The organism is Alcanivorax sp. (genome assembly GCF_040118815.1).
Lineage (GTDB): Bacteria > Pseudomonadota > Gammaproteobacteria > Pseudomonadales > Alcanivoracaceae > Alcanivorax.
The window spans coordinates 55,718-112,229 of the sequence record NZ_JBEDTC010000002.1 but is presented as its reverse complement, the minus strand read 5'-3'; the positions used below and the strand labels follow the sequence as shown (position 1 = coordinate 112,229).

At 56.0% G+C, this 56,512-nt stretch carries 56 protein-coding genes and 2 tRNA genes (2 of these 58 cut by a window edge); 24 read left to right on the top strand and 34 right to left on the bottom strand.

Annotated elements, in window-relative coordinates; all coding sequences use genetic code 11:
• Positions 1–997: the 3' portion of a 5-methylcytosine restriction system specificity protein McrC gene (locus ABNH18_RS03270; protein WP_349381448.1), read on the top strand. It extends 290 nt beyond the left edge of the window; only the last 997 of its 1,287 coding nucleotides appear in the window; the start codon falls outside the window, past its left edge; its stop codon occupies positions 995–997.
• Between the two features lie 219 nt (positions 998–1,216).
• Here the strand turns inward: ABNH18_RS03270 and ABNH18_RS03265 are convergent, their stop codons facing one another.
• Together ABNH18_RS03265 and ABNH18_RS03260 are read right to left on the bottom strand one after the other, a co-directional pair.
• Positions 1,217–2,236, bottom strand: coding sequence for a Kiwa anti-phage protein KwaB-like domain-containing protein (locus ABNH18_RS03265; RefSeq protein ID WP_349381447.1), 1,020 nt, complete (start codon positions 2,234–2,236; stop codon positions 1,217–1,219).
• On the bottom strand, positions 2,229–2,900 hold the full coding sequence (locus ABNH18_RS03260) for a KwaA family protein (protein WP_349381446.1): 672 nt from the start codon (positions 2,898–2,900) through the stop codon (positions 2,229–2,231). The genes ABNH18_RS03265 and ABNH18_RS03260 overlap by 8 nt, the downstream gene beginning before the upstream one ends.
• A gap of 159 nt (positions 2,901–3,059) precedes the next feature.
• Here ABNH18_RS03260 and ABNH18_RS03255 point away from each other — a divergent pair, with 159 nt between their 5' ends.
• From ABNH18_RS03255 to ABNH18_RS03230, 6 genes are all read left to right on the top strand, one after another.
• Positions 3,060–3,392 carry a hypothetical protein gene (locus ABNH18_RS03255; RefSeq protein ID WP_349381445.1) on the top strand — a complete coding sequence of 111 codons (333 nt, stop codon included), beginning with the start codon at positions 3,060–3,062 and terminating at the stop codon, positions 3,390–3,392.
• 81 nt (positions 3,393–3,473) lie between these two features.
• Complete coding sequence (gene radC, locus ABNH18_RS03250; RefSeq protein ID WP_349381444.1) at positions 3,474–3,968, top strand: RadC family protein; 495 nt, start codon at positions 3,474–3,476, stop codon at positions 3,966–3,968.
• A 101-nt stretch (positions 3,969–4,069) separates the two neighbouring features.
• Positions 4,070–5,038 (top strand): DUF932 domain-containing protein, encoded by a 969-nt coding sequence (locus tag ABNH18_RS03245; protein WP_349381443.1) that lies wholly within the window; start codon positions 4,070–4,072, stop codon positions 5,036–5,038.
• Positions 5,039–5,122: 84 nt separating this feature from the next.
• Positions 5,123–5,623 carry a hypothetical protein gene (locus ABNH18_RS03240; RefSeq protein WP_349381442.1) on the top strand — a complete coding sequence of 167 codons (501 nt, stop codon included), beginning with the start codon at positions 5,123–5,125 and terminating at the stop codon, positions 5,621–5,623.
• The gene (locus ABNH18_RS03235; RefSeq protein ID WP_349381441.1) at positions 5,620–6,627 is read left to right on the top strand and encodes a YqaJ viral recombinase family nuclease; all 1,008 of its coding nucleotides are present in this window, start codon (positions 5,620–5,622) and stop codon (positions 6,625–6,627) included. Before ABNH18_RS03240 ends, ABNH18_RS03235 begins: the two co-directional genes overlap by 4 nt.
• A 98-nt stretch (positions 6,628–6,725) precedes the next feature.
• Entirely contained in the window at positions 6,726–7,607 is an 882-nt protein-coding gene (locus ABNH18_RS03230; protein ID WP_349381440.1) for a recombination directionality factor, read from the top strand.
• On the opposite strand, the gene ABNH18_RS03225 is transcribed toward ABNH18_RS03230, so the two are convergent.
• Positions 7,604–7,933, bottom strand: coding sequence for a helix-turn-helix domain-containing protein (locus tag ABNH18_RS03225; RefSeq protein ID WP_230457725.1), 330 nt, complete (start codon positions 7,931–7,933; stop codon positions 7,604–7,606). The genes ABNH18_RS03230 and ABNH18_RS03225 overlap by 4 nt on opposite strands.
• A 250-nt stretch (positions 7,934–8,183) precedes the next feature.
• On the opposite strand from ABNH18_RS03225, the gene ABNH18_RS03220 reads away from it, so the two are divergent.
• The 3 genes from ABNH18_RS03220 to ABNH18_RS03210 all read left to right on the top strand — a co-directional run bounded on the left by ABNH18_RS03220 (position 8,184) and on the right by ABNH18_RS03210 (position 10,013).
• Positions 8,184–8,744: a DUF4339 domain-containing protein gene (locus tag ABNH18_RS03220; RefSeq protein ID WP_339667295.1), complete on the top strand. Its 561-nt coding sequence runs from the start codon at positions 8,184–8,186 to the stop codon at positions 8,742–8,744.
• Positions 8,745–8,783: 39 nt separating this feature from the next.
• A complete protein-coding gene (locus ABNH18_RS03215; RefSeq protein WP_349381439.1) occupies positions 8,784–9,572 on the top strand; it encodes a hypothetical protein in 789 nt (262 codons plus the stop codon).
• An 84-nt stretch (positions 9,573–9,656) separates the two neighbouring features.
• Entirely contained in the window at positions 9,657–10,013 is a 357-nt protein-coding gene (locus ABNH18_RS03210) for a hypothetical protein (protein WP_349381438.1), read from the top strand.
• A 233-nt stretch (positions 10,014–10,246) separates the two neighbouring features.
• Here ABNH18_RS03210 and ABNH18_RS03205 read toward each other — a convergent pair whose 3' ends face one another.
• From ABNH18_RS03205 to ABNH18_RS03200, 3 genes are all read right to left on the bottom strand, one after another.
• Positions 10,247–10,435, bottom strand: coding sequence for a helix-turn-helix transcriptional regulator (locus ABNH18_RS03205; protein WP_082844633.1), 189 nt, complete (start codon positions 10,433–10,435; stop codon positions 10,247–10,249).
• A gap of 58 nt (positions 10,436–10,493) precedes the next feature.
• A complete protein-coding gene (locus ABNH18_RS16905; protein WP_082844632.1) occupies positions 10,494–11,204 on the bottom strand; it encodes an inovirus Gp2 family protein in 711 nt (236 codons plus the stop codon).
• 376 nt (positions 11,205–11,580) lie between these two features.
• Complete coding sequence (locus ABNH18_RS03200; RefSeq protein WP_007150858.1) at positions 11,581–13,005, bottom strand: winged helix-turn-helix domain-containing protein; 1,425 nt, start codon at positions 13,003–13,005, stop codon at positions 11,581–11,583.
• A gap of 113 nt (positions 13,006–13,118) precedes the next feature.
• On the opposite strand from ABNH18_RS03200, the gene ABNH18_RS03195 reads away from it, so the two are divergent.
• Positions 13,119–13,817: a hypothetical protein gene (locus tag ABNH18_RS03195; protein ID WP_035249049.1), complete on the top strand. Its 699-nt coding sequence runs from the start codon at positions 13,119–13,121 to the stop codon at positions 13,815–13,817.
• A gap of 346 nt (positions 13,818–14,163) precedes the next feature.
• On the opposite strand, the gene ABNH18_RS03190 is transcribed toward ABNH18_RS03195, so the two are convergent.
• From ABNH18_RS03190 to infC, 8 genes are all read right to left on the bottom strand, one after another.
• Positions 14,164–14,240 (bottom strand) — tRNA-Pro (locus ABNH18_RS03190).
• Between the two features lie 394 nt (positions 14,241–14,634).
• Complete coding sequence (locus ABNH18_RS03185; RefSeq protein WP_007149838.1) at positions 14,635–14,994, bottom strand: MerR family transcriptional regulator; 360 nt, start codon at positions 14,992–14,994, stop codon at positions 14,635–14,637.
• Positions 14,975–15,277: an integration host factor subunit alpha gene (gene ihfA, locus ABNH18_RS03180; RefSeq protein ID WP_007151347.1), complete on the bottom strand. Its 303-nt coding sequence runs from the start codon at positions 15,275–15,277 to the stop codon at positions 14,975–14,977. The genes ABNH18_RS03185 and ihfA overlap by 20 nt, the downstream gene beginning before the upstream one ends.
• Before the next feature lie 25 nt (positions 15,278–15,302).
• Positions 15,303–17,693 carry a phenylalanine--tRNA ligase subunit beta gene (gene pheT, locus ABNH18_RS03175; RefSeq protein ID WP_349381437.1) on the bottom strand — a complete coding sequence of 797 codons (2,391 nt, stop codon included), beginning with the start codon at positions 17,691–17,693 and terminating at the stop codon, positions 15,303–15,305.
• A gap of 33 nt (positions 17,694–17,726) precedes the next feature.
• Positions 17,727–18,746 carry a phenylalanine--tRNA ligase subunit alpha gene (pheS, locus tag ABNH18_RS03170; RefSeq protein WP_349381436.1) on the bottom strand — a complete coding sequence of 340 codons (1,020 nt, stop codon included), beginning with the start codon at positions 18,744–18,746 and terminating at the stop codon, positions 17,727–17,729.
• Positions 18,747–18,992: 246 nt separating this feature from the next.
• A complete protein-coding gene (gene rplT, locus ABNH18_RS03165) occupies positions 18,993–19,352 on the bottom strand; it encodes a 50S ribosomal protein L20 (RefSeq protein WP_007151143.1) in 360 nt (119 codons plus the stop codon).
• A 27-nt stretch (positions 19,353–19,379) separates the two neighbouring features.
• Positions 19,380–19,574, bottom strand: coding sequence for a 50S ribosomal protein L35 (rpmI, locus tag ABNH18_RS03160; protein ID WP_349381435.1), 195 nt, complete (start codon positions 19,572–19,574; stop codon positions 19,380–19,382).
• A 38-nt stretch (positions 19,575–19,612) separates the two neighbouring features.
• Positions 19,613–20,173, bottom strand: a complete 561-nt coding sequence (gene infC / locus ABNH18_RS03155) for a translation initiation factor IF-3 (RefSeq protein WP_349381434.1) — start codon at positions 20,171–20,173, stop codon at positions 19,613–19,615.
• A gap of 374 nt (positions 20,174–20,547) precedes the next feature.
• Here infC and ABNH18_RS03150 point away from each other — a divergent pair, with 374 nt between their 5' ends.
• Genes ABNH18_RS03150 through ABNH18_RS03140 form a run of 3 tightly spaced genes read left to right on the top strand, consistent with a single transcriptional unit; the run spans position 20,548 to position 23,487 of the window.
• A complete protein-coding gene (locus ABNH18_RS03150; RefSeq protein WP_349381433.1) occupies positions 20,548–20,994 on the top strand; it encodes a MarR family winged helix-turn-helix transcriptional regulator in 447 nt (148 codons plus the stop codon).
• Between the two features lie 58 nt (positions 20,995–21,052).
• The gene (locus ABNH18_RS03145) at positions 21,053–22,288 is read left to right on the top strand and encodes an FAD-dependent oxidoreductase (protein WP_349381432.1); all 1,236 of its coding nucleotides are present in this window, start codon (positions 21,053–21,055) and stop codon (positions 22,286–22,288) included.
• Positions 22,285–23,487, top strand: coding sequence for an MFS transporter (locus ABNH18_RS03140; RefSeq protein ID WP_349381431.1), 1,203 nt, complete (start codon positions 22,285–22,287; stop codon positions 23,485–23,487). Before ABNH18_RS03145 ends, ABNH18_RS03140 begins: the two co-directional genes overlap by 4 nt.
• A 201-nt stretch (positions 23,488–23,688) precedes the next feature.
• Here the strand turns inward: ABNH18_RS03140 and ABNH18_RS03135 are convergent, their stop codons facing one another.
• The 3 genes from ABNH18_RS03135 to guaB form a co-directional block, all read right to left on the bottom strand.
• On the bottom strand, positions 23,689–25,140 hold the full coding sequence (locus tag ABNH18_RS03135; protein ID WP_349381430.1) for a catalase: 1,452 nt from the start codon (positions 25,138–25,140) through the stop codon (positions 23,689–23,691).
• A gap of 385 nt (positions 25,141–25,525) precedes the next feature.
• Positions 25,526–27,097 (bottom strand): glutamine-hydrolyzing GMP synthase, encoded by a 1,572-nt coding sequence (guaA, locus tag ABNH18_RS03130; RefSeq protein WP_349381429.1) that lies wholly within the window; start codon positions 27,095–27,097, stop codon positions 25,526–25,528.
• Between the two features lie 182 nt (positions 27,098–27,279).
• Complete coding sequence (gene guaB / locus ABNH18_RS03125; RefSeq protein WP_349381428.1) at positions 27,280–28,749, bottom strand: IMP dehydrogenase; 1,470 nt, start codon at positions 28,747–28,749, stop codon at positions 27,280–27,282.
• A 170-nt stretch (positions 28,750–28,919) separates the two neighbouring features.
• Between guaB and xseA the strand changes: the two genes are divergently transcribed.
• Positions 28,920–30,266, top strand: a complete 1,347-nt coding sequence (xseA, locus tag ABNH18_RS03120; RefSeq protein ID WP_349381427.1) for an exodeoxyribonuclease VII large subunit — start codon at positions 28,920–28,922, stop codon at positions 30,264–30,266.
• Here xseA and ABNH18_RS03115 read toward each other — a convergent pair.
• From ABNH18_RS03115 to ndk, 12 genes are all read right to left on the bottom strand, one after another.
• A complete protein-coding gene (locus tag ABNH18_RS03115; RefSeq protein WP_349381426.1) occupies positions 30,223–32,163 on the bottom strand; it encodes an ATP-binding protein in 1,941 nt (646 codons plus the stop codon). The genes xseA and ABNH18_RS03115 overlap by 44 nt on opposite strands.
• Entirely contained in the window at positions 32,160–33,029 is an 870-nt protein-coding gene (locus tag ABNH18_RS03110) for a hypothetical protein (protein WP_349381425.1), read from the bottom strand. Before ABNH18_RS03110 ends, ABNH18_RS03115 begins: the two co-directional genes overlap by 4 nt.
• A 4-nt stretch (positions 33,030–33,033) precedes the next feature.
• Complete coding sequence (locus ABNH18_RS03105; RefSeq protein ID WP_349381424.1) at positions 33,034–35,076, bottom strand: TonB-dependent receptor plug domain-containing protein; 2,043 nt, start codon at positions 35,074–35,076, stop codon at positions 33,034–33,036.
• 126 nt (positions 35,077–35,202) lie between these two features.
• Entirely contained in the window at positions 35,203–36,612 is a 1,410-nt protein-coding gene (gene der, locus ABNH18_RS03100) for a ribosome biogenesis GTPase Der (protein ID WP_349381423.1), read from the bottom strand.
• Between the two features lie 108 nt (positions 36,613–36,720).
• A complete protein-coding gene (bamB, locus tag ABNH18_RS03095; RefSeq protein ID WP_349381422.1) occupies positions 36,721–37,863 on the bottom strand; it encodes an outer membrane protein assembly factor BamB in 1,143 nt (380 codons plus the stop codon).
• Complete coding sequence (locus ABNH18_RS03090; protein WP_349381421.1) at positions 37,864–38,499, bottom strand: YfgM family protein; 636 nt, start codon at positions 38,497–38,499, stop codon at positions 37,864–37,866.
• A 17-nt stretch (positions 38,500–38,516) separates the two neighbouring features.
• Complete coding sequence (gene hisS, locus ABNH18_RS03085; protein ID WP_349381420.1) at positions 38,517–39,791, bottom strand: histidine--tRNA ligase; 1,275 nt, start codon at positions 39,789–39,791, stop codon at positions 38,517–38,519.
• 70 nt (positions 39,792–39,861) lie between these two features.
• Positions 39,862–40,980: a flavodoxin-dependent (E)-4-hydroxy-3-methylbut-2-enyl-diphosphate synthase gene (gene ispG / locus ABNH18_RS03080; RefSeq protein WP_349381419.1), complete on the bottom strand. Its 1,119-nt coding sequence runs from the start codon at positions 40,978–40,980 to the stop codon at positions 39,862–39,864.
• A gap of 21 nt (positions 40,981–41,001) precedes the next feature.
• Complete coding sequence (locus tag ABNH18_RS03075; protein WP_349381418.1) at positions 41,002–41,892, bottom strand: RodZ domain-containing protein; 891 nt, start codon at positions 41,890–41,892, stop codon at positions 41,002–41,004.
• Positions 41,889–42,674: a type IV pilus biogenesis/stability protein PilW gene (gene pilW, locus ABNH18_RS03070; RefSeq protein ID WP_349381417.1), complete on the bottom strand. Its 786-nt coding sequence runs from the start codon at positions 42,672–42,674 to the stop codon at positions 41,889–41,891. The genes ABNH18_RS03075 and pilW overlap by 4 nt, the downstream gene beginning before the upstream one ends.
• Positions 42,674–43,816: a dual-specificity RNA methyltransferase RlmN gene (rlmN, locus tag ABNH18_RS03065; protein ID WP_349381416.1), complete on the bottom strand. Its 1,143-nt coding sequence runs from the start codon at positions 43,814–43,816 to the stop codon at positions 42,674–42,676. The genes pilW and rlmN overlap by 1 nt, the downstream gene beginning before the upstream one ends.
• Positions 43,817–43,898: 82 nt before the next feature.
• Positions 43,899–44,330, bottom strand: a complete 432-nt coding sequence (ndk, locus tag ABNH18_RS03060) for a nucleoside-diphosphate kinase (protein WP_349381415.1) — start codon at positions 44,328–44,330, stop codon at positions 43,899–43,901.
• 311 nt (positions 44,331–44,641) lie between these two features.
• On the opposite strand from ndk, the gene sufB reads away from it, so the two are divergent.
• From sufB to ABNH18_RS03025, 7 genes are all read left to right on the top strand, one after another.
• Positions 44,642–46,081, top strand: a complete 1,440-nt coding sequence (sufB, locus tag ABNH18_RS03055) for a Fe-S cluster assembly protein SufB (protein WP_349381414.1) — start codon at positions 44,642–44,644, stop codon at positions 46,079–46,081.
• Between the two features lie 75 nt (positions 46,082–46,156).
• Positions 46,157–46,912: a Fe-S cluster assembly ATPase SufC gene (sufC, locus tag ABNH18_RS03050; protein WP_349381413.1), complete on the top strand. Its 756-nt coding sequence runs from the start codon at positions 46,157–46,159 to the stop codon at positions 46,910–46,912.
• Positions 46,909–48,138 carry a Fe-S cluster assembly protein SufD gene (gene sufD, locus ABNH18_RS03045; RefSeq protein ID WP_349381412.1) on the top strand — a complete coding sequence of 410 codons (1,230 nt, stop codon included), beginning with the start codon at positions 46,909–46,911 and terminating at the stop codon, positions 48,136–48,138. The genes sufC and sufD overlap by 4 nt, the downstream gene beginning before the upstream one ends.
• The gene (locus tag ABNH18_RS03040; protein ID WP_349381458.1) at positions 48,138–49,346 is read left to right on the top strand and encodes an aminotransferase class V-fold PLP-dependent enzyme; all 1,209 of its coding nucleotides are present in this window, start codon (positions 48,138–48,140) and stop codon (positions 49,344–49,346) included. Before sufD ends, ABNH18_RS03040 begins: the two co-directional genes overlap by 1 nt.
• An 81-nt stretch (positions 49,347–49,427) precedes the next feature.
• Entirely contained in the window at positions 49,428–49,787 is a 360-nt protein-coding gene (locus tag ABNH18_RS03035) for a HesB/IscA family protein (RefSeq protein ID WP_349381411.1), read from the top strand.
• Positions 49,788–49,806: 19 nt separating this feature from the next.
• The gene (gene sufT / locus ABNH18_RS03030) at positions 49,807–50,349 is read left to right on the top strand and encodes a putative Fe-S cluster assembly protein SufT (RefSeq protein WP_349381410.1); all 543 of its coding nucleotides are present in this window, start codon (positions 49,807–49,809) and stop codon (positions 50,347–50,349) included.
• A gap of 82 nt (positions 50,350–50,431) precedes the next feature.
• Positions 50,432–50,881 carry a SufE family protein gene (locus ABNH18_RS03025; protein ID WP_349381409.1) on the top strand — a complete coding sequence of 150 codons (450 nt, stop codon included), beginning with the start codon at positions 50,432–50,434 and terminating at the stop codon, positions 50,879–50,881.
• 140 nt (positions 50,882–51,021) lie between these two features.
• Here the strand turns inward: ABNH18_RS03025 and ABNH18_RS03020 are convergent, their stop codons facing one another.
• The 3 genes from ABNH18_RS03020 to iscR all read right to left on the bottom strand — a co-directional run bounded on the left by ABNH18_RS03020 (position 51,022) and on the right by iscR (position 53,438).
• Complete coding sequence (locus ABNH18_RS03020; protein ID WP_349381408.1) at positions 51,022–51,588, bottom strand: heme NO-binding domain-containing protein; 567 nt, start codon at positions 51,586–51,588, stop codon at positions 51,022–51,024.
• Between the two features lie 177 nt (positions 51,589–51,765).
• Complete coding sequence (locus ABNH18_RS03015) at positions 51,766–52,917, bottom strand: IscS subfamily cysteine desulfurase (protein ID WP_349381407.1); 1,152 nt, start codon at positions 52,915–52,917, stop codon at positions 51,766–51,768.
• A 56-nt stretch (positions 52,918–52,973) separates the two neighbouring features.
• Positions 52,974–53,438 carry a Fe-S cluster assembly transcriptional regulator IscR gene (iscR, locus tag ABNH18_RS03010; protein ID WP_039926280.1) on the bottom strand — a complete coding sequence of 155 codons (465 nt, stop codon included), beginning with the start codon at positions 53,436–53,438 and terminating at the stop codon, positions 52,974–52,976.
• Positions 53,439–53,676: 238 nt separating this feature from the next.
• Here iscR and ABNH18_RS03005 point away from each other — a divergent pair.
• Positions 53,677–53,753: transfer RNA gene (locus ABNH18_RS03005), tRNA-Met, on the top strand.
• Positions 53,754–53,822: 69 nt separating this feature from the next.
• Here the strand turns inward: ABNH18_RS03005 and ABNH18_RS03000 are convergent.
• Positions 53,823–54,377, bottom strand: coding sequence for a hypothetical protein (locus ABNH18_RS03000; protein ID WP_349381406.1), 555 nt, complete (start codon positions 54,375–54,377; stop codon positions 53,823–53,825).
• Positions 54,378–54,766: 389 nt separating this feature from the next.
• Here ABNH18_RS03000 and ABNH18_RS02995 point away from each other — a divergent pair, with 389 nt between their 5' ends.
• Complete coding sequence (locus ABNH18_RS02995; protein ID WP_349381405.1) at positions 54,767–56,332, top strand: AMP-binding protein; 1,566 nt, start codon at positions 54,767–54,769, stop codon at positions 56,330–56,332.
• Positions 56,333–56,434: 102 nt separating this feature from the next.
• Here the strand turns inward: ABNH18_RS02995 and ABNH18_RS02990 are convergent, their stop codons facing one another.
• A protein-coding gene (locus ABNH18_RS02990) for a hypothetical protein (protein ID WP_349381404.1) crosses the window boundary here: on the bottom strand, positions 56,435–56,512 show its 3' end. It continues 132 nt past the right edge of the window; 78 of the gene's 210 nt are visible here — the last part of the coding sequence; its start codon lies beyond the right edge, outside the window; it ends in the stop codon at positions 56,435–56,437.

The following is a 56,512-nucleotide window of genomic DNA, read 5'->3' as shown; positions in this document are numbered from 1 at the left end:
TAACAAAAAAACTCATTTTTCATCTTCGGCAGAAGTATCAGAAATCAATACTGAATCATATATTCGAGAATTCTTGCAACTTGTAAAAGTATACATATCACAAGGGAGAGAGTTTTTTTATTCAAAATCAAGTCGAACAGGATCTTTAGCCGGAGGAAAAATCAATACAACAAAAACAATCCAATTACGAGCCAGGGGCATGGGCCACATTCTCGCCTTTGAACAACAGGAAATATCTTATTCAACAGAATTTAATTATTTAATTTACAGAACATTACTGGAAGCAAAAAAGCTATGCCAATCATTAAACCTTCCCTCTGAAATTATTTTTCTTATCAGACGGCAAATAATGTCATTTTCCGACAACCATAACGAGACCTTATTAAATCGAAAAATTTCTTTTTATATAGACACTGCCTCTCGACTTCTCCTTAAAAGAAAAAGCAAAACAAAGCATAGAATCCTAGAGCTTTCAAAGCTTTTGCTTTCCGGACTATCGACATCTAAAACGCCAACAAACAACACAATAGCACAGGGAGCTTGGTTTTATAATTTGGAAACCCTTTTTGAAGAGGCCACAAGAAACTGCCTTTTCATCGAAGGAAACCTGAAAGCAATCAAGGGAAGCGATAAAGAAGAGTTCTTATTAAAAAATGACCAAGCCAGCCTATACCGGCTCAACCCTGACTACGTGATAATAGACAGCAACAGTAGCGTAATCGCTGTAGGAGATGCCAAATATAAAAACCTTAAACCTACGCCTTCTAATAGCGATGTATATCAGCTTTTAATTCACAGCCAATGCTTTGAATCCAAAATCGCGTTTCTTATTTACCCCGGTGACAACCTCTCAATAAAAAAATTAGGGAAAACGAAAAATGGCATTATTACTTTAATGATAACCGTACGGGTGCAGAACCTTTTGGATGACTGCCAAGCAGCCCTTCTTGCCATTAATAGGTTAAAAGGCGGGGCATCCCCAAACACAAACCAGTAGCAACCACGATTACAACACGCGAATATTAATGCAGAAAACAAATACCCACTTCGGCCACCTGACAGCCATTATAATAACGGCCAACCAAAAAGAATAAAATTTCTTAAGTTTACATCTCAGGCCTGCTTGGCTTATAAAGCTCAAAGCCGTTAGAGTAAAACCCCGAAACCACACCACAACACAACACAGAAACCAATCACGCTGGCCAGCGTTTTTGGGCTAACCTTTTTCCATATTCAAAAGGCGACCACTATTAGTTCCATAATAATCACCGGAAACCATTCCCTGTTTATAATAATCGTTCAACAGTTTAACAAAGTAACCAACATCATTTTTGTCTTCCAACAAGAGCTTCCCTTCATCGGTCAATTTCAGCTCCTTCCCCTCAAATTTATGAAGAACATCCTTCATTTTATCAATCTCATCGTGATTGAGTTTGTGATGGTGGCCCTTCTTTGCAATATTCGACAATGTTTTCAAAAGAGATCTACTTTCTTTCAGCATAGACTCAATAAACTCAACCCCCTCAACCAGATCAGTAGCCTGAAGAATATCGACAACATCACCCGCCGCCGTCTTAAACTCCTCCTCCAAGCCAACTATACTCTCGAACCCTTTTTTCCTAAAAACAAAAAATTCGTCCTCCAAAAACAAGCAATCCACCTTGTCATCGAAAGTAATGCTTTCATTTTTAGACGCTTTAAGCTCCGCTGTTTCAGAATCGAAAAATGAGGACAACTTATCCTTCACCCCCTGACTTTGGTCGGTCACCACCATCCCTTTAGAAAGCTTCCTGAACACAAGAAAGCCTGCTTCCTCGCCAGCAATCTTCAAACAGTATGCCCAAAGATTGGACTTAACTTCTGACAGAGAACTAATAGAATCAACCTTTCCTGGCAATATCTGATCGCTAACCACGTCAGAGAACGACAGAGCATTATTCAGTGCATATGTATACAGCTTATCCGGCAAATCATCGGCAATAACATCATACGGCTCCAACTCATGTGTATCAGAAGAGACCACTTTATCTAAAGTATCCGCAACATTATCAGTAAAGAATTTCTTTACATCCGGAGAAACATCTAGCAACCAAGCTCTAAAATCATATTTATCCACTGTCTTTGCTGACTTCTTGACTCCCTCCCGAATCTCTCTTGTTATAAAAAAAACATTAATCGAGAATTTGTCACTACCTAAAACGTCCTTCATCCTATTTAACTTCTCATTTTCAATCATCTCCACCTCCAGCAACCGAATAATAAAGCTTATACCCCATCGACTTCACTTTTATCATATCACCCTCTTCTAAAAACTGATTCCTTGACAGCACCATTCCCCGCCTTTTCTGTTTATTAAAAAAATCTTCATACTCAACAAGGTAAAGTGAATACCAAACACTCAACACAGGATTAATAAGAACCATAGATGAATTGGAATATATCAGATACGTCACAACAAGGAGAACACCAATCGAAAACACACTCACAACACTCGAAAGGTCCTGAAAAACAAAAGGAATAATATAAGTAAACAGATACGAGATAGACTCATTGTTTTTATTTTCTATATCGACAACTTTTACCAAAACCCCATTAGATTCTGCCCTGCGACGCATATTAGGAATAAGAAATGCAACACCCAAAACACCCAAAAAAGACAAAGCCATCAGCACTGAGGCCACGCCAAAAAACTGCAAATAGGTTACCAGCGCCTCCAAGTTAAGCCCTCCCCAATTCAGATACTCTCGATATGTATAAACTTGGGAAAAACACATTATTAAAAACAAGGGGATATAGGACACGAGAAAAAGCGTTAGCTTTGCCCCTTTTTTCAACTCAAACCTTCGTTTAGTCATGCCGCCCTCACCAGCCAACACATTAAGACCTTCCTCAGCAATCAACGCCAAATACTGCCACAAAAAGAAAAAGAGTAAATAGCAAACACCCTACAAGCTTAAACAGCCTCTTTTTATGTCGCCATTCAAAATATTCTCAAACACATATCACCTCCATGAAGCCAGGAAGGAATCACCTTCCTGGTCCCATCTCATGGAGGTTTCATGATCATTCAATGTCCCAGCTGCCAATCTATCCGGGTATCAGCACTCCACAACGGACGCAGGGTTTGCGGCTCCGTCGGCACAGCTGCCGGTGCCGCTAGCGGCGTGGCTGCAGCCACCAGTGGTGCCCGTGTGGGCATGACACTGGGCTATGTCGCAGGCCCGGGAGGATCACTGCTCGGCGGCATCGCCGGTGCCGTGATTGGCGGTCTAATTGGAAGTGTTGCCGGCGGTGAGGCCGGTGCCGCTCTCGGTGACAAGCTCGACCAAACCTTTCTCGACAACCTGCAATGCCTGGATTGCGGCCACGCCTTTCGAATCGACACCGATTAACCCGTATTTCGCACTTACCCCCTTTCACTGCATGCCAGAGCCCGCCTTGTGCGGGCTTTTTTATGCCGTTTTGGAGTTTCTATGGATATTCCCACTTTCGTAAAGAACGAGCAGGGCCTGTACCACGTTCAGGGCTGCGTGAAGCCCGAGGAGATTGTCAGCACAGCCGCCACCATCCTGCTGGATGAGTTGACCGGTCGGGAGGCACTCACCTCTCCCACCGATGTCGCCCAGTTCCTGCAGCTGGCCCTCGCCCAGGAAAAGAACGAGGTCTTCGCGGCCATCTTTCTCAACAACAAGCACAAGGTGCTCAGTTTCGAGCCCTTGTTCAACGGCACCATTGATGGCGCGGCGGTGTATCCCCGTGTGGTGGTACAGCAGGCCCTGGCCTGCAATGCCGCTGCCGTGATCTTCGCCCACAACCATCCCTCCGGGTGCTGTGAGCCCTCCCAAGCTGATCGCACCATCACCACCCGACTCAAGGACGCTCTGGCCCTGATCGATGTGCGGGTCTTGGATCACTTCGTAGTGTCCCGCTCCGAGTGGGTCAGCCTAGCCCAGCGTGGCTGGCTCTGAGTTTTCCTCTTCTGCTTTTGCTCTACCCCTGACTCTCCACACCTCTTCTCATTCGTTAACCCGCCCGCTTCGGGCGCACTGCTATTTCTTGGAGATTTACCATGGCACATCTTGTCAAAAGCATGGCCTATGCAGGCCGCACTCCCTGGCACGGGCTGGGCAACCAGCTCGCCGCCCAACAACCCCTCAATGTCTGGATGCAGGAAGCCGGCATGGACTGGGAGATCCGCGAAACCCCTGTCCGCTTCATCAGCAGCGAGGCTGGCGCCCTCGGACAGATCTCATCCTTCCCGGATCAGAAGGTCCTGTTCCGCTCAGACAATCAGACGCCTCTGTCGGTAGTGAGTAACCGCTTCAAGGTGGTTCAGCCACGGCAGATCCTGGAGTTTTACCGGGATCTCACCGAGCGCTCTGGCTTTGAACTGGAAACGGCTGGCGTCCTTAAAGGTGGCCGCAAGCTGTGGGCGCTAGCCCGCACCGGGCAAACGGGCTCCTTGGCAGGCAATGACCAGACCAACGGCTATGTGCTGCTGGCTACTGCCTGTGACGGCACCCTGGCTACCACTGCCCAGTTCACCAGCATCCGGGTGGTGTGCAACAACACCCTGGCGGTAGCCCTGAATGGTGCCGGCCAGGCGGTGAAGGTCCGCCACAACACCACCTTTGATGCCCAGGCCGTCAAGAAACAGCTGGGGATCTCCGTCTCCGCCTGGGATGACTTCATGTACCGGTTGAAAACTCTCAGCGAGCGGCGCATCACCCGCAAGACCGCCGAGAAAGTCATGCGCTCGGTCTTCACCGATGTGAACTACTCCTCTGGTGACATGCTGGTGAAGCCCAACGAGCAGGCCATGAAGAAGGCCATGGCGCTGTATGAGGGCGCCGGTCGCGGTGCGGAGCTGCCGTCTGCCAAGAACACGGCCTACGGCCTGCTGAATGCCGTAACCGAGTTCGTGGACCACGAACGCCGCGCCCGCAGCACCGACAACCGTCTGGATTCCGCCTGGTTCGGCAAGGGCGCCCAGATCAAGCAGCGGGCCCTGAACCAGACTCTGGAACTGGTGGCCTGACTGATTCCCTACTCACTCTTTTCCCTCGACTAAAGCCCGACCCGCTCTGTGCCGGTCGGGCTTTTTATTGTTTGGAGCCTGACCATGACAGAACGTAATCACGATAGTCCTGTAACCCATGAATCAAGACTCTCTGCGCCCCCCCTCTCTCCCCATCTGGCCGCCATTTGGGGTGCCTTTCTTCATGAAGGGGTGGTGCTGAACAGAGAGCGCGGCACCCGGCTTCTGGAAGTCTGGGGTAACGGCTGCATCGAGCTGATCAGCACCCTGTGTGACTTCATCCCCGATATCTGGAAACAGGTGCAACCCTACTGGTACGGCCCGCAAGGGTTTCCTGGGGTGTTCGAGTACGAGGTGGTGTCCATTCTGGGCGAACAGCTGGGCACCTATCTGCTCGAGAATGACGGCAATCTGCCACCCCATGACGACATCCAACAGATGATCACCGATCTGGTGGTCACCTTCTTCAGCCAAGGCGGCAGTCATGAGATCCCCTCGGATCAGACGCCCCAGACCCATCGGCTGATCAATCTCCATGATCGCTTTACCGAGCGGCTGACCCAACTGGAAGGAGGTCACTCATGAGTACTCCCCGCGCTATCAAACCCTCATCCCGTCCGGCCCTGCGCCTGGTGTCCACCAAGGGCATGAACCGGGAACAGTGGCTCAAGGTCCGTAAGCAAGGTATCGGCGCCAGCGATGCTGCGGCGGCGGTGGGGCTCAACCCGTATCAGTCGCCCCTGGAGCTGTGGATGATCAAGACCGGGCGAGATGGGCTGTTGCCGGCCCCCGACCCTGACGACATCCATACCCCGCTGTATTGGGGCAACCTGCTGGAACCCAAGGTGGCGGAAGCCTATGCCAAAGCCACCGGCAACAAGGTTCGGCGGGTAAATGCCGTGCTCCAGCACCCGGATACCGACAAGTCCTGGATGCTGGCCAATCTGGATTATTCCGTTGTGGGCAATCAAGAGGTGCAGATCCTGGAATGCAAAACCACCGGTCTCAATGGTGCCCGGCTCTGGGCCGATGGCGTACCGGAGTACATCCAGTGCCAGGTGCAGCATCAACTGGCCGTCACCGGCAAGCAGGCAGCGGACGTGGCGGTGCTGATCTGTGGGCAGGAGTTGCAGGTGCATCGCATCGAGCGGGATGAGACGGTCATTAACCAACTGATCGAACTGGAGCGGGCTTTCTGGCACTTGGTGGAAACCGACACCCCGCCCGACGCCGATGGCTCCGACTCTGCCGACCAAGCGCTGCGGGCACTCTATCCCCGTGACGACGGTGAAGCCCTGGATCTCATTGAAGACACCGCACTCAACGGCGATTTCAGTGAGATGCTGGATATCCGGGAACGCTTGGCCCGTCTGGCCGAACGGGAAGCCCGGCTCAAGCAACGCATCCAGCAACGCATGGGTGACGCCGCTCGGGCTTACTTCATGGATGGCCAGGTGAGCTGGAAGCGCAGCAAGGACAGCACGGTTCTCGATACTGACGCCCTGCTCAAGACTCAGCCCGCGCTACTGCAGCAATTCCCCAAGCATCGCGCTGGCAGTCGCCGGTTCCTGGTCAAGGCCACCACCTGATCGTTCTCGCATCACCTCACTCAACACGCCACGCCTAACCGCATAAACGCCGGGCCCTGCCCGGCGGCTGTGCGGTTTCTTTATAACAGGAGATTCCCATGATCAAAGGACTCGCCATTACGCCCCCCGTGATTGGCCGTATCAGTATTGGCCGCATGGTAGAAAAGAACGGCAAGCGTCTGCCGGAGAAAGACGACCAATTCACCATCACCACCCAGATCCAGACCCGGGAGGGCTGGCTACCGCATCCGCTGGATGAGGCCCTGCGTCAGGAAGTACAAGGCAAGAAGCTACGCAGCATTCCCGTCACCCTACCCTTCAATGATCCGGACCTGAACCTGCGAGCGGAGTACACCTTCTTCGAGCGCAAGAGTGGCCGGCCCCTGTGCAGTGGCGACGGGGAGACCTGTCGGCGCCGCACCGACCAGGGCCTGGAGCAACTGTCTTGCCCGTCACCGGAGCTGTGCGAATTCGGTGCCCACGATCTGTGCAAACCCTACGGGCGTCTGTACGTACGGATAGGGGAAGAGGATGAACTGGGCTGCTTCGTGTTCCGGACCACCGGCTACAACAGCATCCGCACCCTGGCGGCTAGGCTGCGCTACTTCCATGCCATCTCTGGTGGCAACCTGGCCACCCTTCCCCTGGAATTGAAACTACGCGGGAAGAGTACCACCCAGAGTCACCGGGCGCCGATCTACTACGTGGATCTGACACTGCGCGCTGAGCAATCCATGGAGGACGCCGTCAGCTACGCTAGAGAAACGGCCAAGGCCAGGGAAAACCAAGGCATCCACCAAGCAGAGCTGGACAAGGTGGCCCATGCCGGACTACTCAACGCTCAGTTCGAATACTCGGAGGAGGAAGGGTTACAGGTCGTGGAGGAGTTCGTGCCGGAGGGTGCTACACCATCGGGCAATGCTCAACCGCAGTCGGCACAGGGACTCAGCCAGAAATTGGCCGGGAAGAAGGCAGGCTAATCAATCATAGCCAGCAGGCCTTGGCGACGTTTAACGGACAGGCGCCGGTAGCCCTTGAGCAGTTGAGCTTCGGCGTCATTACGTACCTGGGCGTCATACTTGGACTTCAGCTCTGAGGCACCCTCAACCTGATCACCGCAGATCAGATGATCCAGCGATACACCGAGGACCGCCTTCAACTTCGGCAGCAGCCGGAATCCGGGCGAATCACGGCCATTTTCCCAGGCGGATATCGTGGATTTGGTCACATGAAGCTCGTCGCCCAACTGCTCCTGGGTCAGACCCAACGCCAACCGTGCCGCCTTCAGGCGCTCGGGAAAGCTCATCACGCCCACTCCATCAATCTGATAGAGCAACGCTACGGCAGTGCCATACCTCTGTCGTACCGGAATACTTGACCCTAAAGGTGCAGCATTGCAATACTTTGCGAGTCTTGAATTACATAACACTCAAACTGAGACACACCTTCCAAACCAGCGGACACAGCGCCTGGGGGAAACCACTCTTCCCAGGCTCAGCACTCGACCTGTGCTTGGCTAAAAACCATGGAAGGACAGCCACTACAAGGAATGAACAATGGAAAATAGCACCACGGGGAACGAGATCTGGTTCTACGAACTCAACGGAGAAAGGAAGGGGGGCGTTTCTGAAACCGATCTCATCACCCTGATCAGCAACGGCACACTGCGCCACGGATCATCCGTCTGGAAGAAGGGGTTCGCGGACTGGACCAACATCGAAGATACCCAGCTTCGAGAGCACCTTGATGATACGACCCCACCGCCGCTAACCGGCGCCAAAGTCAACAACACCGTTGTATGGATTCTGGCGTTTGCCCCACTGATCGGTCTCACCCTGGAGTACTTTGTGGCCTACATGGTTCACAGCAGCGAGTACCGTGCCGAGCAAGCCGTTGCCAGTGGCCATTTCATTTACATCACTCTCATACTCAATATCGCCCTGTCTTTCCTGGATGAAAAGAGACTCAAGAAAGCCGGCACTGACACCAGCACATTTGGTGGATGGGTGTGGCTGGTGCCCGTTTATCTCTACCAACGATCCCAAGCCCTGAAGCAGAACCTGGCGTACTTCATCGTCTGGATCGTCTGTTTCCTCTTAATTGTGGTTGGTGCTTAAGCCAATCACCTCATGGAAAGATTTTAAAAGAGAACCATCATGAAAAACCTCAAAGCAGCCCTAGCATGCATTTCCCTGGCAGCCCTATCCGGGTGCTCTTCTGAAATAGACGTCATCCGGGAGGGGCGTCTTGAATTACTCCCTGAATATACGGTTGGCCAGGCGCTGGATAACCGTAAGCTTTGTGAGAGCACAGACTGGTCTGTCATTGAGGACGAACGGGGCCGAGATGTCGTTCGTTACACCTGTGATTTCAAGGACATAGAAAAGAATTACAGGGATACAGCAAATGAAATGATCGATGCTGCAAAAAACGACAGCAGGCTGATCACATTGCAGGAAAGGTTAAACGAACTCGAATCAGAAATAGCGAGAGAAAAACAACTATTAAAGAAAGCCCAAAATCATATCGATAACGGGAATTCTTGGACTGAAAGGAAAATAGAAAACGGCTCCAGCTACACGGTTTGGCCTCGTGTGAAACAGCAATCAATAACCGATATAGAAAATCACGAAAGAGGGGTCCGGAGCATAAAAAACCAGATCTCGATGATTGAAAAAGAAAACCAGGAGACCCTCTCTCTGGCCCAGGAGACTCTTGAGAAATACAAAGGAGCGAGGGCCTTTGAAACCATTGACTGGGTGGTAATGGAGGACGGCAGCTTCATGGTGCTTTCCGGAAGCATGCATCATACCAACATATTCAAAGATACCATCGAAGAAACGCCACACGAGAACATACAGTCCGCCCTCTACCTAATTTACAACGAAAACTTCGACACACTATTTGCTTATGAAGATGCGCTACAGCAAATAGCGGAGCTTTGATCATACTTCAATAAAACCCAGTCGCTGACTTGAACGGGCGGCGAATCTGCCCGTTTTATCACCTCTTCCAAAAAGGACAACTCAATGAGCAAAGATATTGACATCGAAAAATACACCTCCGAAGACATCACTACTGAAAAGCTCTCTGAACTCATTTCCAAGAAAGCTTCCTTTCAAATTGTCGCAGTCAAGAACATCAGCTCCGTGGTAAACAAAGTCGAGGGCGCTATTGAAAAGAAAGGACTACGTTGCCGCGTGTACACGGAATACAGAGCGGCCTCCTTAGCCAGCTTCGCTATCCCGACTGGCTTTACCCAGGTTACTGGCTTTGCCTCAGTGATTGGCATCGCCGCTCATAATCTCGCCACTTTCAACCCTGATTATGAGATAGGCAAGAACAAACCTGCCGGCAAAGTGACAGTGCTGTATAAGAAAGATTAGCGCCTTATTGGTAACAGCACCGTCACGTCGTGTGTGGATACCCGAGCAGAACATCCTCTCGGATAGTCCCCGTTTTCCTCGCCTACTACGCTCCAAGGTCTCGATCAATTGGCATTAAACCTCCCCGGTCCTATTGGTACCGGGGTCTACCATTACAAATTGGAGCCCCCTCCTGCTTTCATCTGATACAAAACCTCGCAGCCATCCATGAACCACGAAAGCCCAATAGCCGGTCAATGAGGCACTTCCTGGCAATCCCTCTCCTCAATCCTCTCCAGAATCCAGGCCTCGATTTCATCAGATACCCAGCCAACCGTTCTTCCACCAAGCGGTACTGGCTTGGGGAATACACCCTCAGCAATACGCTTGTAGATCGAAGAACGGCCAAGACCGGTATCTCGTATCACTTCTGTTAGCCTCATGAATCGCATGAAATTCTCCTCGTCATTCGTTCATGCGATAGCGCAGCAACGTAAAAACTTACTCACCTCCTCTCTGGCTACAGCCAAAGTTCCTAAACCCATCGTCATAAAGCTTGGTATCCACCTTTGCCAAGTAGCTCATGCGCCTGAACACCTCATGATATTGCGCGGTATACATAGACGATCCTTTTGAAATCAGCTGGACCGGGCTATCAGGGAAATGGACTAAACCGATTCCTTGACTCCCAGTCAGACCAAGAGTGCGACCCCAAGCTCGCTGAATACGCTCTGCCATGTTGCTAACTGCTTGTTCTTCCGCCAACCACCAGGGGAAGTCCGGCTCTTGCTGACCTAAGATACGCCCCAACGCGGAGTAAGCATCCCTATTGACCATAATGGCAATATGATAATGGGGCTGCCCTTCCCCACCGAACTCGCGACACCAGATCATACGAACATGGCAGTCATGAACCCGTTTTCCCTGGCCGCGCTTACGCTTCGAGTCGCACCTGATCTGCGAACGAAGAGAGTTGATGAAGCCGCTTGCCTGCCCCCCTTTGGGACCTGACCAACCGTACGGCAGCCTAGCAACGAAATGGATGACACAGGTTCGTGGATGCTCATTTAAGGCCCGGTCCAAAGTAGACCGGATAGATTTGAGGTAATTCACCGCGAGTGGACGGTCAGGCCTTGCCAGTACCGGCAAGCCCTCCCAGACTGATTCATAGTGGAGTTTGAGGTTGGTGTTGCTTGAATGTCGTTTTCTCATTGTCTGGCACCTATGGTTTCTTCATAGGTACCAGCGCACTGGTTGAAATTTACTCATGAGCAGGCTGGTTTGGTCCAGCCTGCCTGTTACTCAACCAACTGCACTTACCAGCCTTCACAAGTGGGCTGGCTAAGTGACTTTATGACTATATATATCTATTACCGACACTCAGAGCGGGTTATCAAGTACTGAAAGCCCACAACAGGGCCTTTACCCCACAGACGGGAGCCCAAATAGCGCTATCCAGTTAAAACAATCGATTACGAGTTCTGGAACGGGGTTATCGTACCCAGAAGGCCCACAAACCAATAACACTATTGAGCTTGAAGGCTGACATCAATTCACAGCTTAAATCAGTGCTATCCACGGTATGTAACTACCCCTCATCCTCAATACCAACTTCCGTGTCTACAACCTCCTTTTTGGTCTTTACACTTGGCTTAACAAGCAGGCCAATTTCATACTGCTCTTTTGTAGACAAGTCTACACGGTTGATTTCCTTAGTTGATTTTACATAATCGATTGAAGCCCCTTGGTAAATCCCCGGAGTAACATTTCTGCCTGGCGGCGGCGCAACCACAGCCTTTAAAATCAACAACTTACCATTCTCTGTTGATCGCAATATCGATATCCTACCATCTGGTGGCATAAGCAAACGCATCACCCCTAGTTTTTTGCTTAGCACTTCAGATTTCATGCACGCAGCCCTCCATATCCAGCCAGATAGGAACATCGCCGCTCTAGAGGCCGCCTCATCGCTACCCTTTCTCTCCTTTACACATAGCAATGCCTCCATTTCTAAGCGCAGATTGATGCTTGGTTCTGGTAGAAATTGACTGCCAATGAATAAGTATCTATCGGTCAATATTTGACCTACATAATCGTCTAAAACAGCCTGCAGATATTCTTCAAGCCCATCGAGCACAGCATCTTTGAGTCTTTTAGCAACGTCATCTTCACACTTCACCGGCAACAAATAGTTTCTACGGTCATATTCAATGGCAACGTAGGAATCATCCTCACAACCATTACTGAGAATCCTTATCAACTGAGGAATCTCTCGGCCCGGGTGGTACTGATCTTTTTTTTGTATATGAAGGACAAACGCCCGACCACACCAGCTAGCCTCAAAAATAGGGTGAGCCAGGTTGAGAAAATAGATGCTCGGGCACTTGCCGATTCCTATATCACTCACAATCCCAGCAACCACATCTCGCATGTACCCTAAGCGCCAAAGCTTCCTCAAATGCCGGCGTACTCTTTGAACTGACATCCCCACCTGCTTGGCCAAGCCAAAAGTCGAACAATTTCTGACTACACCGCAGGAATCCGCCTCAGTCAGCAACACTATAAGAACCAGCTTGCTACCGACACTCAGGGCATCAGGGTTGGGAGGGCCAAAAGTACGACCTTTCTTTCTCGTGACCTCCAACCCTCCAGGTGAGGGAATACTGAGCAGTGACTTTACCAGCCCCTCATGTCCCACACTCACTGGCCCAACCTGGAGATTCAACCGATCGGCAACGAGCTTTGAAAGTCGATAATCGTAAGACGGCCTTCCGGTCCTACCTTCAACGCGCCGGGCATCAAGAAGACCTTGGTCAACCAGTACCCCTATCGAATGACGGGCTAATCTCTCACTAACTCCCAACTTCCCCGCCAAACGGTCCAGAGACGTTTGAGCCCATTCGCCTATACCAAATTGATAGATAAAGGCAGTCAAAAAATATCGCTCAGCGGCCTGCAGCTCTTCAGACGACAAGCAGTTAAAGCTGGATACTAGAGCATTGCCAAGGTACATATTTGCACAAATGATATCTATTTTTGCCCATTATCAATTATGATCATATTTACGTCAATTCATACGGTATGATTTACTTGTCATGAAAATCTCAAGCATTAGGAGCATTGAAAGTGAAGAAACCAATCCCACCGAAAGAGTGGCTTGGCTCCGACAAGGACAAGTCAGATTGGGCCAGGCACTATTTGCGAAACAACCCCCCATCAGCCCTTTCAGTAAAAGCTCCCCACGAAGAGAACGAGCCGACCTTGATGACACTGGAAAGAATTTGGAATAACGGATTGGGGGCAGATGCTTTTGCACGCATCAAACGAGCATGGAATGCTTACAGCTACCGGAAGAACAAAAACAAGCGGACTTTCAGTTTTGTGCTACCCGTAGAAGAAGCTCTGTTTTTGAAACGTACGTCCAAATATCTAAAGGTGTCACAAAGCGCCCACCTGACAGCTCTGATTTGCCAGGATAGAACACATATCGAGAAACTGAGAAATGAGCATCAACAAAGACTCGAAGGCGCCAGAAAAACGCGCAATTCACTGGTAGAGGACAGAAAAACCAAAGAGCTAGGTCGCCTGCGGAAAGAAAATACGAGGCATGCGGGCATTCTCAAGCAATATGAAGAACTTATAAGAAAGCTAGTAGAGAAAGACCTTGTAAGGCAGGAATTAGAAAGGCAGGGATTGCAGGACCCCATACAACTCGATGCGAACAAAAGGGACGACCTGGACTCTCAAGCCAAAAAGCTGGCAGCAAGACACCTTGAGGATGCTCGAATTGACGCGTCTCGCACTTCTAACTACTCAGCGCCCTGACACCACCTCCAAGTGATCCACCCAACGCTGCAACTACAAGCGTCACCCAGCCTCATAGCTATGGAGTACCCTCAACCCCTTTTCTAGAGTGATCCGGCACAGCTTCAGCCATCTTGCCGGGCATCCAATACGCGCCAGGCCTTTGTAAACGGACCGCCTGACCAATCAGGGAAAACTAAAGGTCAGTGGCGCGTAAAGTAAAGGAGACAGGCCAGCCACAGGGATTAGCTATTGAGAAACGGTGACGGAACGGTGACGAAACACAGAAAAGCATAAGCGACGCCTAAAAACCAAAAAGGCCAGTCATCCATGACTGGCCTATCTCTTTGTTTTTCCGACCTTAATTTGGTCGGGACGGGAGGATTCGAACCTCCGACCCCTTGCACCCCATGCAAGTGCGCTACCAGGCTGCGCTACGCCCCGAGATGTGCTTGGCAGGCAGAGCTACCAAAGCGGCGAGCATAATAGCGGATTTGATTGGGGGATGGAACCAGTAACGTACTGCTTGTTCAGGGTTTAAACGATGGGATGCAAGCTTCCCGATGTAAGCAACAACGCGGGACTGATGCCGTGCCGACAGCTGCGCCATCTCCGCGCCTTAACCCGGCATACCTAGCTAGCTTCCTGTGAAAATAGTCGTTCCACCGCAAAAGCATACCCAAGCTCCCTATTCGCGCTCGAACGACCGCTACTACGGAGAGGGAAACACGGGGGCGAAAGCGGGGATAGCGTCGGAGTGGGCATAAAAAAGCCCCGGGAGCGTGGCTGCCGGGGCTTTTTTGCTATCGAAAATAGCGTGTAACGGGTTAGTGCTGGATCAGGATGCCTTGAGAACGTCGAGGACTTCTTCCATCTCCACGATCATCTGCTTGATGAGCTGATGATACTGGGTGGCCTGTTCCGCGTTGGCGCCGCCGGAAAGCTGCTGACGGGCACCGCCGATGGTGAAGCCCTGATCGTACAGCAGGCTGCGGATCTGGCGGATCATCAGCACGTCCTGGCGCTGATAGTAACGACGGTTACCACGGCGCTTCACGGGCTTGAGCTGGGGAAATTCCTGTTCCCAGTAGCGCAGAACGTGCGGCTTTACGTCACACAGGTCGCTGACTTCACCAATGGTGAAATAGCGCTTCCCTGGAATCGCCGGCAATTCGTCGTTATGACTTGGTTCCAGCATAGGCCTCAACCCGTTGTTTTAATTTTTGTCCTGGACGAAAGGTAACAACCCGTCGGGCGGTGATGGGGATTTCCTCACCGGTTTTCGGGTTGCGTCCTGGTCGTTCGCTCTTGTCCCTGAGATCGAAATTGCCGAAGCCGGAGAGTTTCACCGGGATATTGTTTTCCAGTGAATGGCGGATCTCTTCAAAGAACATTTCCACCATTTCTTTTGCTTCACGTTTGTTCAGGCCTAACTCTTCGAACAAACGCTCGGCCATATCCGCTTTGGTCAGCGCTCCCATTAATAGCTCCCTACCTTTCCTTAATTTATTCCCTTAAGGCGGCGTTAAACTGTTGTTTTAACTGGGATACTACGGCATCCACCAAGTCATTCACCTCTTGATCCTTAAGAGTGCGTGAACGGTCCTGGAAGGTCAAGCCCAAAGCGAGGCTTTTACGATTTTCACCAATGCTATCGCCTTGATATATATCGAAAATCTTGACCCCGGTAAGACGCTCATCACAGGCTGAGCGAACCGCGGTAATCAGATCCCCTGCGGGGACACTGTCTTCCACCACAAAGGCCAGGTCTCGGCGCATGCGGGGCTGGTCGGACACCGCCTGGAAGCTGGGCAAGCTGCCTTGCTGTAACGGAGCCTGCGCCAGTTCAAAGGCGTAGAGCTGACCAGGCAGATCCAGATCGGCAGCAAGACGCGGGTGGATGCGCCCCAGATAACCCACTACCTCACCGTCACGCTTCAACGCTGCAGTCTGGCCCGGATGCAGGGCCGGGTGCTCGGCGGGCTCGAAGCTGAACGCCTCCGTATCGGACAACGCCAGCAACGCTTCCACGTCCCCCTTCAGATCGAAGAAGTCCGCCGGGCGCTTGCCCTCCCAGTTCTGCGGCTGGGCACTGCCATACAGCAGGCCGGCGATCATTGGCGTCTGCTCCAGACCACCTTCCACGTCAGGCGCATCGGTGGGCACAAAACGCAGGCCCGTTTCGAACAAACGCAGGCGGTCAGCCTGGCGGTTCAGGTTATGGCGAGCAGTGCTGAACAACCCGGCCAGCAGTGTGGTGCGCATGACGCCCAGGTCTGCGGAGATTGGATTCAGTAGCGGCAGCGGCTCCATGCGAGGCTCGACTTTCGCCAGCAGGCCGGGCTCCACAAACGTATAGGTGATGGCTTCCTGGTAACCGCGATCCATCAAGGTATCGGCCAGACGACGCACGGCCACGATATGTTCCGGCACAGTCTCGCCAGAGGGAGAACCCGCCGGCACACGGCTGGGCAGCTTTTCGTAGCCATAAATGCGGGCCAGCTCTTCGATCAGATCCTGCTCGATATCCATGTCGAAGCGCCAGCTGGGAGCCAATACGGCCCACGCTTGCCCATCGCTATTCAGGGAAACGTCCATGCCCAGGCGGCTGAGAATGTCTTCAACTTGCTCGGCCGGCAAGCCCATGCCCAACAAGCCTTCGATTCGTTCAGCCCGCAATGTCAGCTCGGCCTGTTTGGGCAGCTGCGCTTCATCCACCGCTTCGCTGACGGGTCCCGCCTGGCCGCCTGCAATTTGCTGGATCAGAGCGGTGGCGTATTCGATGGCATCGCCCTGCAGTTGCGGGTCCACGCCTCGCTCAAAGCGGTGGGACGAGTCCGTGTGCAACCCATAGGAGCGGGCCTTGCCGGCAATCGCCAAGGGGGCGAAGAAGGCGCACTCCAGAAAAATGTCCTGGGTTTTAGTGGTCACGGATGACGGCTTGCCACCCATGACGCCAGCCAGAGCCAGCGCAGCGCTATCGTCGGCGATCACCAGGGTGTCGTCACGCAGAGTCAGTTCCTGGTCGTCCAGGGTTGTGATTGCTTCCTCTGCTTTGGCCTTACGCACGGTGATACCGCCGTTAAGCTTGGCCAGATCAAACGCGTGCAAAGGCTGCCCCAGCTCCACCAACACATAGTTGGTCACATCAACGATGGGGTCGATGGTACGCAGGCCCGCACGGCGCAAGCGCTCAATCATCCACAGGGGGGTGGCAGCATTCACATCCACGCCCTTGATGACTCGACCCAGATAACGGGGGCAACCGGTGCTGTCGGCCAGTGTGACGGTCAAAGCCTCGTCAATCGCCGGCGCCACCTTGTTGATAGCCGTTTCGCTGAGTGCGGTCTGATTCATTACACCCACTTCCCGGGCGATGCCGCGCAGGCTTAAGCAATCGGCCCGGTTGGGGGTCAGATCGACGTCAATAATCGTGTCGTCGAGGCTTAGATACTCGCGAAAGTCCGTGCCTACAAGCGCGTCTTCAGGCAGCTCCATCAGGCCATCGATGAGATCTTCCAGGCCCAACTCCGAGGCACCGCAAAGCATGCCGTTGGATTCCTGGCCACGCAGCTTGGCTTTCTTGATTTTGAAGTCGCCGGGCAGCACCGCACCCACTTGGGCGAAAGGCATTTTCAGGCCCACACGTACATTGGGTGCGCCACACACTACCTGCACCGTGTCGGCGCCATTGGTTACCTGACAGACGCTGAGTTTGTCGGCATCCGGGTGCGGCTCGCAGCTCTCCACCTGCCCAACCACAACACCGGTAAAGGCCGGCGCGGCTGGTTCCACGGCGTCCACTTCCAGGCCGGCCATGGTCAATTGCTGCACCAACGTGTCGGTATCAATGGCGGGGTTAACCCACTCCCGCAACCAGGCTTCGTTAAAACGCATGTCGTGATTCCTTTAACTTGTTCGCGGGAGGCGTTAGCTGAACTGGGACAAAAAACGGGTGTCGTTTTCGAAGAACAACCGCAAATCGTTCACCCCATAACGGAGCATGGCGATACGCTCGATACCCATACCGAAAGCAAAACCGCTGTACTCTTCCGCATCGACGCCGCCGGCTTCCAGCACCTTGGGGTGCACCATGCCGCAGCCCATGATCTCGATCCAACCAGTGTGGGAACACACTCGGCAGCCATCGCCGCCACAGCTCACACAGCCCACATCCACTTCCGCACTGGGCTCAGTAAACGGGAAATAGCTAGGCCGAAAACGCACGGGCAGATCTTCCACCTCGAAAGTGAAGCGCAAAAACTCTGCCACGGTGCCACGCAAATCCGCAAAGGTAATGCCCTTGTCCACCAGCAATCCTTCTACTTGATGGAACATGGGGGTGTGAGTCAGATCCGAATCACAGCGATACACGCGGCCCGGGGCAATAATCCGGAACGGGGGTTTACCCTGCTCCATCACCCGTACCTGCACCGGTGATGTATGGGTACGCAGCAAGCGCCCATCACCGAAGTAAAAGGTATCGTGCATGGCCCGTGCCGGGTGATGGCCGGGAATGTTCAAGGCTTCAAAATTGTGAAAATCATCTTCCACTTCCGGGCCTTCGGAAATATCAAACCCCAGACGCAGGAAGAAATCCTCAATGCGGCGACGCATCCGGTTAACCGGATGTAGACCACCAGGCAGCTCACCACGGCCAGGTAAGGTTACGTCCACGGTTTCGCTGGCCAGCTGCTGGTTTAGCGCTGCTTCTTCCATGGCACTTTTGCGCCCGGCAATAGCGTCCTGAACCTTCTGCTTGCCTTCATTGATGACGGCACCGGCCTGCGGGCGCTCTTCCGCGCTCAGCTTACCCAGACCCTTCATCAAGGCACTGATTTCACCCTTTTTGCCCAGGTACTTGACCCGCACATCGTCCAGAGCCCGAATGTCGCCCGCCTGCTCCACCTCTGCCAGCGCAGCGTCGACCAGGGCATTGAGATTTTCCATTGAAGACTCCGCAGTCTTTAAAATCAGGAGCAAGTTGAAAGTTCAAAGTTCAAAAGCGCGGGCCAAAACCAGTGCCACACCGCCGAAACCTTCTTCGCGGGGCAGCCCCATTTGCTTGGCTACACCTTGGGTCGCGTTTTAACTTTGAACTTTCAACTTTGAACTATTCTTTTTAAACAAAAACGGGGGAAGAGCGCGAACTCTTCCCCCGTTGAATGCACTACTACGCAGCCGCGTAACAGTCGATCAGGCGGTGAGACTCGCTTTGGCTTTTTCGGCCAAAGCGCTAAAGGTTGCCTGATCACGGACAGCGATGTCCGCCAGTACTTTACGGTCGATGTCGATGGACGCTTTCTTCAGCCCATTGATCAGACGGCTGTAGGACAAGCCGTTCAAACGCGCAGCAGCGTTGATACGAACGATCCACAGACGACGGAACTGACGCTTACGAACCTTACGGTCGCGATAGGCGTACTGACCAGCTTTGGTAACGGCCTGTACCGCTACACGGAATACACGACTGCGGGCACCGTAGTAGCCTTTAGCCTGCTTGAGAATTTTCTTGTGCCGGCGACGTGCCTGCACACCACGCTTTACTCGTGCCATTTTTCAGATCTCCAAAAACCGTATCAGTTATGCGTAGGGCATCATGCGTTTAACCAGGGCAACATCAGAATCATGCACCTCGGTTTTTGGACGCAGCTTACGAATAGTCTTGGAAGACTTCTTGGTAAGAATATGGTTTTTGAATGCCTGCTTGCGCTTGAAACCGGAGGCGGTTTTTTTGAAACGCTTGGCAGCCCCACGATTTGTCTTGATTTTAGGCATGGTACCTTCTCAAGTTGATGAATAAATTAAACAGTCGATCAGGACTGCTTCTTCTTTTTGCCCGGGCCGAGCACCATGATCATCTGGCGCCCTTCCATGTTCGGGCGTTGCTCCACGTGAGCGTACTCTTCGAGATCCTTCTCGACGCGTGCAAGCAATTCACGGCCCAATTCCTGGTGAGCCATCTCACGACCGCGAAAGCGGATAGTGATTTTCGTTTTGTCACCGGCCTCGAGAAAGCGGATCAGATTACGCAGTTTTACTTCGTAATCGCCGATATCGGTGCCAGGACGGAATTTGATTTCCTTGACCTGAGTCTGGCGCTGTTTCTTACGCCCCTCTTTGGCCTTCTGTTTTGCTTCAAACAGATGCTTGCCGTAATCCATGATTCGGCAAACCGGCGGTTCTGCACCAGGGGAGATTTCTACCAAATCCAGCTGCTGTGAAGTGGATTTTTCCAAGGCATCTTGCAGGCTGACGATACCGACCTGCTCACCATCCACGTCAATCAACCGAACTTCGGTTGCCTGAATTTGCTGATTTGTATTGGCGCGCTGCTCGCGGCCTTTGCCTCCACGCTTAATGTCGTGAACCTCCAATCTGTGATCGAAAACGAGACGAGTAGCCTCACCGCCTCAGTAAATAGGCGCGCATTGTATGTCACCACAACGGGTACAACAACCCCGACCCTTATCTTGGCCGACGTACGCAACTGACTGAAACGGAATGATTTCTGGCTAGCAATGGACAGTTAATCCATCTTTGACCCGCATCATTCAGGCCAAAAACCAGCAAGGGGGCGTATTTTAAGCATATCTGGACAGTTTTCAAGCAGTTCGCGCACAGCACTCTCATGCGCCAGCCCCTACTGGCCGCGGCCTATAGAATCCGGGCACCGCAAACCCGCGTTGCAAGACGTCATCTCTTGCAATACTGTTGCAACTAACAACATAACTTGCTCAGACTCAAAACTATGCCCTCCAACTTAGAGCGTGCCGAAGAGCTATACGAGGCTGTCAACCAGCTTATCCGAGTTCACCAATTCCGGGATCGTGACTGCATATGCTGTCACGACGTGTCGGTAGCCCAGTGCTATGCCCTTGAAACCCTGGTGAAACGCGGCCCGTTGAGACTGCAGGCATTAGCCTCTGAAATGTATCTGGACAAAAGTACCACCAGCCGTGTCGTGGACTCCCTGCTACGCAAGAAATATGTACTGAAGGCCCCTGACCCGTCTGACCAGCGAGCCATTCAGCTTTCACTGACCCCAGCAGGAGAGGCGCTGTACCAAACGATTCGCCAAGATCTGGTCACTGAAGAAGCATCAATGATCCAACACCTTCCCCCCGAAGCGGTCGATGGCGCCCTGACTCTGATCCGGCAACTGACCGTCGCAGCTCGTGCTCGTCTGGGTTCATAGCCGTTTCATTTAACTATTTAGTTGTTAGTAACAACGAGGATTAGCAAAGGATAAACATATGAAAAGCGCCCCCCTGAATCTGCCTGTCGCCGTCATCGGTGCCGGCCCCATCGGCCTGAGTGCCGCCGTTCATCTATTAAAACGCGGGCATACCCCCATCCTCTTTGAAGCTGGCGAACAGGCTGGAGCGAATCTGTCCAGTTGGGGGCATGTCCGCATGTTTTCACCTTGGTCATACAACATCGACCCCGCTGCCGCAGCGTTGCTTAAACAAGATGGCTGGCACGAACCGGATCAAGATCAATTCCCGACGGGCCAGGAGCTGCTTAAACACTATATTACCCCTCTGGCAACGCACGCCCTGATCGCCCCCCATCTGCATCTGAATAGCCAGGTCAGCCACATCAGCCGGCGCAACCATGATGTGCTGAAAACAAAAGGGCGAGACACAACGCCGTTTGTGCTTCGGGTGGTAACGCCTGACGGAGAACGCGACGTGATTGCCCAAGCAGTGATTGATGCCTCTGGTACTTACCAAACGCCTAACTGGCTTGGAGCACACGGCATTCCTGCGCTAGGTGAAAACGCTGCGTCTAATGCCATCACTTATGGTGTTCCCGATATTCTCGGCTCCGCGCGTGATCATTACACCAACAAGACCGTACTGGTGGTTGGCGCAGGTCATTCGGCTTTTAATGCATTACAGGATCTGGCCCAACTTGCCGAACAGACAACCGATATGCGGATTCTTTGGGGTGTTCGCAGCCAGTCAGTGGCTAACATCATCCGCTCTCCAGAAAACGACGAACTTCAGGAACGCAGACTTCTCGAGGTTCGGATACAAGAACTTCTCGATCAGCAAAAAATTGAAATCCATTCAAAAGTTGAAATTGATGCAATCAAGCAAGACAACAACAAACTCATCGTACACAGCGGCCGGCACTCGCTTCCCCCCGTAGATCGCATCATTGCAGCAACCGGTTTTCGGCCCGATCTCAGCCTACTTGCCGAGCTTCGCACTACCATCGACCCGGCGACTCAAAGTCCTTCGCGGCTCGCCCCCTTGGTCGACCCGAACCTGCACAGCTGTGGTTCTGTCCCGGAACATGGCGCAGCCGAACTCTCCCACCCAGAATGGAACCTTTATATCGTTGGTATCAAAAGTTACGGTCGCGCCCCAACGTTCTTGCTACGCACCGGTTACAGGCAGGTTCTGTCAGTGATCTCCGCGCTGGACAGTGATGAAGAGCCGGCACCCGTTCAACCCTGCCCGGCCCCCACGTGCCAGGGATGAACCCGCAACCGGTTAAATATGGCTTTGTTGCAGCCCTGGGGCTTGGCCAAATGGTGTCTTGGGGAGTGCTGTATTACAGCTTCCCCCTGATCGCAGAGGCGATAGTCAACGACATCGGATTGGACCGCAGCTCCCTTTACGCAGCGGCCACTATCGGTTTGCTGCTAGCGGCAGCCATGGCTTATCCGGTGGGCACACTGATTGACCTGGGTCATGGTCGAAAGATTATGGTGGGGGCAACCATCGCCGCATCACTGACCACACTCTTTTGGTCTCATGCTGCAACAGCGCCGGCATTTTATACCGCCATTATGGTCCTGGGCGGGCTTCAGGCTGCCTTGCTGTATGAACCTGCGTTTGCCGTTGTGGTTCGGCAACTGGACACACCGCAAGCCCGCCCGGCGATTACCGCGATAACCCTTTGGGCGGGCTTTTCCAGCACCCTGTTCGTGCCCTTGATTCAGTCCATGCTGGATACATTTGAGTGGCGCAGCACCATAATGGCGCTCGCGGCTATCAACATTGCCATCGCTGCACCACTTTACCTCTGGGCGATTCCGCCAGTCACATCAGCCAGCCGTATCACAGAACCCAAAACACCCACCGCAAATGAACCCTCTCTTTTGCCCATCCTGCATCAGCCGAGATTTTATCTTTTAACCGCCTCGTTCTGTGCTTACATGGCCCTGTTTTCAGGCTTTACCTATCACATCTACCCACTGCTCATCACACTCTCTGATGACACCCAATCCGTGGTTCTGGCCATAGCACTCATTGGGCCTGCTCAGGTAGGCGCAAGGGTACTGATGCTGCTTTTCAAAAAGGTCACGATAGGACAACTGGGCCTACTCACCGGCATCACTTTCCCAGTTGCCATTGTGCTGCTGAAAGCCCCGCCCAGCACTCTGACGCTCATTGCGCTGTGTCTGCTTTACGGGGGTGCCAATGGCATCTTCACCATTGTCCGTGGCATGGCAGTTCCAGAACTATTGTCCCGCCACCATTACGGAAAAATAAACGGCGTCATGCTGGTCCCCATGTCGTTGGCACGTGCCGCTGCGCCTTGGGCAATTGCCGCCTACTGGACGCATACTGAAAACCCACAAGGTGCCATCAATCTAATTCTGGGACTGGCCCTATTAGTGCCTGTGTTATTCGCTTTTGCGATCAGCACCAACCGCAATCGCCATACGTTTTAGCGATCAACCAGCAACAAGAAGACAAAAAAGGGGGGAGGCAGCCCATCCGCCTTTTGATAACGGGACTGCAGACTGAAAAACCAACGGCAGCTGAGACAGCCGCTTACGGCTGTCTCAGGCTCATGAGAGGCCCGCTACCGAGAACGTGAAGAACGTCTCCGCGGAAATCTACACATGCTGCATCTGCCATTCACGCAGCCGTTAGCTTTTAAGGCCTTTGGCAATGCGATCACCCAACGTTTGATCGACATTACGCCAATACTCAATCGCGCGCTCCAGAACTTTCTCGGATACACCCGCGGACAGATGATCAACAATATTGTGAACAAGCCGATCACGCTCTTCGTCATTGAGCACCTCACGCACCATGGTGCCCGCTTGACCGAAGTCATCGTCGTCTTTGCGCAGCGTGTACGCTTGACGCACCATTTCGCCGTCGGAGTACCACTGGGTACCATCCTCGCCGCGTTCCGGGTCGGCTTTGGGGCCACCGTAGGAATTTGGTGCATACACCGGATCGGAAATATTTTCGGTTCGACCAGCGCCATCCTTGGTGTAACTGTTCACCGGGGACTTTGGCTTGTTAACCGGGATCAACTTGTAGTTAACACCAAGACGGTGCCGGTGAGCGTCAGCATATGAAAACCCACGAGCCAACAGCATTTTGTCGGGAGACAGTCCGATACCGGGCACGAGATTGTTTGGCTCAAATGCCGCCTGCTCTATCTCGGTGTGAAAATCAGTCGGATTACGGTTCAACGTCAGCTTGCCGACCTCAATCAAGGGATAGTCACTGTGCGGCCAAACCTTGGTCAAGTCGAAAGGATTGATCCGATAGGTCTTGGCGTCCTCAAACGGCATGATCTGCATCTGCAGGGTCCAGCTCGGATAATCGCCGTTCTTGATGGAGTCGAACAGATCGCGACGGTGGCAATCAGCATCCTTGCCAGTCATATCATCGGCTTCTTCCTGGGTCATGCATTCAATACCCTGATCGGTCTTGAAGTGGTATTTAACCCAGAACTTTTCTCCCTCGGTATTGATCCACATATAGGTATGGCTGGAATAGCCGTTCATGTGGCGCCAAGTCTTGGGGATACCGCGATCGCCCATCAACCAGGTCACCTGATGCGCAGACTCCGGCGACAGCGTCCAGAAATCCCATTGCATATCGTGATCACGCAAGCCGTTGTCCGCACGACGTTTCTGCGAGCGGATAAAGTGCTGGAATTTCATGGGGTCCCTCACGAAGAAAACCGGGGTGTTATTCCCCACCATGTCGTAGTTGCCTTCACTGGTGTAGAACTTCATCGAAAAGCCACGCGGGTCACGCCAGGTATCCGGACTGCCGCGCTCGCCTGCCACCGTAGAAAACCGGATCAGGACGTCAGTCTTGGTGCCGGGCTGGAATACCGCGGCTTTGGTGTACGCGCTTACATCCTTGGTCACCTCGAAATGGCCGAACGCGCCGCCGCCTTTGGCATGGGGCTGGCGCTCAGGGATGCGCTCGCGATTGAAGTTGGCCATTTGCTCAATCAAATAATGATCGTGAAGGACTATCGGCCCGTCCGGCCCTATGGTTAGGGAGTGTTCGTCACTGGCTACTGGGATGCCACTATCGGTTGTAGTGGGTTTCGCTGGTTTATCGCTCATGTGTTACTCCTTTACCGCTCGTAGACACCCAATGAACACTGAGCGTCTATCGCCAAGTAATCGTATTTCGGCGCGCATTTCAATCGACCACAGAGCGTGAGACTTGAAATACCAAGACCCGGATACACTCAAACACTACTCATTCCTGATCGTGTTTTTCTCGAAAAACGACCCTGAATGTGGATCTAAGTATTACTATCCAAACGACAACAACGCATTAAACCAATAGCCAGTTTTACTCGTTTTTACGTGAACCGACTCCCCCAGACAGCCAGGCCAAGCAGTCGCCAGACTAAAAAAACACGCGCCCCAATAACAAAAAACCCGGCTTAAATGCCGGGTTTTTGTTTCTGTGTCTGCTAGAGCTTATCGCTGCCAGTTCGGCTTATTCCCACTCAATCGTCGCGGGGGGCTTGGACGAAATGTCGTAGGTCACCCGGCTAATGCCAGGAATCTCATTGATGATCCGGCTGGAAACCAACTCCAGGAACTCGTAAGGCAAATGCGCCCAGCGAGCGGTCATGAAGTCGATGGTCTCCACGGCGCGCAAGGCGACCACATACTCGTAGCGGCGGGCATCGCCCACCACACCCACTGACTTGACCGGCAGGAACACGGCAAAGGCCTGGCTGGTCTTGTGGTACAGGCCCGCGGCCCGCAGTTCTTCGATAAAGATATGGTCTGCAAGACGCAGGGTATCGGCGTATTCTTTTTTCACTTCGCCAAGAATTCGCACGCCCAGCCCCGGCCCCGGGAAGGGGTGGCGGTAGACCATGTCGTAGGGCAGCCCCAGCTCCAGGCCGATCTTGCGCACTTCGTCCTTGAACAGTTCACGCAGTGGCTCAACCAGTTTCAGCTTCATGTCTTCCGGCAGGCCACCCACATTGTGGTGGCTCTTGATCAAGTGGGCGCCACCGGTCTTGCTGGCAGCGGATTCGATCACGTCCGGGTAGATGGTCCCCTGGGCCAGCCAGTTGGCATTCTCCAGCTTGCCCGCCTCTTCATCGAAGATATCAATAAAGGTGTTGCCGATAATCTTGCGCTTTCTCTCCGGGTCCGCTTCACCAGCCAGTTTGCCCAGGAAGTTGTCTTCCGCGTCCACCCGGATCACTTTCACGCCCATGCTGTCGGCGAACATTTCCATTACCTGGTCGCCTTCCTGGTGTCGCAACAGGCCATTATCCACAAAAACGCAGGTCAGCTGATCGCCAATGGCCTTGTGCAGCAAGGCTGCCACCACCGATGAGTCCACACCACCGGACAGGCCGAGGATTACGTCATCGCTGCCGACCTGATCACGAATGGTGTCGATGGCATCGCTGATAATATTGCTCGGCGTCCACAGGGCTTCACAGTCGCACAGCTCACGAACAAAACGTTCCAGCAAACGGCCGCCCTGTAGCGTATGGGTCACTTCCGGGTGGAACTGGATACCGTAGAAACGCTTTTCATCGTTGGCCATGCCCGCGATGGGGCAGCTATCGGTGGTGGCCGTGGCCACAAAGCCTGCCGGCATTTCGCCGACACGGTCACCGTGACTCATCCACACATCAAGGAATTCCTTCCCCTGCTCTTCATGGTCGACGATGCCATTCAGTAGCGCATTGAATTCCGCTTTCTCAACACGGGCATAGCCAAATTCATGCTTCTCACCGGCGATGACCTTACCGCCTAGCTGTTCAGCCATGGTCTGCATGCCGTAACAGATCCCCAGCACCGGAATGCCCGCGTCAAACACGGCCTGAGGCGCGCGCGGCGTTTCCGCTGCTGTCACTGATTCCGGCCCACCGGACAGAATGATGCCTTTTGGCGCAAACTCGCTGAGTTCTTCAGCGGTCATGTCGAAGGCACGGATTTCACAGTACACACCGATTTCCCGCACACGGCGGGCGATCAGCTGGGTGTATTGGGAACCGAAGTCCAGAATCAGGATGCGCTGGGCATGAATGTCTTTCATGGGGGTCTATCCCGGTGATTGCCGGCGATTGCAGCCGGATCTTGATTAGAACGGGCCCGACGCCAAATGCCTGGCGCCTGACGCTTAAAAACAAAAATCGGTCGAGCACGGCTCGACCGATTTCAGCATCTGGCGTTTGGCTCCAAGCATCAGGCTCTTAGCCAGTGACACCAAAGCCCGAATCACCCCACTGGGTAGTTCGGCGCTTCCTTGGTAATCGTCACATCGTGCACATGAGATTCTTTCATGCCCGCGTTGGTGACTTTGACGAACTCCGGCTTGGTGCGCATCTCTTCGATGGTGGCACAGCCGGTGTAGCCCATGGAGGCGCGCAGGCCGCCCATCAGCTGGTGCACGATGGCACTCATTGGGCCTTTGTAAGGAACTCGACCTTCGATGCCTTCCGGTACCAGCTTCTCGATACCGGCAGCGGCATCCTGGAAGTAGCGGTCGGAAGAGCCGGTTGAGCCGGACATGGCGCCCATGGAACCCATGCCCCGATACGCCTTGTAGTAGCTACCCTGGAACAGCTCCACGTCACCCGGCGCCTCTTCGGTGCCAGCCAACAGGGAACCGATCATGATGGCGCTTGCACCGGCGGCCACGGCCTTGGAGATGTCACCGGAGAAGCGGATGCCACCATCGGCAATCAACGGTACGCCTGTGCCTTCCAGCGCAGCTGCCACGTCAGAAATAGCCGTAATCTGCGGCACACCAATACCGGCCACGATTCGGGTGGTACAGATGGAACCGGGGCCAATACCCACTTTCACCGCGTCCGCGCCGGCCGCGACCAAATCTTTTGCTGCGGCAGCGGTAGCGATGTTGCCGCCTATCACCTGGACCTCGGGGAAATGTTTCTTCACCCAAGCCACCCGGTCGATAACACCCTGGGAATGGCCGTGGGCCGTATCGACCACGATCACGTCAACACCGGCTTCCACCAGTGCCGCCACACGCTCGTCGGTACCGGCGCCGGTACCCACTGCTGCGCCAACGCGCAGACGCCCCTGGGAATCTTTACAGGCATTGGGGTACTTGGCGGCTTTCTCGATATCTTTCACCGTGATCATGCCGCGCAGTTCACCGCTGTCGTTTACTACCACGACTTTCTCGATGCGATGCTTGTGCAACAGGGCCTGAACTTCATCAGCGCCAGCACCTTCCTGCACAGTCACCAGCCGGTCCTTACCGGTCATGATGTCCTGCACGCACTGGTCGTAGTTGGTGATGAAGCGGGTATCACGGCTGGTGACAATGCCCACTACCTCATCGCCTTTCACCACCGGAACACCGGAAATGTTGTTGGCTTCAGTGATGCGCATCAGCTCGGCCACCGTGGTATCCGGGCTGACGGTAATCGGGTCTTTGACGACACCGGATTCGTATTTTTTCACCATCCGCACGTTACGTGCCTGGTCCTCGATATCCATGCTTTTATGGAGGATACCGACGCCCCCTTCCTGCGCCATGGTAATGGCTAGGCGGTGCTCGGTAACCGTATCCATGGCTGCGGATACCAGTGGAATATTCAGCGCGATGTCCCGAGTCAATCTGGATTTCAGGGACACGTCCTTGGGCAGCACATTGGAATGGGCAGGCACAAGCAAAACGTCATCAAACGTTAATGCTTCTTGGGCAATTCTGAGCATATTGCACCGTAGGAAGTGAGGGGGGAGCCTGGCGGATGCCACCGGGCGGAGCGGCAGCACCTAGAATGGGACAGGCACCCCGTTAAATTAAGCGGGCGATTATACGACATTACCGGCTAACCACACAATCACCGCTGGCAGGGTACAAAAAAACGGGCTACCCTCCCGCGATGACCATTTCATCCCGCGCCGAACCACTGTCTATCAGCCAGTTGAACCTGGATGCCCAGGGCCTGCTGGAAAGCTCTTTCCCTCTGATCTGGCTCCAGGGCGAACTCTCCAACTTTTCCCGCCCGGCTTCCGGTCACTGGTACTTCAGCCTGAAAGACACGCGAGCCCAGATTAATGGGGCTATGTTTCGAAATCGCAACAGGCTGCTGGATTTTGCCCCCCAAAATGGCCAGCAGGTGTTGGTGCGAGCCAAAATCACCCTGTATGTGCCCCGCGGCAACTTCCAGATTGTGGTCGAACACATGGAGCCAGCCGGCCAGGGCGCTCTCAAGGCTCAATTCGAGGCGCTCAAAGCTCAGTTACAGAGCGAAGGGCTGTTCGCCCAGGACCGCAAACAGGCCCTGCCGGCCTGGCCTGGCCAGATCGGGGTGATCACCTCCCCCAGCGGCGCCGCCATCCGCGATATTCTTCAGGTTCTGCAGCGGCGCTGCCCGTCCATCCCCGTGGTGATTTACCCGGCAGCGGTACAGGGCGCAGATGCGCCGGCCCAGCTGCGACAGGCACTGGGGCTGGCGGTAACCCGCAACGAATGTGACGTCTTGATTATCGGTCGCGGCGGTGGCTCGCTGGAAGACCTGTGGGCCTTCAACGATGAAGGCCTAGCCCGGGCGGTTGCCGATTGTCCCATTCCCATTATTTCCGCCGTGGGCCATGAGGTCGACACCGGCTTGACCGACTTTGCCGCGGATATGCGCGCGCCGACCCCGTCCGCCGCTGCAGAGCTGGTGAGCCCGGACCTGTCAGTGGTCAGCCAGCGACTTGCCGGGTTGCATCGGCGACTGCGCTGGGTCATGGCGCAACAACTTCGTACTCCGCAGGAACGCCTGCGCCATCTGAGCCAACGGCTTCGCTCCCCCCGCCAGCACCTTGAGCAAAGCAGCCAACGGCTGGATGAATTACACAATCGCCTGCAGCGGCAAATGCAGCATCGCCTCACACTGCTCCAGGGCCGGCTGCAACCCAGCCAGCAACGGTTGGCCCGATTGTCGCCAGAGCGGCTTTTGCTGGACCGCCAGCAACGACTGGCTGCCCTGAACAAACGGCTGCCGCAACCGATACAACGACAGATTCAACAACAGCAATTGCAGCTGGGCGGGTTAAGTAAGCGCCTGCAAACGGCCAGCCCGTTGGAAACTCTGGCGCGCGGTTACAGCATTACCTTCAAGGGGGACGAAGCGGTGCGTTCAGTGAACCAATTGCAGGCCGGCGACACCCTGACCACACGGCTGGCCGACGGCGAAGTTACTGCCCGGGTGGAACACGTCCAGGGGTCAGATACGGACTAAGCGCCCGCGCCAGCTGCTGGCGACGGAACGGCTTAGCCAGATGAGAATTCATACCCACCGCCAGGCAGCGTTCGCGCTCTTCATGCATGGCATTGGCCGTCAACGCCACCACCGGCATAGGCGCCCTGCCCTGCTCGCGCTCCCACTGCCGCAGCCGCCGGGTGGCCTCCAGGCCATCCATCACCGGCATCTGCACATCCATGAGGATACAATCGAAGTCACGCTGGCGCGCTTTCCCTAATGCCTCCTCGCCATTGCTGGCCATCACCACGGTGGCGCCCATCTGTTCAAGAATACGCTGCGCCACCATGGCATTGACCACATTGTCTTCCACCAGCAACACCAGACCATGCAAAGTAGGTTGTGCCAGCTCAACCGGGCTGTCCGCCCCCGCCCGCACACTGGCCACCGACTGCTCCCGGAACAACAGGCGCAACGACAGCGTAAAGACACTGCCCTTATCTTCCTTGCTGCCCACCATAAGGGTGCCACCGAGCATTTCGCTGAGCTTGCGTGCAATCGCCAACCCCAGCCCGGTGCCACCGAAACGGCGAGAGGTGGAAGAATCAATCTGGGAGAATGCCTTGAACAGGCTTGAGCGTTTTTCTTCTGGAATGCCAATGCCGGTGTCAGCCACGGCAATACTCAGGTCCAGCCAATCGCCACGGACCGGCAGCACCGATACGGTGACGGTAACGCCGCCTTCTTGCGTAAATTTCACCGCATTGGAAATCAGATTACTGAGCACCTGACGCAACCGCGTCGGATCACTCCGAGCCACCTTCCCTGCCAGCGCATCGTCACCTTCAAGGCGCAAATACAGCCCTTTGCTCTCCGCCACATAGCGAAACGTCGCAATGCAGTTCTGCAACAAAGGCCGCAACTCGAAGAAAGACGGATCCAGATCCATGCGCCCGGCTTCGATGCGCGAAAAATCGAGAATATCGTTAATCACATCCAGCAAGTGGCCGGTGGATTCCAGCGCCGCTTCGGTGTATTCGTGCTGCTCATCGTTCTGGGCCGTTTCTTCCAGTAATTGCAGCATCCCCAACACGCCATTCATTGGGGTACGCAGCTCGTGGCTCATCATAGCCAGAAAATCGCTTTTGGCCTGGCTGGCGGTTTCGGCGCTGCGATGGGCCTGCTGCAATTCTGTCATGGCGGCCTGCTGCTTGTGCCGGGCCCCTTCCAGAGCCCCCGCAAGCTCGTTGACATTATCTTGCAGTTCGCCCAATTCCCCCTGTAAACGGCTGTTGCCCCGCACGGAGTATTCCCCCTGGCGCAGGGTCCGCAACAGGCCAGACAAATAGCCCAGTGGCGCGGCAATCTGGCGCGCCAGATAATGGGCGATCCAGAGCCCCAGGATCATAGCGAAGAAGGCGGGAATGATACTGGCCAGCAAAATCTCCTTTTGCCGCGCCAACAACCGGGCACTGGACATGCCAAGCACCACCTCACCAATGCGATCAGGTCTGTCATCGCGCTCCACGGTGCCGTCCAGCATCCCTTCCGGCGCCACAGACTGACGATAAATACCGGAATGAAACTCGATGATTTCATCGCTTTTTTCCTGACCATTGCGCCCCTCGTACAGCAACACCTGGCCATCACCATCGCGGAACACCACGTATTGCAGATCCGCCCGCTGCATGGCCAGCTGCGCCTGGCGGCGCAAGTCCGTGTAATTGCCCGCCAATACGCCGTATTCCGACGCCGAGGCAATTTGCTGGGCCAGAAAGCTACCCAGCTCATGCAGGTCTCTATCGGCGTCCTCAAAGCGTTGCCAGGTCAGCGCCACCAACAAAAGACCCAGCATGAACAGGGCAGGAACCAGACCCAGAATTTGCAATTGCTTGCGGATTCCCGGGCCTTTGCGCGGTACCTCAGCATCCGTCATGGCACCTCCCTCGCACTTTGCAGAGCATCCTGAAGTGCCCCACTCTCGCGGTAATGCATATCGAAACTGCTGGCAACGTGCTCGTTCACCACCACGGACGGGCGAGGCACAAAGGCGGAGGCTCCCCACTGGCCAATGTCCGCAAAATCGCGCAGCCGGTGAACGGCCTCGCTGACCAGGTCGCTACCGCTGGCATAATATGATGCCACGCTGCCCGCATTCACAAACGTCAGGTCCGGGCCAAACACTGGGCGGCGCTGGCGATAACTGGTCAGCAACACCAGTTTGGCAGCATCTGGCCCCAGCAGGGCGTCGTCCACGGGAAGCACAATGGCATCAAGATGATTGAGATTCTCGCGCAGGGTGTCGCCCAGGTCTCGGGCATTCTTGACCGGCAGCAATTCCAGTTTGATCGGCCCTTGAAAACCCCGCACCTCCTCTGCAGACCAAACGCTGTCCGTGCCCAGCACCACTCCAACCCGGCGAGCCAGAGGCATCATGGCATGCACCAGCTGCACCTGATTCACCAGGCTGACGCCCGCCCAGATAGCCGCACATTGGCAGCCCCCGCGCACGGCCTTTTCGCTTAAGGCGCGACTAACATGGACTCCCAACAACGGTTTGCCATGGGCCATGGCGCGGGTAAAAGCGGCATCGCCGAGGGCGACCAGCACATCCGCCGCGTCGGACTCATCAACCACACGCAGACTCGCCGGCAAGTCCTGCGCCAACGAAAGCACAAACACATCTTTGAAAGGGCTCGGCTCGGCCAGCACGTGGATCCTTTGCACCGGCGCAGACAACGCACCACCGGCCGTTGCCAACAGCAAAAGAAATACCAGTACGCGTCCATGCCTGCTCCGCATCCGGCTACATCCTCACCGTCACACCCAGCCACATACGGTCTTGCTGGTAATGATTCTCTGCAAAAACCATCGGGTCGTTATTCAGGCCATGCTGAACAACCGCCCGCCACTCCAGCTCCGTGGGGCCGGCACGGTGTCGAAAACGAAACTGCACGTCCGCACGCTCAAAAACGTTGTCGTTATAATCATTGGACAGATAATACGCGGATGAAAATGCCCAATGGCGGCTGAACTGCCAGGACCACAGGGCGCTACCGGAATCCCGGGCGGCAAAACGGCGCTCGGTTTTTACATTCGTCCTGGTGTGAATGTGCGCGCCGGTCACACGCAACAAATGCGACTCATTCGGCCGCCAGGAGAGCTGGGTTTCTGTGCCCTGATGGTTCACCCACCCCTCATTGCTAGGCTCAAATTCAAACGGATTCAGGGCCGTGCTCAACAGGTTCGTCAGGGTTTCCTGAAAATAGCGCACATCCAGTTCTACCGCAGAAAACTGCCCGTAGTAGCCAGCCTCCCAGGAGCGGATACGCTCCGGCTCGAAGGTACCGGGGCTTTGCTGGGTCACAAAAAAATACGCCGGAGCCCAGCCCAGCAACGCCTGGGTATTACTAGCGAACGGTGGTGACAAGGTTTGCGCCTGAATGTTGATATTGGCGCGCTCCTCATAGATATCCGGCGTTCGCAGCGCTTCGGAATACACATAGCGAAGATGATGGCCCGGCAGCACCCGCCAGTTCACGCCAGCTCGGGGGCTGAAATGATTACCACTGATCTGGTCCCGCTCCCAATAGCCGCCCAGATTTACCGTAACGGGTTCAAGAACATCCAGCGCCAGATTGCCAAAAAACCGGTAGCTGACATTGTCTTCCGTGCCGCCCAGATAACTGTCGGACTGCACCCGGTCATGGCGGATTTCGGCGCCACTGACTAACCGCGCCCAGCGAGTCAGTTGCAGGGTGTCCTGAACTTCCAGGTCGTAGCGGATTTCCTGCACATCCAGCTCGCTGCCGGCACAAAAAGGCGCGCCAGCGCTTTGCAGCATCAGATAACGGTTAGTGGCATCGGCATCCGCTGGAAAGGCCGCAAAGGTGCTGTCTATGTCACTGCTATTGAGCAGATACAGGTCACGCAATTCCTGACTGAAGAACAAACCGCCCCCCGGCCCGGGCTGGCCGGTCACGGGGTCCCGATAACAAACATCAAAGTCAGTGACTTCCTGATTGTATTGGCCGTAGGTATGAACCTGTAGCTGATGAGTCCGGCTGAAATTGTGCTGCCACTGCAACGACACAAATGCCCGCTCGCCTTTTTGCATCGGCTCGCCCTGGTAGTCGCCAAGATCGGCAACGCCAGGTTCCTGCTGGCGCCCCAGTCGGCTGCGGCTACCACCGGCCTGCACCGTGAGCGTATTGCGGGCATCCGCTTCCCAAACCCACTCGGTATTAAGCGTGTCGATGCGCTTGGTATCCGGCAGGGTTTCACCTTCGAAGGGCTCGTCATAGCCGTTATCCGCCCGGCGCGACACAGAGGCTCTTACCGCCCCGTTTTCCAGTTGGTGAACACCAACCAAATGCGCATCGCGGATACCGTTATTGCCGCCCTGCACGGTTACACCGCTCTTGCTGATATCCCGCGGATCACGGGTAATGATATTGATCACGGCGGTAAAGGCGTTGGCCCCGTAGGCCGCCGCCGCCGGGCCACGGGTAACTTCGATGCGCTCCACATCCCGGATATCCACCGGCATGTCGTTCCAGCTCACCCGGGACAGGCCCGGTTGATACTGGCTACGACCATCGAGCAGCACCAACATGCGCCGCTGATCGCGAGCCTGGGTGGGGTGATAGGCCACCGAAGGGACATTGCCGTCCACCTTCACCGCCGCCATGCCCGGAACCAGCTTCAGCACTTCGTAAAGCTCGCGGGCCCCGCTGGCTTCGATCAGCGTGCGGTCAATGACCGTGACACTGGCAGGCGCCTCAGATTGAGGCTGACTGACACGAGCAGGGGTAAGCACCATGGCAGGCTGCTGGGCCGGTTCCATCATCGGCTCGATGGCCTGCGCGGAAACGCAAAACACGCCTAACCAACCGGTTATCCCCCAATACCCCCAGCGTTTGATAACGCACCCTCCGTGTTGCCTGCTCCGGCTCCCTTCCTGGCCCGGCGCAAATTATTTTTTCATTCGCTTGATCATCCGTTTGCGCTTGTGCACTTGTCGATCGGTGAGCACATTCTTGCGCCCTTCATACGGATTCGTACCGGACTTGAATTCCAGGCGAATCGGCGTGCCTTCCAGTTTCAGCAGCTCACGGAACCGATTCTCCAGAAACTTCTTGTAGCTGGCCGGCAGGGCTTCCGTGCGGTTGCCATGCAGCACCAGCGTCGGCGGGTTGTTACCGCCCAAGTGAGCATAACGCAATTTCGCACGGAACCGCCCATTGCGGGGCGGCGGATGACCGTTGGTGATTTCTTCCATCATGCGGGTCAGCTCGTTGGTGCCGATCTTGATAAAGGCACTGTCCCACGCCTGCTCCACCATGCCCCAGAGATCCCCCACCCCGGTGCCATGCAGCGCAGAAATAAACTTGATCTTCACCCAGGGGGCGAATTCGAGTCTCCGACCCAGGTTCACCCGCACGCGTTCTTTATGGTCCGCCTCCAGGCCATCCCACTTGTTCACAGCAATCATCAGGGCCCGGCCACTATCCAGTGCGTAGCCCAGCAAGTGCAGGTCCTGATCGGTAATGCCTTCGCGGGCATCGATGACCACCACCACCACCTGGGCCGCTTCCATGGCCTGCAGCGCCTTGATGACAGAGAACTTCTCGACCGTCTCAAAGACCTTGCCGCGCCGGCGCACCCCCGCCGTATCGACCAAGGTATAGGCCCGCCCCATCCGCTCGAAAGGTACATCGATAGAATCGCGCGTCGTGCCGGCCTGGTCGAACACCACCACCCGCTCTTCACCGAGCATGCGGTTAATCAGGGTGGACTTGCCCACATTCGGGCGCCCCAGTACCGCCACGCGGATACTGTCTTCACCGGGTTTCTTGGAGGTCCGGTGCTCGCCTTCCGGCAACAGCTCCAGATCCGGGAACGCGGCCAAAATGTGCTCAATCATGCTGGTGACGCCGCGCCCATGGGCCGCTGCGATTGGCAGCACCTCGGTGAGCCCCAGCGCAAAAAACTCAGACATTGCCGAGTCTTCATCGATACCGTCAGTCTTATTGACGATCAAGTAGGTGGGTTTGGGAAGCTTGCGCAGGTCGCTGGCGATCTGCTCATCGGCGGCGGTCAGGCCGGCGCGACCATCCACCATGAACAGCACCACATCGGCTTCGCCCAGAGCCTGCAGGGACTGGCTGGTCATCGGCGCATCAATGCCGTCATCGTTCTCGCCAATACCGCCGGTATCCACCACCGTGTACAAATAGCCGCCCAGCTGGCCATCCCCGTATTTACGGTCACGGGTAAGCCCCGGAAAGTCGGCCACCAGGGCATCCCGGGTACGGGTCAGTCGGTTGAAGAGTGTGGATTTGCCCACATTGGGCCGCCCCACCAGGGCGATTACCGGCTTCATAGTCATCTCAACGAGGTTTCAACGGCGCTATGGTAACGCCAAAGGGGGATTCAAACGAAAAAATCTGCGCGGAGCGCAGATTTTTCAGGTATCGAGAAAGCAGACCGGCTATTTTGGCCGCACCGTGTAAGCCGCCAGCTTACCGTCGTAACTCAATACATAAAGGGTATCTTCATAGCTGACCGGGGTGCCCGCGAAGCCATCCCAGTCATGCCGCTTGCGCGCCACCAAGGTGCCGTCATCCGCATCCATCCAATGCAAGTAACCCTCAAAGTCGCCCACTACCATCAGGTCACCCTGCACTGCGGTGCCGGTCAGGCGACGACCATATAGCTTGTCCTGCTGCCAGAGCACACTGCCGGTACGCTGGTCTACAGAGCGCACCACACCGCGGTCATCGGCCACAAACACACGTCCACCACTGGCGCTGATCACCTGGGCACTGGACATTTCCTTGCCCCAGTACTGGCGACCATTGATCTGGTCCGCCACGGCCAGCTTGCCCTGAAACGCCACGGCAAAGACGCCGCCACCTTCCACAATCATGTTGCCATCCACATCGGTCAGGCGATCCAGCTCGGAGCGCCCGGTGGGCTCAGCAATACGCTGCTCCCAGGCCGGCACACCGGTATCGGCATCCAGGGCTGCCAGTTTGGCATTGGCGAAACCGGCGTAGACGCGGCCATCAGCAATGGCAGGCTGAGCCAAACCACGCAAGGTCAGGGTGGGCACCGGGGTTTCATAATCCCACACCTGATCACCCGTATTGGCATCCAGCGCCGTCACATGGCCATCCTGGGTCTGGAACACGGCGATGGTGCCGTTACTGTTGGGAATCGCCAGAGATTCACCGGAAAGCTGGGTGCGCCACAGCTCTTCTCCACTCTCCATGGACAGTGCCACGGCCATCCCTTCACGGGTACCGTAGAGAAGCATGCCGTAGCCGGCATAAAACCCGCCGCCAATGCGGTCTTCAGTTTTTACCCGCCATTGGCGCTTGCCCTTGTCACGGCTGACGGCATACACCTCACCAAACACATCACCGGCAAACACCTGTTGCTGGGTGACGGCCGGACGCAGGGTAAGCTGGCTTTCTTCCACCCCGTCGCCCACACCTTCTTTCCAGAGCCGCTTCACCTTGTAGCTGGCATCAAAATCCGGCAGGTCATTAGGCTCAATAGCATTCGGGTTGGAGCTACAACCGGCTAACAGCATGCCGGCCAGTACAACGGGGAGAAGGAAATATTTCATTTAACTCTTCAGGTCATCCAGTTTCATCTGCACACGGTCTTTTTCACCGTTGTCCTGCAGGGCTTCCAGCGCCTGGGTATAGGCATCTGTAGCGGCTTGCTGGTCGTCACGGGCTTTCGCCAGATCGCCACGCAGTTCCAGTGCCATGCCATTAAAGGCGGCCGGGAAAGTGTGATCAAGTTCGGCAGCAGCCTTGTCGTAGGCCTCCTGCTGCAACAACACACGTACCAGACGCAGGCGTGCGGTGTAGGTCAGTGCATCGGTGGCGCCGTCGTCAGCCACGCCCTGCAGCAGGGAAGCGGCTTTATCGTACTCGCCCGCCTGCACCGCCAAACGGGCCTGGGCCAGGCTGGCATAGCCTGCATAGGCACTGCCGGGGAAATCGTCTTTCAGGGCTTCAGCTTGCTTGTTCACTGCCGCTTCATCCACTTGCTGTGCGGTCAGCGCTTCTACCATCACCTGATACTGCTTGGACGCCTCAGAGGATTGCTCGCCCTGATGGCCTTGCCATTCGCGCCAGCCGATCAAGGCCGCCACCGCCAGCACCACAGTAATAATCGCGGCAGTACCGTTCTTCTGCCACCATTCCTTCAGCAGCTCTGCCTGTTCTTCCTCGTCGCGCATGTAATCCGCCACCCTGCTCTCCTTTCTTATTAATTGTCCGCCAGGAGCGTTACCAGCTCACTGGCAACCTGATCCCGGGATACTTGCTGCTGCTCGGCCTGGCCGCGCAAGGGTTTGACCATAACACTGTTATTGGCCAGTTCATCTTCGCCGATGATCAAGGCCACCGCAGCACCGCTGCGATCGGCTTTTTTCATCTGGCTTTTGAAGCTACCACCACCGCAGTGCAACTGAATTGCACGGTTGGGCAAGGCATCGCGAAGCTGTTCGGACAACACCATGGTCGATGCGAGCACATCGCCCATGGCCATCACATAGACGTCCACCGGCGCAGACAGTTCCGGTTTTTCCTGCTCGATAAGCAAAATTAGCCGTTCAACGCCCATGGCGAAGCCCACCGCCGGGGTCGGTTTGCCGCCCAGCTGCTCTACCAGACCATCATAACGGCCACCGGCACACACCGTGCCCTGAGCACCCAGTGCATCGGTCACCCATTCGAAGACCGTCTTGCCGTAGTAATCCAGCCCGCGCACCAGATAGGGGTTCACTTTATAAGCAATGCCACTGGCATCAAGCAAGGCTTTCAGGCCTTCAAAATGAGCCACGGCGTCATCATTCAGGTAATCCGCCAGCTGCGGCGCATCCTTGAGCACCCCGCGGGTGCCCGGGTCCTTGCTGTCCAATACGCGCAGCGGGCTGCGCTCCAGACGTTTCTGTGAGTCCCCGTCAAGCGCATCGAAATGGGTTTTCAGGTAAGCCACCAGCGCATCGCGGTAACGGGCCCGGTCAGCACTATCACCCAGGGAATTTAGCTCCAAGGTCACCTTGTCGGTCAGACCGAGGGCTTTCCACAGACGCGCGGTGAGCAGAATCACTTCGGCATCGATATCCGGCCCCGTCATGCCAAAGGTTTCCACCCCAATCTGATGAAACTGGCGATACCGGCCGGCCTGAGGGCGCTCGTAGCGGAACATGGGTCCGGTGTACCACAACCGTTGGGTCTGGTTGTACAGCAAGCCGTGCTGCTCACAGGCACGCACACAGCTCGCCGTACCTTCCGGGCGCAGAGTCAGGCTGTCACCGTTGCGATCGTCAAAGGTGTACATTTCCTTTTCGACGATATCGGTGACTTCGCCGATGCTGCGCTTAAAAAGGTCAGTCTGTTCCACAATGGGCATGCGGATTTCCTGATAGCCGTAGCTGGCCAGCACCGATCCCACTTTTGCTTCCAGCCACTGCCACAGGCCGGTCTGTTCCGGCAGGATGTCGTTCATCCCGCGGATGGAGGTGATTTTCTTGCTCACGAACATTCCTTAAAAACGCAGAACGCTGGACGCCTAACGCCGGGCGTTAACCCACGCCCGGCCAAGCCTTCTATTCACTACGGGCAATAATGCCCCTTTCTTCATCTTCGCGCTGTTTCTGGACCTTGGCACGCACCATTCGCTCCAGCTCATCGACCAGATCGTCAGCGGTAATGTGATGACTCTTTTCGCCGTCCCGATACGCAAGATTATTCGGTGTGCCACCGGTAAGGCCCACATCCACTTCACGGGCCTCGCCCGGGCCATTCACCAGACAACCAATCACCGCCAAATCCACGGATTCATTGATGTCTTCCAGGCGCGCCTCCAGCTCATTCACCGTCTTGATCACATCGAAGTTCTGACGTGAGCAGCTGGGGCAGGCAATGATGTTCACGCCTTTCTTGCGCAGGTTCAGGCTTTTCAGAATATCAAAGCCTACTCGCACTTCTTCCACCGGGTCTGCAGCCAGGGACACACGAATCGTGTCGCCAATGCCTTCCATCAGCAACGAACCCAGTGCCACCGCAGATTTCACCGTACCGGAGCGGAACGTGCCCGCTTCGGTAACACCCAGATGCAACGGCTGCTCCAACTGGGAGGATAGCTTGCGGTAGGCTTGCAGCGTCATGAACACATTGGAGGCCTTGACGCTAACCTTGAAGTTCTGGAAGTCGTAACGGTCGAGGATATCCGCATGGCGCAGAGCCGATTCCACCAGCGCATCGGAGGTGGGTTCCCCGTATTTGCGTTGCAGCTCTTTTTCCAGCGAACCGGCGTTAACACCGATACGAATAGGCAAGCCCTTGTCCTTGGCGCACTGAATCACCGCCTTGATACGGTCTTCGCGGCCAATATTGCCGGGGTTGATACGCAGACAATCGACGCCCTGCTCGGCCACCGCCAAAGCAATTTTGTAGTCGTAATGGATATCCGCTACCAACGGCACATCCACCTGCTTGCGGATTTTGCCAAAGGCTTCCGCGGCATCCATGGACGGCACCGACACCCGCACGATATCCACACCGGCATCCTGCAAACGGCGGATCTGGCCAACGGTGGCATCCACATCACAGGTTTCGGTATTGGTCATGCTTTGTACGGAGATCGGGGCATCGCCACCGACAGGGACATTGCCCACCATGATTTGGCGGGTTTTACGACGCTGAATTTTAACTTCCGGTTCCATGGTGTTTTCTACCCTCGCGAATCAGGGAGCGGAGATTCGCACAACTTTACCGGGGGAATCCGTCGGCAAGGTGACAGCGCTGCCGTTTACCCGCAGCTCGTCCACCGCACCGGCGTTACCGAGAGTCAGGCTGAAGGGCGCTTCGCCATCCAGCATTAGAGAGGCGCCACCGGATTGCTCGCCCTGGCGCAGGGTGCGCCCGGTGGCATCAGTGACCTTAATCCAGCAATTGCTGGTAAAACTGAGCAGCAGGCGATCCAAGCCATTGGCCGCGAGCATGGACGAGCCATCATCACTCTGCTGGGTCTGACTATCGCTGGCTGGATCGATATCAGACGCTCCTTCCTGCATACCGTCGCCAGTGATGCCTTCATCGTCAAGGTCGGCGCCTGCCGGGGCCCCTTCGGGGCCCAAGCCATCGAGCCCGTCAACGGCACCTTCAGCAGACTGGGCGCCGGCATTTTCATTCATGTTTTCCGGCTCAGCGTCTTGCTCTGTCGCCGGCGTTTTTTCCGGCAGAGCAGGCAGCTCTCCGCTGGCAGGCCAGAGCGCCCACAACAGCGCCACCAGCACTGCCAGCGCCAGTGCAATCAGCACCGGCTTGCGCCAGGCCGAAGGCGGCGGCGTAATGGACGGCAATTGCAGCGGCTTGTCCAGCACATCGTCGTTAACCATCTGCTGGAAAGTATTGGCGATTTCATCCGCCGGCAACCCGAGAAGGCGCGCGTAATTGCGCAAATAACCCTTCACAAAGGTCGCTTCCGGCAAGCGCTCATAATCGTCCGCATCCAGGCTTTGCAGATAGGTCAGCGACAAGTGCAAACGCTGGGCCGCCTGTGCCTGGGTCATCCCTTGGGCTTCACGGGCTTTGCGACAACGTTCGCCGGGTAAGACCACCATGTCATCGCTCATTGCTGCGCTCCTTTCTCTTGCTCAGCTTTCCATTCCTGCCACTGACGATACTCGCCAGAGCGGCGGTACAAATTATCCAGCGCCAGCTCATAGCTGGATTGCTGGTTGCGGTAACCCAACGTATTGGACAGTTGAATCCCCAGCCACAGAGCGCGGGCACTCTGGCGACCGGTACGCTGTACATATTGCTGGTAATAATCCCAGGCCAGACGGCCCCGATTTTCATCGAAATACAACTGCGCCAGCTCCAGGTTGGGCTGAACAGAGCGCGGATTCAGACGCAGCGCTTTCACATAAGCATTGCGTGCATCGTCATCGTTGCCCAGCTTCTGATAGCAGCGCCCCATGTTTTCCCAGGCACTGCCGCGGCCTTCATAGGACGGATCGTTGGCGGCTTTCTTGAAATGCTTCAACGCCTGCTGGTACTCACCACGGCCATACAACAAGGTGCCATAGTTATTCAGGGCTGGGGAATAATGACGATCCGCATCCAGCGCTTTGCGGTAATGGTATTCTTCCCTTTCAGGGTCCTGCTCGTACTTGTAAAGCAACGCCATGGCGTTGTGCGCAACGGCACTGTCATCATCCAGACTCAGCGCGCGAGAGAAATGGCGGCGAGCTTCTGACGGACTCCCTTGCTGCAAATATTGCAACCCAGCAGCCACACGGCTGTTTACCGCATCATTTACTTTTACCTTGGGCCCATCGTCCACCGTCACACACCCGGCGGTAAAAAATCCTGCAAAGCACAGGATAAAAATAACCTGGAAAAAACGTTTCATTAGGTCTGCGCTGTGTTGTTATCGGTTTGTTCGGCGCGGTGAAAAATGGATTCCTTCCAGCGCTCGCTGCGCCGGGTACGGTCCTTCACCTGCCCCACTAACTGACCACAAGCGGCATCGATATCATCGCCGCGCGTTGTCCTGACCGTGGTCATCACTCCATTGTCATTCAGGTACTTGTGGAACTCCAAAATATCGTTCTTGCGCGACCGCTCATAACCGGCATGCGGAAACGGGTTAAACGGTATCAAGTTCACCTTCACAGGAATGCCGTTGAGCAGTTTAACCAATTGGCGGGCATGTTCCGGCTTGTCGTTCACATCCCGCAACATCACATATTCCATGGTAATGGTGTTATGGCGATGAGTGATGTTCTTGCTGTAATTCTTGCACGCCGCCATCAGATCTTTGAGCGGATACTTGCGATTGAGCGGCACCAGCTGGTTACGCAGCTCATCATTGGGCGCATGCAGGCTCACTGCCAAGGACACATCCAGATCCTCACTGAGCTGATTCATTTTCGGAATCACCCCGGAGGTGGAAACGGTGATGCGTTTTTTACCAATGCCGTAGCCCAGATCATCTTTCATGATCCGCATGGCCGTCAGCACCTTGTCATAATTAAGCAGGGGCTCGCCCATGCCCATCATCACCACATTGGTAATCGGGTGCTGGCCCAGGTTACGACGCGGGCCAAAGGCGCGGCTGGCCTGCCACACCTGACCGATGATCTCGGCGCTAGTCATGTCGCGCTGAAAGCCCTGCTTGCCGGTGGAACAGAAGCTGCAATCCACTGCACAGCCCACCTGGGATGACACACACAGGGTGCCGCGACGACCATCGGGAATAAATACGGTTTCCACGGCACCGCCGTTATCCATTTCGAACACCCATTTACGGGTACCGTCACGGCTAATGCTCTCGTGGGTCACCTCCGGGCCGCGGATTTCCGCCACCTCGGACAATTTCTGGCGCAATGCCTTACCCACATCGGTCATTTGCTCGAACGAATCCGCCTGGTGGTGATGGATCCATTTAAGCACCTGCTGGGCACGAAACTTCTTCTCCCCCATGGTCAGGAAGAACTCTTCCATTTGCGGACGAGAAAGGCCGAGCAGATTCACCTTCTGTTGGGCGGTCATAGCATTCTCCAATAGGAAACCGGGTTTCCTTTAAACGCCAGCCACGACCCGAGTCGTGGCTGGTATTGCACGCTGGCTGAGATTAGCTGGCGCGCGGGCAAACCTCTTCGTCGGCGAAGAAGTAGGCCAGTTCGCGGGCGGCAGACTCGGTGGAGTCAGAACCATGGACCGCGTTTGCGTCGATAGTTTCCGCAAAATCTGCACGGATAGTGCCGGCTTCGGCATCTTTCGGGTTGGTAGCACCCATCAGGTCACGGTTTTTGGCAACCGCATCTTCACCTTCCAGCACCTGTACAACCACGGGACCGCTGGTCATGAAGCCAACCAGATCCTTGAAGAAAGGACGCTCTTTGTGCTCAGCGTAGAAACCGCCTGCTTTTTCGTCGCTCAGGTGTACCATTTTCATGGCAACCACGCTCAAGCCAGCCTTCTCGAAACGGGTAACGATTTCGCCGATCACGTTCTTGGCCACGGCATCAGGCTTGATGATAGAGAGTGTGCGCTCAACAGCCATCAGTCAGTTCACTCCAGAATTGCGTTAAATGGTCCTCGGGAACAGCAAGGGCTGTCCGGGGCAATGACAGGGGTGATCGCTGGCCAGTCAAAGCTGCCAGTTTCACCACCCCTTGGAACCGGCGGATTATACGCAAGCGGGGCGAATTATGATACCGTTGCCGCCCCGTCGGAAGCGCCCATGTCCTGCTGTTACCGGGGGCGCCCATTTTCTTCCTCGCCCCCTATTCGACAGCGCCCTGTAATGGCGTATAATACCCGACTAAATTACTCTGGTATTTCTAACACCACCTGAACCGCAGGCCCTGATCTATGAGCCAAGCCGAACTGGACAAACTGATTCGCTCCAATTACGAGGCCGGTTTCACCACCACGGTGGACGCCGAGACCCTGCCCCCCGGGCTGAGCGAGGATGTCATCCGTTTTCTGTCTGCCAAAAAAGGCGAACCGGAATGGATGCTGGAGTGGCGCCTGGACAGCTATCACAAGTGGCTAGAGATGACCCCTCCGGACTGGGCCCACCTGCATCACGCGCCCATCGACGTCAACGAGGTGTCCTTCTATTCCAAGCCCAAGAGCCTGGACGATGCCCCGAAAAGCCTGGACGAGGTAGACCCGGAGCTGCTCGCCACCTATGAAAAACTGGGCATCCCCCTGCACGAACAGGAAATGCTCGCAGGGGTGGCCGTGGATGTGGTGTTTGACTCCACCTCCGTGTTTACCACCTTCAAGGAGAAGCTGTGGGAAGCGGGGGTAATCTTCTGCTCTATCTCTGAGGCGATCCAGAACCACCCGGAACTGATCAAGAAATACATGGGCTCCGTGGTCCCCAAGGGCGATAACTTCTACGCCGCCCTGAACAGCGCCGTGTTTTCTGATGGCTCCTTTGTGTACATCCCCAAAGGCGTACGCTGCCCCATGGAGTTGTCTACCTACTTCCGCATCAACGAAGCCAACACCGGCCAGTTTGAGCGCACCCTGATCATCGCCGATGAAGGCAGTTACGTGAGCTACCTGGAAGGCTGCACCGCCCCCCAGCGTGACGAAAACCAGCTGCACGCGGCGGTGGTTGAGCTGGTGGCCATGCCCGGCGCCGAGATCAAGTACTCCACCGTACAGAACTGGTACCCCGGCGACGAAAACGGCAAAGGCGGCATCTACAACTTCGTGACCAAGCGCGGCGTGGCCCACGACAACAGCAAGATCAGTTGGACCCAGGTAGAGACCGGCTCGGCCATCACCTGGAAGTACCCGTCAGTGATCCTGCGCGGCGACAACAGCATTGGCGAGTTCTACTCCGTGGCGCTGACCCGCCACATGCAGCAGGCGGACACCGGCACCAAGATGATCCACCTGGGCAAGAACACCAAGAGCACCATTATTTCCAAGGGCATTTCCGCCGGGCGCAGCAGCAACACCTACCGCGGCCTGGTGCGGATCAGCCCACGGGCAGAAAACGCCCGCAACTTCACCCAGTGCGACTCCCTGCTGCTGGGCGATACCTGCGGCGCACACACCTTCCCGTATATCGAGTCGAAGAACCCGTCCGCCACTATTGAGCACGAGGCCACCACCTCCAAGGTGAGCGACGATCAGATGTTCCTCTGCCGTCAGCGCGGCATCGACCCGGAAAAGGCCGTCTCCATGATTGTGAACGGCTTCTGTAAAGAGGTGTTCAAGGAACTGCCCATGGAATTTGCTGTGGAAGCGGGCAAGTTGCTGGAAGTCAGCCTGGAAGGGGCGGTGGGCTAAGCCCCCGCTCCACCGAACAACACCCTGAATTAACTCGGGCTGGATTCCCGGCCCAACCGAAAGGCGCATCGACATATGCTGGAAATTCGTGATCTTCACGCCACCGTGGCGGACAAGCCGATTCTCAAAGGCCTGAACCTGACCGTTAACCCGGGCGAGGTACACGCCATCATGGGCCCCAATGGCTCCGGCAAATCCACCCTGGCCAACGTGCTGGCGGGTCGTGACAATTACGCAATCACCGGCGGCGAAGCCCTCTTTGAAGGCAAGAGCCTGGCTGACTTGGAACCGGAAGAGCGCGCCCAGGCTGGCCTGTTTCTCGCATTCCAGTACCCGGTGGAAATCCCCGGCGTCTCCAACATGGAATTTCTCAAAGCCGCACTGGAATCTGTGCGCGGCGCCCAGGGCAAGGAAGAGTGGGACTCAGTCACCTTGCTCCGCCAGGCCCGCGCCGCTTGCAAACAGGTCAACCTGGATGCCAGCTTCCTCAAGCGCGGCGTCAATGAAGGCTTCTCCGGCGGCGAGAAAAAGCGCAACGAAATCATGCAGATGCTACTGATGGAACCGAAGCTGGCAATGCTCGACGAAACCGACTCCGGCCTCGACATCGACGCCCTGCAGACCGTGGCCAAGGGCGTCAATTCCCTGCGCAGCCCGGAGCGCGGCATTGTGCTGGTGACCCACTACCAGCGCCTGCTGGACTACATCGTGCCGGACTTCGTGCACGTTCTGTCCAACGGCCAGATCATCAAATCCGGCGGTAAGGAACTGGCCCACGAGCTGGAAGAGAAAGGTTACGGCTGGTTGACCGGAGAAGAGGAGTCCGCATGAGTCTCTCCGCTTCTGCCCTGGCGCAGGAACTGAAAAGCCAGGCGCTGACCAACGCAAACAACAGCGGCAGCAAAGGCGATGCCTTGGCCGCGCTGGAAGCTGCGAACTTTCCGGAGCGCAAGACCGAGCAGTGGAAATACACCTCGCTGCAGGCGCTGGCCGACGGCCACCTTAATGCCATCGCCGACGGCCAGATCAGTCAACCGCTGCCGGCGCTGTCTGACTACGTGGTAACCATCAACAACGGCCAGTTGGTCAGCCATAATCTGCCCGATGGCGTGAGCTTGTCCCACGAGGCCCCCGCCATCAACGGCCTGCAGACCCCGTTTGCCTTCTACAACAGCGCCGTTGCCAGCCAGCCGGTGGTACTCACCGTGGCCGCCAACACCCGCATTGAGCAGCCCATCCACGTGCAGATCCAGTCTGCCAGCGATACCCCAGCGCACTGCAACCCGCGCTTGGTAGTGGTATTGAATCAGGGTGCCGAAGCCGCCGTAATTGAGCATTACCACGCCGAAGGCCAAGCACTGACCAACGCGGTCACCGCGCTGATTACCGCCGACAACGCCCAGCTGACCCACTACCGGCTGCAGGGCGAGCAAGCCAACAGCTTGCATATCGGCACCCTGGTCATCGACCAGCAAGGCGTCAGCAAGGTCGACAGCTACCAGCTGATGACCGGCAACCGCCTGCGCCGCAACGACGTACGTGCCCTGGTCAGCAAAAGTGGTGCCGAACTGAACATGAAAGGCATCTTCGTGGTGCGCCACAAGACCCACGTGGACAATCAGCTGTGCGTAGAGCACTCGGTGCCCAATTGTGAATCGGACCAGAACTTCAAAGGCTTGGCCGGCGAAAGTGGCAAGGCGGTATTCAATGGCCGTATCCACATTCATCCCGGTGCCAGCGGCACCAATGCCGAGCTGTCCAACAAGAACCTGCTGCTCAACCCCGGCGCTGAAATCAACACCAAGCCTGAGCTGGAAATCTACAACGACGACGTAAAGTGTGCCCACGGCACCACCGTCGGCCAGCTTGATGCCATGCAGCAATTCTACCTGCAATCGCGCGGCATTCCGGCGGCCGAAGCCAAGCGCATGCTGAGCTTGGGCTTTGTGAACGAGCTGCTGATGACCCTGCCCCACGAAAAAGTGGCGCAGTGGGCCACGCCCTGGCTGGAAGCCGAGCTGGGTCACACCACGCCAGCGGGAGAGTCCGCCGCGTGATGGATATTCAGGCCCTGCGCGCACAATTTCCGATTCTGGATCAACAGGTCAACGGCAAACCGCTGGTGTACCTGGATAACGGCGCCACCACCCAAAAACCGGTGGCGGTGCTGGCAGCGCTGGATAACTACTACCGCACGGTGAATTCAAACGTGCACCGCGGCGCTCATTACCTGAGCGACGAAGCCACCGGCCAATTTGAAGGCGCCCGCGAAACCGTGGCGGCCTTCCTTAACGCCAGCCGCGAAGAAATTTTGTGGACCAAGGGCACCACCGAATCCATCAACATGGTGGCCCAGTGCATTGGCCGCGATCGCCTACAGCCCGGCGACGAAGTGCTGATCGGCACCAGCGAACACCACGCCAACATCGTGCCCTGGCAGCAGGCATGTGCCGCTACCGGCGCCACGCTAAAGGTTATCCCGCTGCGCGAAGACTGCAGTCTGGACTTGGATGCGTTTGCGCAATTGCTCAGTGAGCGCACCAAAATCTTCGCCATTGGCCATGCCAGCAATGCGCTAGGCACGCTGAACCCGGTGAAAGACATGGTCGCCCAGGCGAAAGCCGCCGGCGCCATTACGCTAATCGACGGCGCCCAGGCCGTGGGCCACTTCCCGGTGGACGTGCAGGCCCTGAACGTGGACTTCTACGCGTTTTCCGGCCACAAGCTGTTCGGCCCCACCGGCATCGGCGTGCTCTATGGGCGTCGTGAACTGCTGGAAGCCATGCCGCCCTACCAGACCGGCGGCGAAATGATCGAAACGGTGAGCTTTGAAAAGAGCACCTGGAACCAGCTGCCTTACAAATTCGAAGCCGGCACGCCCAACATTGCCGGCGTCATCGGCCTGGCCGCCGCCATTGAATGGCTGAACCAGCAGGACCGGCCAGCCTTTGCGGCCCACGAAAACGCCCTGCTAGCCCGCGCCACCGAGCGCGCCCAGGCCTGCGACGGCTTGAAAATCATCGGTACCGCCACCAGTAAAGTGAGTGTGCTGTCCTTTCTACTGGACGGCGGCCACCCGGCCGATGTGGGTATGTTGCTGGATAAACAGGGCATCGCCGTGCGCACCGGCCATCACTGCACCATGCCGCTGATGGATAGCTTGGGCATTCCGGGTACTGTCAGGGCCTCATTCTCGATTTATAATACGCTGGAAGAGGTGGATCGCCTGTTCGAAGGTCTGGAGAAGGTCAAAACCTTCCTGTGACACCAGGCACACCTGATCCGGTTTTTTCGCGTCAAGCGTCGGGCGTTCAGCGTCTGGCGTTTCATGCAAGGTAGGTATCACATGACCGTTCAGACATTCCAACCCGGCCAGGTCGCCCTTAACCTGACCGAAGCAGCCAATCAACAGGCCCTGCGTGAAATCCAGCGGGCCAGCGCCAGCGGCATTCGTCTGGATCTGGACGAATCCGGCTGCTCTGGTTTCATGTACACGCTGGACTTCGTGGAAGAACCGAAGGATGGAGACAAGCTGTTCGAGATCGACGGCGTAAACCTCTACGTACCGGAAAAATGGCTGCCCATGCTCAACGGCTTGGTGATCGACTACGTCACCGAAGGCGTCAACAGCCTGTTCAAGTTCCGCAATCCCAACGCCACCGGCGAATGCGGCTGCGGTGAAAGCTTTACGGTAGGCGAAGTCTAACCACCAGCTCAGGACAACAATGGCAGACCAACGCACGGTAGTGGTTCAGCGCGACGTTCCGGCCCGCAAGGTGCCGGACGGCACCCGCATCACCATTCCCAAGAACAGCTTCGTTAACCTGCGCCAGGCGCTCGGCGGCACCTACACCGTCACCGTCAACGGCAACATGGCGCGTATCGACGGCACCGATGCCGATGCCATCGGCCAAGAGCCGCTGGAGCTGAACTTCGCCCCGGCCAACAGCGATGGCAGCGTCCGTGATGAAGACTTGGATACCGTCTTAGACACTATTTTTGATCCGGAAATTCCGGTGAGCATCATCGCGCTAGGGTTGGTGTACGGCTGCGACGTGATCCAGCGAGACGGACAAAACGTGGTGCAGGTACGCATGACGCTCACCGCCCCCACCTGCGGCATGGGCCCAGTACTGGTCGGCGACGTGGAAGACCGCTTGGGCAAAGTGCCCAACGTAGACAAGGTGGAAGTTGCCCTGGTATTCGACCCACCTTGGGACCGCGAAATGATCAGCGACGAAGCCCAGCTTGAACTGGGGATGTTCTGATAAGAGACGCTGCACGCTTCACGCAACATGCAGCACGCAAAACCCGGCAACCCTGCAGGCAGAAATAACGGAGCTCAACGACGTGTCATTTGATATTCACAGCATCAAGCTCGGCAGCGATATTACCGCCGAGGACATCGCCGAGGATCTGGAATTTCTGGATGACTGGGAAGAGCGTTATCGCTATATCATCGATCTGGGTAAGCAACTACCAGGCCTGCCCGATGAGCTGAAGACCGAAGACCGTTTTGTGCGCGGCTGCCAGAGCCAGGTGTGGCTGGAAACCGATTTCGACAGCGACAACGACACCCTCTATCTGGCGGTGGATTCCGATGCCCTGATCGTCAAAGGGCTGGCGGCCATCGTTCTATCTGCCTTGAACCGGCAGTCGCCCCAGGCCGCACGAGACTATGACATGGATGCCTTCTTCGACCGCATCGACCTGCTCGGCCATCTCAGCCCCACCCGTGGCAACGGCCTGCGCGCCATGGTCGCCAAGATCAAACATCAGGCCACCCAACTGGCTGCCTAAACCCCGCCCCTCTCCGCAGGAGCGGTGCTCCTAGGAGGGAGATGTGTGATTTTGTAGGAGTGGTGGTTCCACCACGCAAGGGCGTTGGCGAGTGCATGCCCCCCCCTGAATTGCGGTGGAACCACCGCTCCTACAAAAGCCTAGCCCACGTCCTGACTTGCCAGACACTGCGACTGCACCTGAAACAGAAAGCGACATTCACCATCCTGCCCACCCTCTTCTGCCGCCAACAACTGCGCCGTTTCCTGAAAATGCTCCGCCAGCCCTTTCACCGCGCCCAAAATCATCGGCGCCATATTGCGGTGGGACGCGTAGTGAATTTCCAGCGTACCCTCACCACACTGGCGCACCTGAATATTCGGGGCACCGGCGGTCGGGTCCTTGAGTTTCAGCACCCGCTCATGAATGGTCTGCATATTCAGTAACAACGCCTGGGTATCCCAGTGCGCCGGAATCATGGCCTGATACATGCGCACCAACGGGCCAATCACCCACTCGCCAAAATCCGCAAGCAGGTCCTCCCGCCGCAAGCCGGTAGCGTTTACCGCCGCCTCCAGCAGCGCCTCCATTTCCGCATCCGGGTACAGGGCAACCGGCAGGTAGGTTTTTCCGTCGAGCCCGGCACCGGCAATCACATCGCCCCAGGCATCCGCACCGAGAAAATCATCCAGGTAAGTTTTGAAATTGGAAACGATGACACCGTGCATGGCACGTCCTCGCGATCAGTGCGGTAAATCCTCACTGAAAGCAAAGCAAAAGCCATACCGGAAAACGGGCCTCTGAGCGGCCCGGAAACACCACTGAGCAGGAGGCACTCAAGCAGTGGCAATCACACAGTGCCAGAAACCGTCACATTCTTCCCTGGACGGTCCCTCCCCCTGGCGTCAGGCAGGCACGGTGCGCAGTCGCGATACCGCATCGGTCACCGACGCGATGGCCTGTTCAATATCGTCTGCCGTGGTAAAACGCCCTACCGAAAAACGAATCGATCCATGGGCCAAAGCATCGGTCACCCCCATGGCCTTGAGCACGTAGGAAGGCTCCAGCGACGCCGACGTACAGGCCGAGCCTGACGAGACCGCCACCTGATTCATGGCCGTGAGCAGCATCTCGCCATCCACGCCCTCAAAGGCCACATTCAGGTGACCCGGCAGACGCGGCGCCTCACCGCCGTTCACACTCACGCCGCCCAGCGACTCAATGCCCTGCCACAGTCGGTCCCGCAACGCGCCGATGCGTGGCCCTTCCTCATCCTTCAATGACCCGGCCAACGAAAAGGCTTCGCCCATACCCACAATCTGGTGCGTGGCCAGGGTGCCCGAGCGCATGCCACGCTCATGGCCGCCACCGTGAATCTGCGCGGCCACCTTCACGTTCGGCGAGCGGCGCACATACAAGGCCCCGATGCCCTTTGGCCCGTAGACCTTGTGAGCACACACTGACACCAGATCCACCGGCAGCACTTTCACATCGAGAGGCAGCTTACCCACGGACTGGGCCGCATCGGTGTGGAACAGCACGCCACGCTCCCGGCACAAGGCACCGATGGCGGCAATGTCGTTGATCACCCCGGTTTCGTTGTTGGCATGCATTACGCTCACCAGCACGGTGTCGTCACGCAGCGCGGCGGCCACACTCTCCACGCTCACCTGGCCGTTTGCTTCAGGCTTCAGGTAGGTCACCGCATGGCCTTGGCTTTCTAGCCAGCCACAGGCATCCAGCACCGCCTTGTGCTCGGTGGCACTGGTAATCACATGGCCACCGCCACGGGCATCCAGCACCCCTTTCAGGGCCAGGTTATTGGCCTCGGTGGCGCCGCTGGTCCACACCACTTCGCGGGGGTCCGCATTCAACAGATCGGCCACCTGACGACGGGCGGACTCCACCGCCTCTTCCGCCAGCCAGCCGTACAGGTGGCTACGCGACGCAGGGTTGGCAAAAGTGCCCTCAGGGCCAAGATGACGGACCATAACGTCCACCACCGCCGGGTCTACCGGAGTGGTCGCCGCATAGTCCAAGTAAACGGCATTGCTCATGATGGGTATCGTATGGCTGGTATCGGGTTACTGAGGCCGGCTGAGCCGGCACACAATCAAAGGCTGCTGACGGGCAAACGTTGCTGCTGACGGTCCTGGCGCTGGGCCACATGCCGCACTTCTTGACGGGCCACCAGCTCACCCAGCGTAATGCCGCTGAGGAAATCCTGAATCTGGTCGGACAAATCGCACCACAGGTGATGGGTCAGGCAGGTATCGCCTTCCTGGCAATCACCATGGCCGCCACAACGGGTGGCATCCACCGACTCGTCCACCGCCGCAATCACCGCCGCCACGTCAATCTGCTCACTCTCCCGGCTTAGCTGATAACCGCCACCGGGGCCACGCACGCTGCTCACCAGCCCGTTACGGCGAAGCTTGGCGAACAACTGTTCCAGGTAAGAAATGGAAATGCCCTGACGCTCGGAAATATCCGCCAGCGACACCGGCCCGGTCGCTGCATGCAGCGCCAGATCCAGCATGGCGGTTACCGCATAGCGGCCTTTGGTCGTCAAACGCATATCCACACCTTTCTTGCGTGTATTTAAAGAGTGAGAGTAGTAATCCCGAGCAATTTGGTCAAGTATTCTTGCTCTGCAAGACTAACGAAGCCAGCCATCAAATGATAGTGATTTTCATTTACATGCCAACTATGGCAGATTTCCCGTCCCGCAAGCAACAACTGATCAAACATTGCCCAGCCACACCGGCAGTGCTTGACACCTGACCCCGCCTCACGGAAAATTCGCGACCTCAAATGGCAAGGTAGCTCAGCTGGTTAGAGCACAGCACTCATAATGCTGGGGTCGGCGGTTCAAGTCCGCCCCTTGCTACCAGACAAACAAAAAGGGCCTGACGGCAACGTCAGGCCCTTTTTGTTTGTGGCAATAAAACCCGCGCTGCATCTACATAAACTGATACTGCAAACCGACCGTGTAGGCATCCACTTTTTCATCTTCCGCATCGTAGCGATTGGCTTCACCCCGGAACGACAGATTATCTAACCCATAGGTAAAGCCCACGCCCCAGACCGGATCAAAACCGGAATCATCGTCACCGTGATCAACGTCAGACTCCCAGGCCCAACCGCCGGCGCGCACAAATAACTGGGTGCCGGTCGCTACGTCGAAAAAGCCCGCAAAAACCACCTCGCTTCCGGTGAGCATCACCTCTGTCTCTGAACCGGCGAGCGCTACGTTGTATTCCCCAAGATAGGTATGGGCAATTTCACCGCCCAAATGAATGCGATCACGCGCTACCGGGAACGTGAGCCCCGCGAGGATAGAGAAGGTGTGGTCTGTAGAGTCGACATCTGTGCCGGCAGGAAAATCACCGTCGTCGTAATCCAGATCGGTCCAACCCCCTTTCAGGGCGCCGTGGACGTTAAGGTCTGCGGCGGTGGCGGTTGATACCAGCAGCACGCTGCAAGACAGAACGAGAAGATTTTTGAGTAAAGCCATGAGTCGCTCCCTGCGATCATTATTGAATTATCCGTTGATACTAGCTTGATTGCGCGGCGTCAGGCACCAGCCTGAATCACCGTATCGTTGCCCTTTTGTATCACCCTTTGATGATGTTCGCCTAGTCGGCAACGCCTCACTTAGGCTGCTTTAGATGCCGCCCCCGACGCGAAGAGACAACATAATGACGTGGACCCCCATGGCGATCCCCAATCCCCCCTGTAAGGTATTGGCCGACAATGCGAGAATTTTGCCATGGCTTGGCTCGCAGCCCCCTTGGCAACATTAACGTACCGACCTTAGCTCAGCCTTTTCGCACAAAAACAATGATCATCAAGCATGAATGCCAGCATTCCTTGCGCGCACAACACTACCGGGAGAAGCAATCCATGAGCACCCCTTCACTGAACGAGCAGTTCATTAATACCGCCGAGTTTATCGAGCATAACTGCCAGCGGTATGCAGACATGCCTGCCTACCACTGCCTGGGCCAAACACTGACCTTTGCGGACCTGGAAGAAAAGTCCCGCCATCTGGCCAAGTGGTTCCAGCATGCCTGCGGGCTGCAACAGGGTGATCGCGTTGCCATTCAACTGCCCAACCTGAACCAGTACCCGATTGCCGCTTACGCTGCTTTCCGCGCTGGCTTGGTGGTGGTGAACACCAACCCGCTGTACACCCCGCGGGAAATGCAGCATCAATTCAGTGATTCCGGCGCTAAGGCGCTAGTGGTGTTTGCCGACGCTCTGGAGCGGCTGGAATCCATCAAGGCAGACACCCAGATTGCGCACGTGCTGGTAACCGGTCCGGCAGACCTGATTGCCCCGCCCAAAGAAACCTCACACGGCTACCACGATTTTGTCAGCGCCATGGCACAAGGCGCCGACCTGCCCGACCTGCAGCCGGTCAAGGCGCAACGTGAAGACATCGCCGTGCTGCAGTACACCGGCGGTACCACCGGTGTAGCCAAGGGCGCCAGCCTCACCCACGCGAACATCCTGGCCAATGAGGCGCAGATGGAAGACCGCCTGGGCGAACGTTGCGAAGCCGGCCAGGAGATTTTTGTCTGCCCGCTGCCGCTGTATCACATCTATGCGTTTACCGTGAACATGCTAGCCCTGTTCAACCTGGGCGCCATGAATGTGCTGATCCCCAACCCGCGGGACCTGGATGGCTTCGTAAAGAGTATCCAGCCATTCAAGTTCACCGGCCTGGCGGGCATCAACACCCTCTTTGTGGGCCTGTGCCACCACCCGGACTTCAAGAGCCTGGACTTCTCCAGCCTCAAGCTCACGTTCTCCGGCGGTAGCGCACTAACCCGTTCCGCCGCCAAGCTGTGGCAATCCGTGACTGGCTGCCCGGTCACTGAAGGCTGGGGGCTGAGTGAGACCTCACCGGTGGCCACCCTCAACCAATTCGGCGCCGAAGAGCTGGGTACGGTAGGCGCCCCCTTGCGGGGAACCGAAGTGGAAGCCTGGGACGAAGACGGCAACAAAATGGCCATTGGCGAAGTCGGTGAACTGGTGATCCGCGGCCCGCAGGTGATGCAGGGCTACTGGAATCGCCCGGAGGAAACCGCCAAGGCCATGAAAGAGGGTTTCTTCCGGACCGGTGACGTAGGCGTGGTACAGGAAAACGGCAACATCAAGATCGTCGATCGCCTGAAAGACATGATTATTGTCTCCGGCTTCAATGTGTACCCCAATGAAATTGAAGACGTGCTGAGCGGCCACCCGAACGTCATTGAAGCCGCCGTGGTGGGCAAACCCGACGACAAAACCGGCGAAGCCGTATGTGCCCATGTGGCCTTGTCAGAAGACGTTCCGGTGGAAGATATTATCGCCTTCTGCCGCAAGGAACTGACCGGCTACAAGGTACCCAAGCACGTGACCGTGCATGCGGAATTGCCCAAGTCCACCGTAGGCAAGATTCTGCGCCGCGAACTGCGCGACTAGTAAGCCTGCCAACCCACCCTACGGTGCCGTTTTGTTGCGCGAGCGCGCAGTAAAACGGCACCGCCTTCCATTTTACTTCCGTTCTCGCATCCAGCCCTGATTTCAGGGGCGAATCACGAAATAATAATCCCCGCTGAGTTTCAGGCGCATGCAACCCGGCTCACCATGCAGGTGCGTGTC

What these genes read in the sequence shown, in the direction of transcription:
- ABNH18_RS03225 (WP_230457725.1), bottom strand. Translation starts at nt 7,933, where the DNA reads ATGAGCTTTCCCGAGCGCCTGAAGGCGGCACGGTTGGCGTTGGGTCTG.
- ABNH18_RS03140 (WP_349381431.1), top strand. Translation starts at nt 22,285, where the DNA reads ATGAACCCGCAACCGGTTAAATATGGCTTTGTTGCAGCCCTGGGGCTT.
- sufB (WP_349381414.1), top strand. Translation starts at nt 44,642, where the DNA reads ATGAGCCAAGCCGAACTGGACAAACTGATTCGCTCCAATTACGAGGCC.
- ABNH18_RS03040 (WP_349381458.1), top strand. Translation starts at nt 48,138, where the DNA reads ATGGATATTCAGGCCCTGCGCGCACAATTTCCGATTCTGGATCAACAG.
- radC (WP_349381444.1), top strand. Translation starts at nt 3,474, where the DNA reads ATGGATATTCCCACTTTCGTAAAGAACGAGCAGGGCCTGTACCACGTT.
- pheT (WP_349381437.1), bottom strand. Translation starts at nt 17,693, where the DNA reads ATGCGTTTTAACGAAGCCTGGTTGCGGGAGTGGGTTAACCCCGCCATT.
- ABNH18_RS03115 (WP_349381426.1), bottom strand. Translation starts at nt 32,163, where the DNA reads ATGACGGATGCTGAGGTACCGCGCAAAGGCCCGGGAATCCGCAAGCAA.
- ABNH18_RS03200 (WP_007150858.1), bottom strand. Translation starts at nt 13,005, where the DNA reads ATGTACCTTGGCAATGCTCTAGTATCCAGCTTTAACTGCTTGTCGTCT.
- der (WP_349381423.1), bottom strand. Translation starts at nt 36,612, where the DNA reads ATGAAGCCGGTAATCGCCCTGGTGGGGCGGCCCAATGTGGGCAAATCC.
- ABNH18_RS03150 (WP_349381433.1), top strand. Translation starts at nt 20,548, where the DNA reads ATGCCCTCCAACTTAGAGCGTGCCGAAGAGCTATACGAGGCTGTCAAC.
- ABNH18_RS03105 (WP_349381424.1), bottom strand. Translation starts at nt 35,076, where the DNA reads ATGATGGAACCGGCCCAGCAGCCTGCCATGGTGCTTACCCCTGCTCGT.
- ispG (WP_349381419.1), bottom strand. Translation starts at nt 40,980, where the DNA reads ATGGAACCGGAAGTTAAAATTCAGCGTCGTAAAACCCGCCAAATCATG.
- guaA (WP_349381429.1), bottom strand. Translation starts at nt 27,097, where the DNA reads ATGAAAGACATTCATGCCCAGCGCATCCTGATTCTGGACTTCGGTTCC.
- ABNH18_RS03075 (WP_349381418.1), bottom strand. Translation starts at nt 41,892, where the DNA reads ATGAGCGATGACATGGTGGTCTTACCCGGCGAACGTTGTCGCAAAGCC.
- ABNH18_RS03210 (WP_349381438.1), top strand. Translation starts at nt 9,657, where the DNA reads ATGAGCAAAGATATTGACATCGAAAAATACACCTCCGAAGACATCACT.
- xseA (WP_349381427.1), top strand. Translation starts at nt 28,920, where the DNA reads ATGACCATTTCATCCCGCGCCGAACCACTGTCTATCAGCCAGTTGAAC.
- ABNH18_RS03205 (WP_082844633.1), bottom strand. Translation starts at nt 10,435, where the DNA reads ATGAGGCTAACAGAAGTGATACGAGATACCGGTCTTGGCCGTTCTTCG.
- ABNH18_RS03255 (WP_349381445.1), top strand. Translation starts at nt 3,060, where the DNA reads ATGATCATTCAATGTCCCAGCTGCCAATCTATCCGGGTATCAGCACTC.
- bamB (WP_349381422.1), bottom strand. Translation starts at nt 37,863, where the DNA reads ATGAAATATTTCCTTCTCCCCGTTGTACTGGCCGGCATGCTGTTAGCC.
- ihfA (WP_007151347.1), bottom strand. Translation starts at nt 15,277, where the DNA reads ATGGGAGCGCTGACCAAAGCGGATATGGCCGAGCGTTTGTTCGAAGAG.
- rpmI (WP_349381435.1), bottom strand. Translation starts at nt 19,574, where the DNA reads ATGCCTAAAATCAAGACAAATCGTGGGGCTGCCAAGCGTTTCAAAAAA.
- guaB (WP_349381428.1), bottom strand. Translation starts at nt 28,749, where the DNA reads ATGCTCAGAATTGCCCAAGAAGCATTAACGTTTGATGACGTTTTGCTT.
- ABNH18_RS03215 (WP_349381439.1), top strand. Translation starts at nt 8,784, where the DNA reads ATGAAAAACCTCAAAGCAGCCCTAGCATGCATTTCCCTGGCAGCCCTA.
- pilW (WP_349381417.1), bottom strand. Translation starts at nt 42,674, where the DNA reads ATGAAACGTTTTTTCCAGGTTATTTTTATCCTGTGCTTTGCAGGATTT.
- ABNH18_RS03135 (WP_349381430.1), bottom strand. Translation starts at nt 25,140, where the DNA reads ATGAGCGATAAACCAGCGAAACCCACTACAACCGATAGTGGCATCCCA.
- ABNH18_RS03000 (WP_349381406.1), bottom strand. Translation starts at nt 54,377, where the DNA reads ATGGCTTTACTCAAAAATCTTCTCGTTCTGTCTTGCAGCGTGCTGCTG.
- ABNH18_RS03265 (WP_349381447.1), bottom strand. Translation starts at nt 2,236, where the DNA reads ATGATTGAAAATGAGAAGTTAAATAGGATGAAGGACGTTTTAGGTAGT.
- ABNH18_RS03110 (WP_349381425.1), bottom strand. Translation starts at nt 33,029, where the DNA reads ATGCGGAGCAGGCATGGACGCGTACTGGTATTTCTTTTGCTGTTGGCA.
- ABNH18_RS16905 (WP_082844632.1), bottom strand. Translation starts at nt 11,204, where the DNA reads ATGAGAAAACGACATTCAAGCAACACCAACCTCAAACTCCACTATGAA.
- rlmN (WP_349381416.1), bottom strand. Translation starts at nt 43,816, where the DNA reads ATGACCGCCCAACAGAAGGTGAATCTGCTCGGCCTTTCTCGTCCGCAA.
- sufC (WP_349381413.1), top strand. Translation starts at nt 46,157, where the DNA reads ATGCTGGAAATTCGTGATCTTCACGCCACCGTGGCGGACAAGCCGATT.
- ABNH18_RS03185 (WP_007149838.1), bottom strand. Translation starts at nt 14,994, where the DNA reads ATGCTGGAACCAAGTCATAACGACGAATTGCCGGCGATTCCAGGGAAG.
- pheS (WP_349381436.1), bottom strand. Translation starts at nt 18,746, where the DNA reads ATGGAAAATCTCAATGCCCTGGTCGACGCTGCGCTGGCAGAGGTGGAG.
- iscR (WP_039926280.1), bottom strand. Translation starts at nt 53,438, where the DNA reads ATGCGTTTGACGACCAAAGGCCGCTATGCGGTAACCGCCATGCTGGAT.
- ABNH18_RS03235 (WP_349381441.1), top strand. Translation starts at nt 5,620, where the DNA reads ATGAGTACTCCCCGCGCTATCAAACCCTCATCCCGTCCGGCCCTGCGC.
- ABNH18_RS03245 (WP_349381443.1), top strand. Translation starts at nt 4,070, where the DNA reads ATGGCACATCTTGTCAAAAGCATGGCCTATGCAGGCCGCACTCCCTGG.
- ABNH18_RS03035 (WP_349381411.1), top strand. Translation starts at nt 49,428, where the DNA reads ATGACCGTTCAGACATTCCAACCCGGCCAGGTCGCCCTTAACCTGACC.
- ABNH18_RS03145 (WP_349381432.1), top strand. Translation starts at nt 21,053, where the DNA reads ATGAAAAGCGCCCCCCTGAATCTGCCTGTCGCCGTCATCGGTGCCGGC.
- ABNH18_RS03230 (WP_349381440.1), top strand. Translation starts at nt 6,726, where the DNA reads ATGATCAAAGGACTCGCCATTACGCCCCCCGTGATTGGCCGTATCAGT.
- sufT (WP_349381410.1), top strand. Translation starts at nt 49,807, where the DNA reads ATGGCAGACCAACGCACGGTAGTGGTTCAGCGCGACGTTCCGGCCCGC.
- rplT (WP_007151143.1), bottom strand. Translation starts at nt 19,352, where the DNA reads ATGGCACGAGTAAAGCGTGGTGTGCAGGCACGTCGCCGGCACAAGAAA.
- ABNH18_RS02995 (WP_349381405.1), top strand. Translation starts at nt 54,767, where the DNA reads ATGAGCACCCCTTCACTGAACGAGCAGTTCATTAATACCGCCGAGTTT.
- ABNH18_RS03220 (WP_339667295.1), top strand. Translation starts at nt 8,184, where the DNA reads ATGGAAAATAGCACCACGGGGAACGAGATCTGGTTCTACGAACTCAAC.
- ABNH18_RS03015 (WP_349381407.1), bottom strand. Translation starts at nt 52,917, where the DNA reads ATGAGCAATGCCGTTTACTTGGACTATGCGGCGACCACTCCGGTAGAC.
- ndk (WP_349381415.1), bottom strand. Translation starts at nt 44,330, where the DNA reads ATGGCTGTTGAGCGCACACTCTCTATCATCAAGCCTGATGCCGTGGCC.
- ABNH18_RS03240 (WP_349381442.1), top strand. Translation starts at nt 5,123, where the DNA reads ATGACAGAACGTAATCACGATAGTCCTGTAACCCATGAATCAAGACTC.
- sufD (WP_349381412.1), top strand. Translation starts at nt 46,909, where the DNA reads ATGAGTCTCTCCGCTTCTGCCCTGGCGCAGGAACTGAAAAGCCAGGCG.
- ABNH18_RS03020 (WP_349381408.1), bottom strand. Translation starts at nt 51,588, where the DNA reads ATGCACGGTGTCATCGTTTCCAATTTCAAAACTTACCTGGATGATTTT.